The 57671-nt window shown below is 41.3% G+C and carries 48 protein-coding genes and 1 pseudogene (1 of these 49 running past the window's edge); 24 read left to right on the forward strand and 25 right to left on the reverse strand.

Annotation, left to right across the window (positions count from 1 at the left end; genetic code table 11):
• From B2727_RS06105 to B2727_RS06120, 4 genes and pseudogenes are all read right to left on the reverse strand, one after another.
• A pseudogene (locus B2727_RS06105) lies at positions 1 to 1699 on the reverse strand (BapA/Bap/LapF family prefix-like domain-containing protein); the annotation flags it as partial.
• Between the two features lie 472 nt (positions 1700 to 2171).
• Complete coding sequence (locus tag B2727_RS06110) at positions 2172 to 3671, reverse strand: cation:proton antiporter (RefSeq protein WP_033133566.1); 1500 nt, start codon at positions 3669 to 3671, stop codon at positions 2172 to 2174.
• A 281-nt stretch (positions 3672 to 3952) separates the two neighbouring features.
• A complete protein-coding gene (locus tag B2727_RS06115) occupies positions 3953 to 4843 on the reverse strand; it encodes a KPN_02809 family neutral zinc metallopeptidase (RefSeq protein WP_005205856.1) in 891 nt (296 codons plus the stop codon).
• 37 nt (positions 4844 to 4880) lie between these two features.
• Complete coding sequence (locus tag B2727_RS06120; RefSeq protein ID WP_033133567.1) at positions 4881 to 5807, reverse strand: DUF808 domain-containing protein; 927 nt, start codon at positions 5805 to 5807, stop codon at positions 4881 to 4883.
• A gap of 164 nt (positions 5808 to 5971) precedes the next feature.
• Here B2727_RS06120 and trpS point away from each other — a divergent pair, with 164 nt between their 5' ends.
• The 4 genes from trpS to B2727_RS06140 all read left to right on the forward strand — a co-directional run bounded on the left by trpS (position 5972) and on the right by B2727_RS06140 (position 11622).
• Positions 5972 to 6985 (forward strand): tryptophan--tRNA ligase, encoded by a 1014-nt coding sequence (trpS, locus tag B2727_RS06125; RefSeq protein ID WP_004652187.1) that lies wholly within the window; start codon positions 5972 to 5974, stop codon positions 6983 to 6985.
• A 416-nt stretch (positions 6986 to 7401) separates the two neighbouring features.
• Positions 7402 to 8046, forward strand: coding sequence for a YqiJ family protein (locus B2727_RS06130; protein WP_033133568.1), 645 nt, complete (start codon positions 7402 to 7404; stop codon positions 8044 to 8046).
• 33 nt (positions 8047 to 8079) lie between these two features.
• On the forward strand, positions 8080 to 9786 hold the full coding sequence (locus B2727_RS06135; protein ID WP_033133569.1) for a flotillin family protein: 1707 nt from the start codon (positions 8080 to 8082) through the stop codon (positions 9784 to 9786).
• A 195-nt stretch (positions 9787 to 9981) separates the two neighbouring features.
• The gene (locus B2727_RS06140) at positions 9982 to 11622 is read left to right on the forward strand and encodes an alkaline phosphatase D family protein (RefSeq protein ID WP_033133570.1); all 1641 of its coding nucleotides are present in this window, start codon (positions 9982 to 9984) and stop codon (positions 11620 to 11622) included.
• Between the two features lie 91 nt (positions 11623 to 11713).
• Here B2727_RS06140 and sucD read toward each other — a convergent pair whose 3' ends face one another.
• The 9 genes from sucD to sdhC all read right to left on the reverse strand — a co-directional run bounded on the left by sucD (position 11714) and on the right by sdhC (position 23623).
• Complete coding sequence (sucD, locus tag B2727_RS06145) at positions 11714 to 12604, reverse strand: succinate--CoA ligase subunit alpha (protein WP_003655479.1); 891 nt, start codon at positions 12602 to 12604, stop codon at positions 11714 to 11716.
• Between the two features lie 12 nt (positions 12605 to 12616).
• Entirely contained in the window at positions 12617 to 13783 is a 1167-nt protein-coding gene (gene sucC / locus B2727_RS06150; RefSeq protein WP_003655470.1) for an ADP-forming succinate--CoA ligase subunit beta, read from the reverse strand.
• A 137-nt stretch (positions 13784 to 13920) separates the two neighbouring features.
• On the reverse strand, positions 13921 to 15354 hold the full coding sequence (gene lpdA, locus B2727_RS06155) for a dihydrolipoyl dehydrogenase (RefSeq protein WP_004803172.1): 1434 nt from the start codon (positions 15352 to 15354) through the stop codon (positions 13921 to 13923).
• Between the two features lie 90 nt (positions 15355 to 15444).
• Positions 15445 to 16638: a 2-oxoglutarate dehydrogenase complex dihydrolipoyllysine-residue succinyltransferase gene (odhB, locus tag B2727_RS06160; RefSeq protein ID WP_033133571.1), complete on the reverse strand. Its 1194-nt coding sequence runs from the start codon at positions 16636 to 16638 to the stop codon at positions 15445 to 15447.
• Positions 16638 to 19478, reverse strand: a complete 2841-nt coding sequence (locus B2727_RS06165; RefSeq protein ID WP_005205875.1) for a 2-oxoglutarate dehydrogenase E1 component — start codon at positions 19476 to 19478, stop codon at positions 16638 to 16640. The genes odhB and B2727_RS06165 overlap by 1 nt, the downstream gene beginning before the upstream one ends.
• A gap of 745 nt (positions 19479 to 20223) precedes the next feature.
• A complete protein-coding gene (locus B2727_RS06175; protein ID WP_004652195.1) occupies positions 20224 to 20934 on the reverse strand; it encodes a succinate dehydrogenase iron-sulfur subunit in 711 nt (236 codons plus the stop codon).
• Positions 20935 to 20948: 14 nt separating this feature from the next.
• Positions 20949 to 22844: an FAD-dependent oxidoreductase gene (locus tag B2727_RS06180; protein WP_005322752.1), complete on the reverse strand. Its 1896-nt coding sequence runs from the start codon at positions 22842 to 22844 to the stop codon at positions 20949 to 20951.
• Between the two features lie 12 nt (positions 22845 to 22856).
• Entirely contained in the window at positions 22857 to 23222 is a 366-nt protein-coding gene (gene sdhD / locus B2727_RS06185) for a succinate dehydrogenase, hydrophobic membrane anchor protein (RefSeq protein WP_004652198.1), read from the reverse strand.
• The gene (gene sdhC / locus B2727_RS06190) at positions 23222 to 23623 is read right to left on the reverse strand and encodes a succinate dehydrogenase, cytochrome b556 subunit (RefSeq protein ID WP_017401997.1); all 402 of its coding nucleotides are present in this window, start codon (positions 23621 to 23623) and stop codon (positions 23222 to 23224) included. The genes sdhD and sdhC overlap by 1 nt, the downstream gene beginning before the upstream one ends.
• Positions 23624 to 24522: 899 nt before the next feature.
• Here sdhC and gltA point away from each other — a divergent pair.
• Positions 24523 to 25797: a citrate synthase gene (gene gltA, locus B2727_RS06195; RefSeq protein WP_004652200.1), complete on the forward strand. Its 1275-nt coding sequence runs from the start codon at positions 24523 to 24525 to the stop codon at positions 25795 to 25797.
• Positions 25798 to 25914: 117 nt separating this feature from the next.
• Positions 25915 to 27690 (forward strand): DKNYY domain-containing protein, encoded by a 1776-nt coding sequence (locus B2727_RS06200; RefSeq protein WP_033133572.1) that lies wholly within the window; start codon positions 25915 to 25917, stop codon positions 27688 to 27690.
• Between the two features lie 66 nt (positions 27691 to 27756).
• Here the strand turns inward: B2727_RS06200 and B2727_RS06205 are convergent, their stop codons facing one another.
• The gene (locus tag B2727_RS06205) at positions 27757 to 28254 is read right to left on the reverse strand and encodes a DUF1289 domain-containing protein (protein WP_026057483.1); all 498 of its coding nucleotides are present in this window, start codon (positions 28252 to 28254) and stop codon (positions 27757 to 27759) included.
• A gap of 109 nt (positions 28255 to 28363) precedes the next feature.
• Between B2727_RS06205 and B2727_RS06210 the strand changes: the two genes are divergently transcribed.
• Both B2727_RS06210 and B2727_RS06215 read left to right on the forward strand, forming a co-directional pair.
• The gene (locus B2727_RS06210) at positions 28364 to 29296 is read left to right on the forward strand and encodes a rhodanese-related sulfurtransferase (protein WP_005205884.1); all 933 of its coding nucleotides are present in this window, start codon (positions 28364 to 28366) and stop codon (positions 29294 to 29296) included.
• A gap of 144 nt (positions 29297 to 29440) precedes the next feature.
• A complete protein-coding gene (locus B2727_RS06215; RefSeq protein ID WP_005205886.1) occupies positions 29441 to 30064 on the forward strand; it encodes a DedA family protein in 624 nt (207 codons plus the stop codon).
• A gap of 12 nt (positions 30065 to 30076) precedes the next feature.
• On the opposite strand, the gene B2727_RS06220 is transcribed toward B2727_RS06215, so the two are convergent.
• Positions 30077 to 30964 (reverse strand): LysR family transcriptional regulator, encoded by an 888-nt coding sequence (locus tag B2727_RS06220; RefSeq protein WP_033133573.1) that lies wholly within the window; start codon positions 30962 to 30964, stop codon positions 30077 to 30079.
• Positions 30965 to 31065: 101 nt separating this feature from the next.
• On the opposite strand from B2727_RS06220, the gene B2727_RS06225 reads away from it, so the two are divergent.
• Complete coding sequence (locus tag B2727_RS06225) at positions 31066 to 31671, forward strand: LysE family translocator (protein WP_033133574.1); 606 nt, start codon at positions 31066 to 31068, stop codon at positions 31669 to 31671.
• A gap of 137 nt (positions 31672 to 31808) precedes the next feature.
• Here the strand turns inward: B2727_RS06225 and B2727_RS06230 are convergent, their stop codons facing one another.
• Both B2727_RS06230 and B2727_RS06235 read right to left on the reverse strand, forming a co-directional pair.
• Positions 31809 to 32333 carry a YecA family protein gene (locus tag B2727_RS06230; RefSeq protein WP_004803148.1) on the reverse strand — a complete coding sequence of 175 codons (525 nt, stop codon included), beginning with the start codon at positions 32331 to 32333 and terminating at the stop codon, positions 31809 to 31811.
• Between the two features lie 72 nt (positions 32334 to 32405).
• The gene (locus B2727_RS06235; RefSeq protein WP_004803146.1) at positions 32406 to 32612 is read right to left on the reverse strand and encodes a PA3496 family putative envelope integrity protein; all 207 of its coding nucleotides are present in this window, start codon (positions 32610 to 32612) and stop codon (positions 32406 to 32408) included.
• Between the two features lie 348 nt (positions 32613 to 32960).
• Between B2727_RS06235 and rpoD the strand changes: the two genes are divergently transcribed.
• The 6 genes from rpoD (at position 32961) to B2727_RS06265 (ending at position 39537) form a co-directional block, all read left to right on the forward strand.
• Positions 32961 to 34844, forward strand: coding sequence for an RNA polymerase sigma factor RpoD (rpoD, locus tag B2727_RS06240; RefSeq protein WP_005205892.1), 1884 nt, complete (start codon positions 32961 to 32963; stop codon positions 34842 to 34844).
• 138 nt (positions 34845 to 34982) lie between these two features.
• Positions 34983 to 35270 (forward strand): YbeD family protein, encoded by a 288-nt coding sequence (locus B2727_RS06245; protein ID WP_004652212.1) that lies wholly within the window; start codon positions 34983 to 34985, stop codon positions 35268 to 35270.
• Between the two features lie 149 nt (positions 35271 to 35419).
• Positions 35420 to 36073 (forward strand): lipoyl(octanoyl) transferase LipB, encoded by a 654-nt coding sequence (lipB, locus tag B2727_RS06250; protein ID WP_033133575.1) that lies wholly within the window; start codon positions 35420 to 35422, stop codon positions 36071 to 36073.
• 81 nt (positions 36074 to 36154) lie between these two features.
• Positions 36155 to 36688 (forward strand): hypothetical protein, encoded by a 534-nt coding sequence (locus tag B2727_RS06255; RefSeq protein ID WP_005322726.1) that lies wholly within the window; start codon positions 36155 to 36157, stop codon positions 36686 to 36688.
• Position 36689: 1 nt separating this feature from the next.
• A complete protein-coding gene (locus B2727_RS06260; protein ID WP_033133576.1) occupies positions 36690 to 37874 on the forward strand; it encodes an iron-containing alcohol dehydrogenase in 1185 nt (394 codons plus the stop codon).
• Between the two features lie 268 nt (positions 37875 to 38142).
• Positions 38143 to 39537 (forward strand): APC family permease, encoded by a 1395-nt coding sequence (locus B2727_RS06265; RefSeq protein ID WP_016541349.1) that lies wholly within the window; start codon positions 38143 to 38145, stop codon positions 39535 to 39537.
• Between the two features lie 54 nt (positions 39538 to 39591).
• Here the strand turns inward: B2727_RS06265 and B2727_RS06270 are convergent, their stop codons facing one another.
• Entirely contained in the window at positions 39592 to 40146 is a 555-nt protein-coding gene (locus tag B2727_RS06270) for a flavodoxin family protein (RefSeq protein ID WP_033133577.1), read from the reverse strand.
• 117 nt (positions 40147 to 40263) lie between these two features.
• Between B2727_RS06270 and B2727_RS06275 the strand changes: the two genes are divergently transcribed.
• On the forward strand, positions 40264 to 40647 hold the full coding sequence (locus B2727_RS06275) for a winged helix-turn-helix transcriptional regulator (RefSeq protein ID WP_033133578.1): 384 nt from the start codon (positions 40264 to 40266) through the stop codon (positions 40645 to 40647).
• A gap of 15 nt (positions 40648 to 40662) precedes the next feature.
• The gene (locus B2727_RS06280) at positions 40663 to 41043 is read left to right on the forward strand and encodes a VOC family protein (protein WP_033133579.1); all 381 of its coding nucleotides are present in this window, start codon (positions 40663 to 40665) and stop codon (positions 41041 to 41043) included.
• Positions 41044 to 41054: 11 nt separating this feature from the next.
• Here the strand turns inward: B2727_RS06280 and B2727_RS06285 are convergent, their stop codons facing one another.
• The 5 genes from B2727_RS06285 to lolA form a co-directional block, all read right to left on the reverse strand.
• A complete protein-coding gene (locus tag B2727_RS06285) occupies positions 41055 to 41525 on the reverse strand; it encodes a tRNA (cytidine(34)-2'-O)-methyltransferase (protein ID WP_004803126.1) in 471 nt (156 codons plus the stop codon).
• A gap of 65 nt (positions 41526 to 41590) precedes the next feature.
• Positions 41591 to 42982, reverse strand: a complete 1392-nt coding sequence (gene cysG / locus B2727_RS06290; RefSeq protein WP_033133580.1) for a siroheme synthase CysG — start codon at positions 42980 to 42982, stop codon at positions 41591 to 41593.
• Positions 42983 to 43049: 67 nt separating this feature from the next.
• Complete coding sequence (gene serS / locus B2727_RS06295; RefSeq protein ID WP_005205904.1) at positions 43050 to 44321, reverse strand: serine--tRNA ligase; 1272 nt, start codon at positions 44319 to 44321, stop codon at positions 43050 to 43052.
• A 117-nt stretch (positions 44322 to 44438) separates the two neighbouring features.
• A complete protein-coding gene (locus B2727_RS06300) occupies positions 44439 to 45203 on the reverse strand; it encodes an RsiV family protein (protein ID WP_033133581.1) in 765 nt (254 codons plus the stop codon).
• Between the two features lie 122 nt (positions 45204 to 45325).
• Positions 45326 to 46024, reverse strand: coding sequence for an outer membrane lipoprotein chaperone LolA (gene lolA, locus B2727_RS06305; RefSeq protein ID WP_005322714.1), 699 nt, complete (start codon positions 46022 to 46024; stop codon positions 45326 to 45328).
• Positions 46025 to 46312: 288 nt separating this feature from the next.
• Between lolA and B2727_RS06310 the strand changes: the two genes are divergently transcribed.
• Positions 46313 to 47182 (forward strand): pirin family protein, encoded by an 870-nt coding sequence (locus B2727_RS06310; RefSeq protein WP_033133582.1) that lies wholly within the window; start codon positions 46313 to 46315, stop codon positions 47180 to 47182.
• 67 nt (positions 47183 to 47249) lie between these two features.
• Here the strand turns inward: B2727_RS06310 and rpmA are convergent, their stop codons facing one another.
• Together rpmA and rplU are read right to left on the reverse strand one after the other, a co-directional pair.
• Positions 47250 to 47504: a 50S ribosomal protein L27 gene (rpmA, locus tag B2727_RS06315; RefSeq protein ID WP_004640422.1), complete on the reverse strand. Its 255-nt coding sequence runs from the start codon at positions 47502 to 47504 to the stop codon at positions 47250 to 47252.
• An 18-nt stretch (positions 47505 to 47522) separates the two neighbouring features.
• Complete coding sequence (rplU, locus tag B2727_RS06320) at positions 47523 to 47834, reverse strand: 50S ribosomal protein L21 (protein ID WP_004652230.1); 312 nt, start codon at positions 47832 to 47834, stop codon at positions 47523 to 47525.
• Positions 47835 to 48284: 450 nt separating this feature from the next.
• On the opposite strand from rplU, the gene sdsA reads away from it, so the two are divergent.
• The 6 genes from sdsA to adeK all read left to right on the forward strand — a co-directional run.
• The gene (gene sdsA / locus B2727_RS06325; RefSeq protein ID WP_004803115.1) at positions 48285 to 49262 is read left to right on the forward strand and encodes an All-trans-nonaprenyl-diphosphate synthase; all 978 of its coding nucleotides are present in this window, start codon (positions 48285 to 48287) and stop codon (positions 49260 to 49262) included.
• A gap of 14 nt (positions 49263 to 49276) precedes the next feature.
• On the forward strand, positions 49277 to 51325 hold the full coding sequence (locus B2727_RS06330; RefSeq protein ID WP_033133583.1) for a site-specific recombinase: 2049 nt from the start codon (positions 49277 to 49279) through the stop codon (positions 51323 to 51325).
• Positions 51326 to 51861: 536 nt separating this feature from the next.
• Positions 51862 to 52512: a phosphatase PAP2 family protein gene (locus B2727_RS06335; RefSeq protein WP_033133584.1), complete on the forward strand. Its 651-nt coding sequence runs from the start codon at positions 51862 to 51864 to the stop codon at positions 52510 to 52512.
• Positions 52499 to 53752, forward strand: a complete 1254-nt coding sequence (locus B2727_RS06340) for an efflux RND transporter periplasmic adaptor subunit (RefSeq protein ID WP_005205916.1) — start codon at positions 52499 to 52501, stop codon at positions 53750 to 53752. The genes B2727_RS06335 and B2727_RS06340 overlap by 14 nt, the downstream gene beginning before the upstream one ends.
• A gap of 12 nt (positions 53753 to 53764) precedes the next feature.
• Entirely contained in the window at positions 53765 to 56938 is a 3174-nt protein-coding gene (adeJ, locus tag B2727_RS06345; RefSeq protein WP_033133585.1) for a multidrug efflux RND transporter permease subunit AdeJ, read from the forward strand.
• 5 nt (positions 56939 to 56943) lie between these two features.
• A protein-coding gene (gene adeK, locus B2727_RS06350) for a multidrug efflux RND transporter AdeIJK outer membrane channel subunit AdeK (RefSeq protein ID WP_005205918.1) crosses the window boundary here: on the forward strand, positions 56944 to 57671 show its 5' end (the start). It continues 736 nt past the right edge of the window; 728 of the gene's 1464 nt are visible here — the first part of the coding sequence; it begins with the start codon at positions 56944 to 56946; its stop codon lies off the right edge, out of view.

A 57671-nucleotide genomic window follows, 5' to 3' on the forward strand; every position in this document is an offset into this window, starting at 1 on the left:
GTACCTGAAACATCTGGGCCAACTGTATCAACTGTTTCTGTACCTGGTGCAGATGGGTTACCTGCTGGGTCTGTTGCCACAGCTGTTACTGTACTGCCATTCGGTAAATTACCTGGATTTGGTGTGGTCCATACCCCTGTGGTTGGATCAGTTGGTACTTGAACTGTACTACCATCTGGGAATGTCACCGTCACCGTCGAACCTGGTTCTGCAGTCCCTGTAATTGGGTCTGTGCCATTGATTGGATTAATCTCTGGCGCATTTGGTGCAGTTGTATCAACTGTATACACTTGGGTATCTGTTACATTGCTACTATTGCCTGCCGCATCTGTAAACGTAACTTTGGCATCAATGGTTTTATCGCCATCAGCCAATAAACCGCTACCTGGCACACTCACACTCCAAGTGCCATTCGCTGAATTGACTGTCGCTGTATAGGTCACACCATTGACTACAACCGTGACCACTGTGGTTGCTGCATCTGCTGGCACGCCTGTCAAGGTTCCAGTTAAGGTTACATTGCCTGATGATTCTGCCGCATTCAGGACATTGTCTGCAGTTACAGAGTCAATATTGAGTGTGGTACCTGAAACATCTGGGCCAACCGTATCCACTGTTTCTGTACCAGGTACAGATGGATTACCTGCTGGGTCTGTCGCAACCGCTGTTACTGTACCTCCATTTGGTAAGTTACCTGGATTTGGTGTGGTCCATACTCCTGTGCTTGGATCGGTTGGTACTTGTACCGTACTACCATCTGGGAAAGTCACCGTCACCGTCGAACCAGGTTCTGCAGTCCCTGTAATTGGGTCTGTACCATTGATTGGATTAATCTCTGGTGCATTTGGTGCAGTTGTATCAATTGTATACACTTGGGTATCTGTTACATTGCTGCTATTGCCTGCTGCATCTGTAAACTTAACATTCGCATCAATCGTTTTATCGCCATCAGCCAATAAACCGTGACCACTGTGGTTGCTGCATCTGCTGGCACACCTGTCAAGGTTCCAGTTAAGGTTACATTGCCTGATGATTCTGCCGCATTCAGGACATTGTCTGCAGTGACTGGATCAATATTAAATTTTACGGCATCCGTATTTGGTGGTGTGGTATCTGTATTGTTGTCGTTATTGCCCCCACCTCCACCGCCGCCACTTGCTGCTGCGGCTATCCCGCCAATCGCAAGTACAGGTAAAGCCCACAACCATGGACTAAAACCACTCGATGCTTCACCTGCATAAAGTAATGGTTCTACTGCCTGAATTGGCTGCAATGTTGCTGCTTCAACAGGAGCCGCTGCCGCTTCGGGTACTACCGCTGGTGTTTCTTCTAAAAAGACAGCCCCTTCATGATCATCATCATCCGAGTCAGCATCTGCATCTGCGTCCGCATCGGCATCAGCATCCGCATCACTTTCCATATCCTTAAAGTGTGCCCAGACTAATTGATTATCATCACCTTGTAGTACAAGGCTGTTATCTGCTACCTCACTATTATTAAAGAAATTATGAATAACGATTGTTTCGCCATTTTTTAATACTACAACAGCATTTTCACCATCTCTCTTAACAACTGAAATATCATTTGCAGAGACCTTAATTAATACAACTGAAGGTTCAGAGGGTAATGTTGCTGTTTTTCCCGTCGTATTTACAAGGGTTTGATGACTTTCCTTGGAAATAATCTGTATTTGAGACATGGTTATATTCCTCATTATAAATTATTAATTCTTAATCAATTCTTAATTACATTATTAACTTAAGTTTAAATTATTGTTTCTAAGTGATAGAGTTCACAGCAACACTTTAAATCAAACAAAATAAATGTTAAATAGCGCACAAAATAAAAAAACAAACTTACATTGTAATATTTTTTCACAACAAAATAAGATCATGATTTAAAAGATTAAAAAATAAAAAAGCTTTTCTTAATAATTATAAAAATTACACTTCTAAACAAATATGACAAAATAAGCCATTAGATTCCTAAAAGGTATTTAAATTTAATTTAACAAACTTTTTAAATATATTATTTAAATAACAAAATACAAATTAAATTTTCAAATTATTATTTAATTAAAATTCAAATATAGTTTAACTTTTATTTACCTAATAAAATAAAAAGCCTTTTTTATAAAAAAGGCTTTTTTAACAAAAAACAAAAATATGCAATTAAAAATTATCAGGATTCTCTAATCGCTTAACTTCTTCTCTCTTATTTGGATGATGCATGGTTGCTACACCATCTTCAGTTTTCTGATCCAATAAAATTTCAGGATTATAGATAGTAATCGTTTCTCTCCCCAAGCTATCCTCACCAACAATATATTTAAAACCACGACGATTCATCTTATTGCACATCCGCTGGTAGAACCCCTTCAGCCCTTGTGTCTCTTCACTCGGATTGTAATAGAAAGCATTCATCACGGCGGGTAAACCAAGACCACAAACCACACCTGACAGTAGTACACTAATAAAGGTATAGCCAATCAAGATACTACTGTATTGGCTCAATTCTGGAATATTCGCCACAGCAAGGATCAACGCCAGTGAAATCCCTCCGCGGACACCGCCCCACGAAAGAATAGCTAAACTGCCGTTGTAACTTTTATTACGGAAGGATGGAAATAGGGCAAAAGCAGCGAAGTTTGCTGCAAAACGAGATAAATGCAGAATAATAAAGGCAATGATGCCACCAATAATTAAGTTGGCACTTAAATCCAGAATAAACAGCTCTAAACCGATCAAAGTAAACAGGAATGAATTGATAATCCCTTCAACAGTATGCCAAAAATGGTTCACTTCACGAATTTCTCTTTGTTCACGAATTTCCTGCCACTTGTTTCCGACAATCAAACCACCAATGACACAGGCAATCGGAGCAGATGCATGCGCAAATAAAGCAACGAGATAAGAACCACTTGCAAGTAGTGCAGTAGTTAAAATCAAAGACTCCATCTCATGTTTACCTCTTAGTAAACGTAAGATCGCAAAACCAAATGCAAAACCAATAATTACTGCAACAAAGATTTCATATAATAACGTTTCAATTGTTGCCAGTAATGAAAAATGCTCCCCCTGTAAAACTTTTAATAGCGTCATAAACAATGCAATACACATCGCATCATTAAATAATGACTCTCCCTCTAATTTTACAATCAGATGATGCGGTGCCCGAATAGAACTTAATACCCCTTTAACACCAATTGGATCGGTTGCACCAAGTGCCGCACCTAATAATAGTAAAACACCAATTGGTACTGGGTAGCCAACCAGCCATTGAAATAAATACAATAATCCTGCATAAAATCCTGCACATAACACCAGTGCAATCGTGGCTAAAATGCCAATTGGTTTCCAGTAACTCCTTAAGTCTGAAATTTTAAATTTCAGTGCAGATGATGTTAAAATAAAACAAATCACACCATTGATTAAAAAATCATAAAAATCAATATTTCTTACAGCAGCTTCAATATTATGAATATTAATGGTAATAAATTGATTGCCATTTAATAAACTTGCACCCCACTGCAAAATAAAGACAAAAATAGCCGAGACAATTGGAACACCAATAGCCTGAGGAAAACCGAGTATTCGTTTATTAAAAATAGTCGTCGCAATGGATAAGGCAAAAACAACCGTCAATGCTTGTAAAAGAAAAAAGTTACCCATATGACCTCTTTATTTATTCAATTTTAACAACATAAACTTTATTTAAATTTTAAAATTTTAATCAATGATAAAATTCAAAATACTGTGCAATTGAATAAAGAGTGAAGGCCTATGCTGCAATTCATCCATCTTATTATTTAATTTATATTAACAAATGGTTTAGGCACAACAATAAACCAATCATCCTCAATTCAGCATAGACGCTCTTATTTTACGTTAATTGTTCTTCTGATTCGTATATCTTCCGTATAAAAATCAAGGAGCAACGCTCCTTTTTTGTCCTATTTAAAGGTATTACACTGATTCACATCACCTGATTTCAAACCGATCTGAAACCATTGCATCCGCTGTTCACTAGTACCATGAGTAAAACTATCTGGCACAACTTGTCCAGTCGCACGGCGTTGTAAATAGTCATCACCAATTTTTTCGGCTGCATCCATTGCTTCTTCAATATCACCTTGTTCAAGGAACTGCGTACGTTTTTGATTCTGATGCGCCCAGATTCCTGCAAAACAATCTGCCTGTAATTCTAAACGTACAGAGAGTTGATTACCTTGTGCTTGACTGGCCTGTGCACGTGCTTGTTGCACCTGACCTGAAATACCTAATAGGTTTTGGATATGATGCCCCACCTCATGCGCAATCACATAGGCCTGAGCAAAATCCCCAGCCTGATCCTGACGAGAAAGTTCTGTTTGATTTTGTTCTCCAGAAATACCCATTTGCTGACGCATATCTTTAAAGAATGAGGTATCAATATAAACTTTCTGATCAGCCGGACAATAAAAAGGTCCCATCGCAGCCTGTGCAGTACCACACCCTGAACGTACAACGCCACTGAAGAGTACTAAGCTTGGCGGCTTATAAGTCATCCCCAGCTGCTGAAAGATTGGTGTCCACGTATCTTCGGTATCTGCCAACACCGTTCCAACAAACTCACTGGCCTCTTTTTGTTCAGCAGTCAAGTTCTGTGGTGCACTGCCTTGTTGAGAAGACTGTGCGGTTACAGCTTGTGTCGCTTGATAGGCTTGTTGAGGGTCAACCCCAAAAAATTTCCAAGCCACAAAGGCGACCACTAGCCCAATAATACTAATACCACCTGCTTTCGCACCGCCACCACCACGACGGTCTTCTACATTGGTACTGACTCGACGACCTTTCCAACGCATAATTACCTCACATAATTCTGATGATGACGACCTAGGTTTAAGTAGATGCTTTTTTTGGCCAGAGTTTCTTGATCAAACTGACAATCATCAACACAACAGCACCTGCAAGCAAACCAATGCCTAAGTTAATCAAGGTTGGTGTTAAAGCACCAATGATTGAACCGACACTTGGAATGAGCTCTAAATGATCAACCGTTTCTTCAGTAAAATGATGCAATAAAGGAATGGTATGCGAAATAATCCCCCCACCCACTAAAAACATTGCAACCGTTCCAACAATTGAAAGTGTTTTCATTAAAATTGGAGCAAAACCAAGTAAACCACGACCGATTTTATTTTTTAATTCAGAAGCTTGTTGTGTAAGATATAAACCTAAATCGTCAATTTTTACGATCATTGCAACCAGGCCATATACCCCGACAGTCATGACGATTGCAATAATACTTAATACTGTCACTTTAGTCATAAATGCAGCTGTTGCAACTGTACCTAACGAAATCACCACAATTTCAGCAGAAAGAATAAAGTCTGTCCGAATCGCTCCCTTTACTTTTTCCTTTTCAAATTTGGCTAAATCGACTTCGACGTGTTGTAAGTTTTCACTGGCCTCCTCTGCTGTTTTGGCTTTTTTATGAAACAACATATGCACAACCTTCTCCACCCCCTCATAACAGAGATATAGACCTCCGATCATAAGCAACGGGTTAATCAACCAAGGGGCAACAACACTAATCAATAAGGCCAATGGAACGAGAATTAATTTATTAACAAATGAACCTTTTGCAACACTCCAGACCACAGGTAATTCTCGATCTGAACGTACACCACTGACTTGTTGGGCGTTAAGCGCTAAGTCATCACCTAAAACACCTGCAGTTTTTTTGGCTGCCATTTTACTCATGACTGCAACATCATCTAAAATTGTTGCAATATCATCTAGTAATAGTAATAAACCACTCGCCATTTTTATTTCCTGATTTGTATTTATACAGCCATTGTAGAATCACGCAGTGAAATCACAATATGATTTTAAGAAAAAGTTAAAATTATCGCTGACGAAAAAAATTTATTTCTCGTACAATAATATCAATCTTATATCTATGAAATTACTGAATCTTGGAACATATCATGAGTAATATTGATCAACGTCCCATCATTTTGACAGGCGACCGTCCAACAGGACAACTCCACCTCGGACATTTTGTCGGTTCATTACGTTCTCGTGTAGGTCTACAAGATAGTCATCATCAACATCTGTTATTGGCAGATGCGCAAGCAATGACAGACAATGCTGATAATCCAGATAAAGTCCGCAATAACATCCTGCAAGTTGCACTCGATTATCTTGCTGTCGGGATTGACCCAAGCAAAACCACAATTTGTGTACAGTCTTGCTTACCTGCGTTGAATGAATTGACCATGATTTACCTCAATTACGTGACTGTTGCACGTTTAGAGCGTAACCCTACTGTAAAAGCTGAAATTCAATTACGTAATTTTGAGCGTGATATTCCAGCAGGCTTCCTGTGCTACCCAATTGCACAGGCAGCAGACATTACCGCATTTAAAGCGACTGTCGTTCCTGTTGGTGAAGATCAACTCCCAATGATCGAACAAACCAACGAAGTGGTACGTCGTATTAATCGTCAAATTGGTCATGATCTATTACCAGAATGTAAAGCCCTGTTGTCAAATATGGCACGCTTACCTGGTTTTGATGGCAAAGCGAAGATGTCGAAATCTTTGGGCAATACCATTGTGTTGAATGCTACAGATAAAGACATCAAAAAAGCTGTCAATGCAATGTATACCGATCCAAACCATCTTCGTATTGAAGATCCAGGTCAGGTTGAAGGCAACATCGTATTTACCTATCTTGATGCTTTCGATCCAAACAAAGAAGAAGTAGAAGAATTAAAAGCACATTATCGTCGTGGTGGTCTTGGAGATGGTACTGTGAAAAAGCGCTTGGAAGGTGTCTTACAAGAGTTGATTGCACCAATTCGTGAACGTCGTGCCGAGCTGGAAAAAGATCCAGATTACATTATGGATGTATTGAAACAAGGTACCGAAAAGTGCCGCATCATTACTCAACAAACGCTAGATGAAGTGAAGGCGGGAATTGGATTATTTAAATTCTAATTTACGTTACTTTTCACATAAAAAGCCCTTGATTGGGCTTTTTATGTTTTAAGCATTTGATTTAAGTTTAATTTTAGAACTCTTCCAAACAATCCAAAACTAACAATTATCGTCACTTCTTAACATCTATTAACAGTAGTTAACATGAATACCGATGAACTTAGTCAGGTTTTTAAATACTATGGCGTTGTAGGTTAGTTAACACTAATCTCATGACATTTCTCCTTTCAACCGAAACTGTTTTAAACAGATTCGTTGTTCAACGCAGTGATCACCCCAATCATTGCGTTTTTTTTCGTCTGCAAGAATGTGGTCAATTTAGGTTGAAATTTAGACGTGTTGGCTTTACTCTTATAACTGTTTTATTTTTATAAAAAATTTATTAATTAACGCTAAAAGAAATAAGAGTAATGACGATGATCTGGGATCTTTTAACACATCCTTCTAGCCTTGTTTTTAGCATTGCTTTAATGCTATGCCTGTTTATTGGCCTACTCGAATTCATTCTATTATTATTCGGTGGTAGTTCTAGCTTTTTGGAACAATTTTTACCTGATAGTCTGAGCGATATTGATCATGCAGATGTCTCTGTAGAACAATCTGATTCTGTTTTGATCCAGTTTTTGGAATGGCTGTATTTAGGTAAAGTCCCTTTACTGATCTGGCTGATCATCTTCTTAACTGTCTATGCACTCACAGGTTTAATCATCCAAGACCTGTTTTATCAATTTACAGAACATTATCTTTCTGCGTGGATCATTGCCCCTGCCTGCTTATTTCTCTGTATGCCATTGGTACGTTATAGCGCTGCATTAATTGCCAAGATTATTCCTAAAGATGAAACCACAGCAATTCAAGCAGACGATCTAATTGGCAGAACAGCACATATTATTTTAGGGGACGCTAAACCCAACTCCCCTGCACAAGCCAAAGTTAAAGACCAATTTGGCCAAACCCATTACGTCTTGGTTGAACCCGAACTTGATCTGGTTTTCCATCAAGGACAAGACGTGATTTTAACGCAAAGAACCAAAATTGGATTCCAAGCGATTGCTGCTTAATTTTTATATTTATGACTACATGAGGGTGTTTACATGTTGAATTCAGCATTGACTGAAATTTTAATTATTACTGGTGTTATTTTTGCAGCACTGATTTTTATTGGCATTATTATCGCCCGTCTCTATACCCGTTCAAGTAAAGAAGTGTCTTTTGTGCGCACAGGTTTTGGTGGCGAAAAAGTGATTCTAAATGGCGGTGCAATTGTCCTCCCTGTCTTACACGAAATTATTCCTGTAAATATGAATACCTTACGTTTAGAGGTAAAACGTGCTGCAGACCAAGCCCTGATTACCCGTGACCGTATGCGTGTCGATGTCATGGCTGAATTCTATGTTCGTGTTAAACCGATTGCAGAGTCAATTGCAACTGCGGCCCAAACCTTAGGACGTAAAACCATGTCCCCACCAGAGCTTAAAGATCTGGTCGAAGGTAAATTTGTCGATTCACTTCGTGCCGTTGCTGCAGAAATGGCAATGGAAGAACTACATGAAAAGCGTGTCGACTTTGTCCAAAAAGTTCAACAAGTGGTATCTGAAGATTTATCCAAAAATGGTCTAGAACTTGAAACCGTATCTTTAACGGGTCTCGACCAAACTAGCTTTAAATTCTTCAATCCGCAAAATGCGTTCGATGCGGAAGGCTTAACCAAGCTGACCGAAACCATTGAAGACCGCCGTAAAAAGCGTAATGACATTGAACAAGATGCTGACCTTGCGATTCGTGCAAAGAACTTACAAGCAGAACGTGCTCGTTTAGAAATTTCGCGTGAAGAAGAATATGCAAAGTTACAGCAAGAGCGTGAAATCTCGATTCGTAAAGCTGAACAAACTGCAGAAATCGCCTCTCAAGAAGCAGGTAAAAAACGTGAGGCTGAAGAAGCTCAAATTGCTGCTGAACGTGAAGTGGAACTAAAACGAATTGCTTCTGCGCGTGATGTAGAAAATGAGAATATTCAAAAAGCACAATTGATTCAAAAAGCACAAGTTGAACAAAAGAAAACCATCGAACTGGCTGAGCAAGATCGTGCCATTGCCATTGCTGAAAAATCTCGCGCTGAATCAGAAGCCAAAGCGCAAGCTGACAAGGCCCGTGCCGAAGCGGTAAAAGCAGAGGAAGAAGTTGTGACTGTCCGTGAAACACAACGTGCTGAGCGTCAAAAAGCAGTCGAACTGGTTGCAGCTAAACAAACCGCTGAGAAAGAAGCCATTGCGATTACGGTTGCTGCGGATGCGGGTAAAAAAGCCGCTGCTGATGAAGCAGAAGCAGTACGTATTGCAGCAGAAGCAGATGCTGAAAAGATTCGCTTAAAAGCGAAAGGTGAGGCGGATGCAAAAATCCTACTTGCTCAAGCGTTGGAAAAACAATATCAGGTTGATGCGGAAGGTGCGCGTGCGGTGAATGAAGCAGCCAATACGCTTTCTGCTGAACAGGTAGAAATGCAAGTGCGCTTGGCACTATTAAAGCATTTACCAGAGATCATTCGTGAAAGTGTTAAACCAATGGAAAACATTGATGACATCAAGATTTTACAAGTGAATGGTCTAAGTAGCTTTGCAGGTGGTGGTACTGTCGGTAGTGATGCGGTTGAAAATGGTCAAACCTCTTTATCTGACCAAGTGGTGAATAGTGCCCTTCGCTACCGCTCACAAGCACCACTGATTGACAGTTTAATGAACGAGCTTGGCTTACAAGGTGGCGATATCAATGGTTTAACTCAAGGGTTAAAACCAAAAGAGTAGACCAACAATCTTATGGCTAGAGAGCTGTAAGTCATTTCAAAAATCGGTTGCCTTGCAGCCGATTTTTTATTTTTATAAAGTAAATCAGCACTTCTCGCTTCTGCAAAAATTCAAATGATGTTGATGTCATCATTCATTCACTTAGGCTTCTCATACTGCAAAATCCCCACCTCAGTAAATAAATGAGATGCCAATATGTCGCAGTTTATTCAAAGCCGTCGTCGTTTCTTAATTAATAGTGGAAAATTGGCTGTCGGTGTTGCATCTTTTTCAACCTTGGCTGCCTGCGGCCTAAATGACAACAAAGCCCCAGCAATTATTCTTCCAGAGCATGCCAGACCCAAACTCCCGTCTGGTATTCAAATTGGTGATGTCCGCAATGGCAATGCAACCATTTGGGCACAATCAGATCGAGCTTCGAAACTACGTGTAGAATATGACTTTACTGATCGCTTTAAACAACCAAAGGTTGTATCAGGTCCAGTGGTAACCGCGGCCAGTGACTATACAGGGCGAGTGAACCTGACAGGTTTACCAAATGATCAGCATATTTTTTTGCGGGTTAGCTTTGCAGATGCGACACAAAATAATGCCACCAGTGAAATCTATACAGGTAGCTTCCGCACCATATCAACAGGCACCTCCCCCATTCGCTTTGTTTGGGGTGGCGATGTTGTGGGACAAGGTTGGGGTATTAATCCCGATATTGGAGGCATGAAAATCTGGGAAACGATGCGGCTACGTCAACCAGACTTTTTTATTCATAGTGGTGACACCATTTACGCAGATGGTCCGATCCAAAATACGGTGACTTTACAAGCAGGACAATCATTAAAGCCCGATGAGCTGCGCATCTGGAAAAATATTGTCACAGAAGAAGTCAGTAAAGTCGCTGAAAGCCTAAAAGAATTCCGTGGTCGCTATCGTTATAATTTTATGGATGAGAACTTACGAAAATTCGCTGCAGAAGTACCGCAAATTTGGCAATGGGATGACCATGAGGTTACCAATAACTGGTCTGCTACCAAAGATCTGAGCAAAAATAATGCTTATGCTGAAAAAGACATCAATACGCTGAGTTATCGTGGCAAGCAAGCATTTTTAGAATACTCTCCGATGCCATGGACAACTGAGGCATTCAGTGATCAGCGTATTTACCGTAAAATCAGTCATGGTCCATTACTAGATGTATTTGTACTCGATATGCGGTCGTATCGCGGAGGTAATAGTACCAATTTACAGACCAGTCTAAATGCAGACACGGCCTTTCTCGGTGAAACTCAAGTCAACTGGCTGGTGGATGAATTGTCTAATTCAAAAGCCGTATGGAAAGTGATTGCTGCAGATATGCCGATTGGTTTAAATGTGCAAGATAATTTTGGCGTCGCTGACGGTATTGCTAAAACATGGGAAGCGATTGCCAATGGCAACAATGGCGCACCTCTCGGGCGTGAACTGGAAATTGCAGGCTTACTTCGTCGTATTAAGTCAGTAAAAAACATGATATGGCTAACAGCCGATGTTCATTATTGTGCCGCACATTATTATGATAATACTCAGGCTCAATTTACTGATTTTTCACCCTTCTGGGAGTTTGTAGCAGGTCCTTTAAATGCGGGTACTTTTGGTCCTAATCAAATGGATGCAACCTTTGGTGGACAAGTGATCTTTGAAAAAACTCCACCCGCAGGTAAAGCAAATCTCTCGCCTTTAGATGGGTACCAGTTCTTTGGTGAAGTGAATATTGATCCCCAAAGTAAAGCGTTAAAAGTTGAATTTTTTAATCTGGACGGTATTTCCCAATATACTCAAGAATTAACAGCCGTGTTGGGTTAAAGCTCAAACATTAAAACAAAACTGAATAATAACCCAATAAAAAACCCCAATGTTTCCATTGGGGTTTTTTTAAAGATTAAAATCTAACGTATTACGCTAAACCTTTCTCTTTTAAAACTTGCAACATAGTAGAACCAAGCTCAGCTGGGCTACGCGTGTAAGCCATTCCTGCGCGTTCAAATGCAGCGAATTTCTCTTCAGCAGTACCTTGGCCACCAGAAATGATCGCACCAGCGTGACCCATACGTTTACCTTTAGGTGCAGTTACACCCGCGATGTAACCGACTACAGGCTTAGTCACGTTAGATTTGATGAATTCAGCAGCTTCTTCTTCTGCTGTACCACCGATCTCACCGATCATAATGATTGCATCAGTATCTGGATCGTCTTGGAACAATTGAAGCGCTTCAATCTGGTTCATACCTGGGATTGGGTCACCACCAATACCGATACAAGTAGACTGACCTAAACCAAGCTTAGTTGTTTGAGCAACAGCTTCATAAGTCAATGTACCTGAACGTGAAATGATACCAATACGACCTGGTTGGTGGATGTGACCAGGCATAATACCAATCTTACATTCACCTGGAGTGATCACGCCTGGGCAGTTAGGACCAACTAAACGAGTACCGTTACCGTTAGTTTCTAAGTAGCGTTTCGCTTTAAGCATGTCGATTGTTGGAACACCTTCAGTGATCACAACGATTAGGCCAACACCTGAATCAACCGCTTCAACGATTGAGTCTAAAACGAATGGAGCTGGTACATAGATAACAGATGCATCTGCATTTGTTTCACGTACCGCTTCTTTCATTGTGTTGAATACTGGTAGGTCAAGGTGAGTTGTACCACCTTTACCAGGAGTAACACCACCAACAACTTTTGTACCGTAGTCTAAAGCTTGTGCAGAGTGGAAAGTACCGTTTTTACCAGTAAAACCTTGTACCAATACTTTAGTGTCTTTATTAATTAATACGCTCATGATTGATACTCCTTACGCTTTAACTGCAGCTACAACTTTTTCTGCGGCATCAGATAAACCGTTCGCAGAAATTAATTTCAAACCTGATTCATCAAGTAATTTAGCACCTAACTCAGCGTTGTTACCTTCTAAACGAACAACAACTGGTACAGTTACATTTACTTCTTGAACCGCTGCAATAATTGCTTCAGCAATCATGTCACAACGTACGATACCACCGAAGATGTTGATTAAAACACCTTGTACAGAAGTATCAGCAAGGATGATTTTGAACGCTTCGATTACGCGCTCTTTCGTTGCACCGCCACCAACGTCAAGGAAGTTTGCAGGCTGACCACCATAAAGTTTGATGATGTCCATAGTTGCCATTGCAAGACCAGCACCATTCACCATACAACCGATGTTACCTTCTAAAGCAACATAGTTAAGATCAAATTCAGATGCTTTTAATTCACGCTCATTCTCTTGAGACTTGTCACGTAAAGCAGCAACTTTAGGTAAACGGTAAAGCGCGTTAGAGTCGATACCTACTTTCGCATCTACACATAAAATATCGCCATTTTCACGAACTGAAAGTGGGTTAATTTCGAATAATGCAAAGTCATTTTCAACAAATGCTTGGTAAGCAGCAGCCATAATTTTTACGAATTGGCTGATTTGCTTGTCTTTCAAACCTAAAGCAAACGCAACTTCGCGTGCTTGGAATGGTTGTAAGCCAACTAAAGGATCAACTTCAACTTTGATAATTTTTTCAGGCGTTTCTTCTGCTACTTTCTCGATTTCTACACCACCTTCGGTAGAAGCCATGAAAGTAATACGACGGCTAGAACGGTCTACAACCGCGCCCAAGTAAAGCTCACGCTCAACTGGATAAACGTCTTCAGCAACGATAATGCTGTTAACCGGTTGACCGTTTGCATCTGTTTGATACGTTACAAGACGAGTACCAATGATATTGTTTGCAAACTCGATAACATCTTCTTTAGATTTTGCAACTTTAACGCCACCAGCCTTACCACGACCACCAGCATGAACTTGCGCTTTCATTACAGCGAATTTACCACCAAGCTGTTCAAATGCAGCAACTGCTTCGTCTGCATTTGTTGCCAAGATACCTTCTTGTACTGGCATGCCATATTCTTTCAATAACGCTTTAGCTTGATACTCATGTAAGTTCATTTAGTTACCTACTATGTTGTTTGTAGTGATACAGCCTTGATCTTCTTAAAATCAGACTGCTACATATTGAATCAATGATTGTCTAAATAAGACAATCATCATCATTCAAAAAAAGTGTGGCGAACCACACTTTATATTTATTTACGCTTACGTTGAATCGCGTGGATTGCACGACCGTCAACAGAAAGCGCTGCTTCATGTACAACTTCAGAGAAAGTCGGGTGACCGAAAGTCATCAATTGTAAATCTTCAACAGAAGAAACAAATTCAAGCGCGATCATACCTTGGTGTACGATATCAGATGCATTAGGACCCACAACGTGCATACCTAAAAGACGATCTGTTTTCGCATCAGCAACGAATTTCACAAAACCAGCAGTATCACCAGCAGCCAACGCACGACCATTCACCGCAAACGGGAATTGACCTGCTTTAACTTCGTGACCTTTTTCAGCGGCTTGTTCTTCAGTTAAACCAACCCAAGCTGCTTCTGGGTGTGTGTAAATAACGCTGATGATCGTGTCATAGTTCACTTGAGCTGCGTGACCGTGAATACGTTCAACAGCCATTACGCCCTCTTCCATTGCTTTATGTGCAAGCATTGGACCGCGTACCAAGTCACCAATCGCGTAAACACCTTCTACAGATGTTTGACATTGGTCATTTACATCAACCAAACCACGCTCAGTCAATTTAATGCCTGAATCTTCAGCCAATAAACCTTCTGCATATGCTTTACGGCCTACACAAACGATAAGCTTGTCAAAAACTTGTTCTTTGTCTTCGCCAGCTTGGTTGTATTTAACCGTTACTTCTTGACCATTGGTTTCAGCGCCAGAAACTTTCGCGCCAATACGGATATCCAAACCTTGTTTCTTCAAGATTTTTTGATATTCCTTCGCCAATGCTTTATCAGCCATTGGTAAGAATGCATCTAATGCTTCAAACACAACAACTTCTGATCCAAGACGACGCCATACAGAGCCAAGTTCTAGACCGATAACACCAGCACCAATGACACCAAGACGCTTAGGAACTTCTGAGAATTTCAATGCGCCAGTCGAATCAACAATTAAGTCTTCATCAACAGGTGCTACTGGAATATTTACAGGTACAGAACCCGTCGCAAGAATCACGTACTTTGGTTCTAAAACTTGTACTTCACCTTCAAACGGTGTGAATTCTACTTTTTTACCTGCAAGTAATTTACCAGTACCTTGTAACCACTCGATACCATTACCTTTTAGTAATTGAGCAACACCACCCGTCAATTGATCAACAACTTTGTCTTTACGCGCCAACAAAGTGTCTAAATCAAATTTAACTTCACCTGTGGTGATACCGTGTTCAGCAAGTTCATGAACAGTTGCTTCGTAACGGTGAGAAGAGTCAAGCAATGCTTTAGAAGGGATACAACCAACGTTTAAACAGGTACCACCTAAAGATGGCTTACCATTGTGAATACGTTTTTCGATACAAGCGACTTTGAAACCAAGTTGAGCTGCACGAATCGCCGCTTCATAACCACCAGGTCCACCGCCAATGACAACAAGATCAAACTGTTGAGACATTTTTCTATTCCTTAAATCTCCCCCTAACCCCTCTTTACAAAGAGGGGTAGCCCTCTTTATCAAAGGACTATTTAAAGGGATTTAAATATGTTAAAGATCAAGAATGAGTTTAGCTGGCTCTTCTAACAATTCTTTGATTGTTACCAAGAAACCTACTGCTTCTTTACCATCGATTAAACGGTGGTCATAAGAAAGTGCTAAGTACATCATTGGCAAGATTTCAACTTGACCATTTACCGCCATAGGACGTTCTTGGATTTTATGCATACCCAAGATTGCAGTTTGTGGCTGGTTTAAAATAGGGGTTGAAAGCAATGACCCGAAAGTACCGCCGTTCGTGATTGTGAACGTACCGCCAGTCATGTCTTCGATACCTAACTTACCGTCACGTGCTTTGAAAGCATAGTCACGGATACCGTTTTCAACTTCCGCATAGTTCATACGGTCAGTATCACGAAGTACAGGAACAACCAGACCACGGTCAGAAGAAACTGCTACACCGATGTCATAGAAACCGTGATAAACAATATCATCGCCATCAATAGATGCGTTTACAGCTGGGTAACGCTTTAATGCTTCAGTCGCTGCTTTAACAAAGAAAGACATAAAGCCTAAACGCGCACCATGACGTTTTTCGAAAGCGTCTTTATATTGCTTACGCATTTCCATGATTGGCTTCATATTAACTTCGTTAAACGTTGTTAACATTGCAGTTTGTTGTGTCGCAGCCAATAAACGCTCAGCAACACGTTTACGTAAACGTGTCATTGGAACACGTTTCTCGATACGCTCGCCTACAGCAACGCTTAATGGTTGAACTGATGCAGCAGGTTTAGCTTGATGGCTAGCAACATCTTCTTTAGTGATACGACCACCACGGCCTGTACCTTGTACGTCAGCAGCATTGATACCAGTTTCAGATAATGCTTTACGAACCGCAGGCGCTTGGTTTGAATCAATAGCTTGAGTTGATGCAGCCGCAGGCGCAGATGCAGCAGGAGCCGCCGCGGCTGGAGCAGCAGCTTCAGGAGCAGCTGCAGCAACAGCACCAGCTTCGAATTGAGCAATCACTTCGTCAGAAAGAACTGTATCGCCTTCACCTTTGATGATTGCAACTAAGCTACCATCAGCTGGAGCAACCACTTCTAAAACAACTTTATCGGTTTCAATGTCACAGATCACTTCATCACGTGATACAGGTTCACCTACTTTCTTGTGCCAAGTTGCGATCGTACCGTCAGCAACTGACTCTGGAAATACCGGTGCTTTAATTTCGGTTGCCATTATTTAGAATCTCCTGATTGTTCAACTTCAATCGCAAGTGCGTCATTGATAAGCTGAGCTTGTTGTTTTGCATGCAAGTATGGCGAGCCACAAGCAGGTGCGGCAGATGCTTCACGACCAGCATAGCTAATACGGATTTGTTTACCAGATTTAAGAACATCTTCATACAAACGAGGAACGATGAACAACCAAGCGCCTTGGTTCTTCGGCTCTTCTTGTGTCCAAACAAGTTCTTCAATGTTTGGATAAGCTGCCATTACTTCAGCTAAGCGTTGTTCTGGGTATGGATATAACTGCTCAATACGAACAATCGCGATATGGTTTAAACCAAGCTCACGACGTTTTTCGAGTAAATCGTAATAAACCTTACCGCCACAAAGCACTAAGCGAGTTACGTCAGCTTTGTTGATTTGATCAATTTCATCGATCACAGTTTGGAATGAACCGTTTGCTAATTCATCTAAAGTTGAAGTCGCAAGTTTATGACGCAATAACGATTTTGGCGACATCACGATCATTGGCTTACGAATCGGACGAACTGCCTGACGACGTAATGCATGGAAAATCTGTGCAGGTGTCGTAGGTGTCATCACTTGCATGTTGTCTTCAGCACATAGCTGTAAGAAACGCTCTAAACGTGCAGATGAATGCTCTGGACCTTGACCTTCATAACCATGTGGTAACAACATGGTTAGACCACACACACGCTCCCACTTGGTTTCACCCGAAGCGATAAACTGGTCAATTACAACTTGTGCGCAGTTAGCAAAGTCACCAAATTGAGCTTCCCAAACGATCAAGCTTTTTGGCAATGTCGTTGAATAACCGTATTCAAATGCAAGTACTGCTTCTTCTGACAGTAAAGAGTCATAAACCGCAGTACGTGGCTGATTTTCTTTGATATGGCAAAGTGGGATATAAACAGAACCATCAACTTGGTTATGTAATTTGGCGTGACGGTGCGAGAATGTACCACGACCCACGTCTTCACCCGTAATACGAACCAAGAAACCATCATCAAGTAAAGTCGCATACGCTAAAGTTTCTGCAGCACCCCAGTTGAGTGGCATTTCACCTGTTTGCATTTTCACGCGATCATCAATGACTTTTTGAACTTGACGCTGTAATACAAAACCTTCTGGCAATGTATTCATTTTCAAACCAAGTTCTTTCAAACGATCAATGCTGAACGTTGTATCCCAAAGATCGGTGTATTCATGGCCCAAATAAGGTGTCCAATCGACGAACATCTTTTTATTTGGTTCACGAACTAAAGCATTGGCAACGTGGTTTCCTGCTTCTAAATCAGAACGGTAGCCTTCAACCATGGCATCAGCACTTGAACGATCAAGTACTTTCTCTTGAACCAATTGATCTGCATACAAAGTACGCGTAGTCGCTTTCTTGTTGATCACTTGGTACATCAATGGTTGAGTTGCAGATGGTTCATCTGCCTCGTTATGACCACGACGACGGTAGCAGAACAAGTCTAAGATCACATCTTTACGGAACTCATGACGGAAGTCATGGGCAATTTGAGTCGCGAAAATAACAGCTTCAGGATCATCACCATTCACATGGAAAATTGGCGACTGAATCATTTTTGCAACATCAGTACAGTATTCGGTAGAACGTGTATCGCGTGGATCAGAAGTCGTGAAGCCCACTTGGTTGTTAATCACGATATGAACGGTACCGCCCACTGTGTAACCACGTGTTTGTGACATTTGGAAGGTTTCTTGGTTTACACCTTGGCCTGCAAATGCAGCATCACCATGTACAATCACAGGAAGTACATCATCACCGCCAATGTCTTTACGACGAACTTGACGTGCACGTACTGAACCTTCAACCACAGGACCAACGATTTCTAAGTGGGATGGGTTAAACGCCAATGCTAAGTGAACTTCGCCACCTGGAGTCATGACGTTTGAAGAAAAGCCTTGATGATACTTAACGTCACCAGAACCTTTTTTATGTAGGCTCTTGCCTTCGAACTCACCAAACAGATCAGCTGGGTTTTTACCCATGATGTTGACAAGAAGGTTGAGACGGCCACGGTGTGGCATACCAATCACAACTTCTTTACAACCGACACTACCTGCACGTTGAATGATTTCGTTCATCATTGGAATAAAAGACTCACCGCCTTCCACACCGAAACGTTTTGCACCAACGAATTTGTTACCAAGATACTTCTCTAGGCCTTCAGCAGCAGTTAAACGCTCCAAGAAACCTTTTTTCTGATCATTGGTATAATTGAATTTACCGCGAACACCTTCCAAACGCTGTTGAATCCAACGCTTTTCTTTGGTATCAACGATATGCATGTATTCTGCACCAATTGAACCGCAGTAAGTTGCTTCCATGGCATCAACCATTTCAGACAATGTTGCTTCTGCTTTACCAATTGCGAGGTTGCCTGTATTAAATACAGTATCGAGATCAGACTTAGTTAAACCGTGTGCAGATAAATCGAGGTCAGGAACGTCTTCGCGTTTCGCAAGACCTAATGGATCGAGTTTAGCTTTTTGATGACCACGGTTACGGTAAGCAGCGATGAGTTGTAATACACCAATTTGACGACGCTCATGTTCTGTACTTACAGTGCTTTGTACGACAGGTTGAACTCGGCTTGCATTACGTCCCAAAAGGAGGAATTGCTCGCGCACACTGCCGTGTGGTTGATCACCTTTAGGGTATTTATCGAAATATTCACGCCAATCCTCTGACACTGAGGTTGGAGAAGTTAGGTACTGCTCGTATAGCTCTTCAATATACGCTGCACTATCAGCGGAAAGTTCAGTGTCAAGACGCGATGCGTCAGCAACTTCTTGCATTTTTGGACCCATTTCCTATTGCAAAAAATAATACAGGCTGCCTTTTAAGCACACCCATGATTCATAGTGTCAAATTGGTAAACACGACACTACTACTCAAGATCATCCAACCTTGAGACATTATTACTACACATCAGGAGTATTCCCTTTGATGTAACAAATGAGCTACGCACCTTCAATTCAAGGCACATAACTCATTTTTCATACTCGATGAAATCGAGCAATTTTTTGCAAATCATTTTAGAAAAATTAACTGGATTTTTAACTTTTCTAAATTGACTTTTCCCATGAAATCTGTACAAATCTCTAAGGCATTATCGATCGATAACATCCAGAATCTGTTTGTTTTTTGATTTCATTTGTGGCAGAAATCCTATCATGTTCTCAAGCAGGGATTGATTTTTTTGACACATACCATCTATAAAGCAGCGAAATACACACATCAAATTATATTCTAATATACCGCCCTTTTGATAAAAGTTGCACTCCAATCGATCAAAAATAAACATTCTCTACAAATCTTGCACAAACCTTATTCAGTTTGATGAAAAATAAATCAATATATTTGTCATATCGATTCCCATGATTTGGTTTAACAGCAAAATCTATAAATATTTAAGGCCTCATTTCTAAAATTCAAGCCCAACTTTGCAAATAGATATTTTTTAAGCAGCCAACAATTACAGCAACCATAAAAAAAGAAGCCCCTTTCGGAGCTTCTCTTTTTTACGCTAGAAAAAGCAGATTAGCCCGCTTGATCCAACAGCATATTACGAATGTGACCAATGGCCTTTGTCGGGTTCAAACCTTTAGGACATACTGATACACAGTTCATGATCCCTTTACAGCGGAACAAAGAGAATGGATCGTCTAAACGAGCCAAACGTTCTTGTGTTGCCGTATCACGAGAGTCAATGATGAAGCGGTATGCATTTAACAATGCAGACGGCCCAAGGAACTTATCAGGGTTCCACCAGAATGATGGGCATGACGTTGAACAACATGCACAAAGAATACATTCATATAGACCATCTAAGTGTTCACGTTCTGCTTGAGACTGTAAACGCTCTTTTGCCGGTGCTGGCTGATTATTAATCAAGAATGGTTGGATCTTGTCATATTGATCATAGAACTGATTCATGTCTACAACCAAATCCTTGATCACTGGCAAGCCAGGTAAAGGACGGATCACAATCTTCTCTGGCAAGTCGTTCAAGTTCCACAAGCACGCTAAACCATTTTTACCATTGATGTTCACACCATCCGAACCACAAATACCTTCACGGCAAGAGCGACGGAATGTTAATGACTCATCTTGCACTTTCAACGCAAGTAACGCATCAAGCAACATACGGTGCTTATCGGTTAACTCAAGTTTGAAAGTTTGCATGTACGGCGCTTTATCCTTATCAGGATCATAGCGGTAGATTTCGAATGTACGAGTGCCTCTACTCATCTTTGTTCTCCCGATTAGAATGTACGTGGTTTAGGTTCAATTGCTTCAACCGTTAATGGGCTGAAACGTACCGGCTTATATTCAAGACGGTTATCTGATGAATACCATAAAGTATGCTTCATCCACTCATCATCACGGCGACCGTAAGAATAAGTTGGGTGATCAGGTGCTAACTCATAGTCAACAACTGTATGCGCACCACGACATTCTTTACGTGCAGCAGCAGAAATCAGAGTCGCTTTCGCAACTTCATACAAGTTTTCAACTTCTAACGCTTCAACACGCGCAGTGTTAAATACTTTAGATTTGTCTTTCAAATGAATGTTACGAACACGCGGCTCAATCGCAAGAATTTCTTTTACGCCCTTATCAAGCAATGCTTGAGTACGGAATACACCGGCGTGATCTTGTACGATGTCACGGATTGCATCAGCAACTTCTTGTGCGTTTTCACCCGTTGTTGAATCATCAAGCTTACGGATACGCGCCAAAGTATTCACCAAGACATCAGTTGGAAGCGGTGCATAATCATCGCCATGATGTTTAGTTACATAGTCAATGATGTGCTCGCCCGCTGCTTTACCGAATACCACAAGGTCGAGCAATGAGTTGGTACCTAAACGGTTTGCACCATGTACTGATACGCAAGAACATTCACCAATTGCATAGAACCCTTTCACAGGTTTTACGTAATCACGAGTACCGACATAATGATACTCTTTAGTGTCTTTGTTGTAGCTTGCAGAGAATTCACCTTCTTCCACACCATGTGGTACAACCACTTGGCCATGAATATTGGTCGGAATACCACCCATTTGATAATGGATTGTTGGTACCACTGGAATTGGCTCTTTAGTACAGTCAACGTTTGCAAACTTCTTACCAATCTCGAATACAGATGGAAGACGTTTCATAATCGTTTCAGCGCCTAAGTGAGTCATATCCAATAAGATATAATCCGCTTTAGGGCCACAACCACGACCTTCTTTAATTTCTTGGTCCATAGAACGTGATACGAAGTCACGTGGCGCCAAGTCTTTTAAAGTTGGTGCATAACGTTCCATGAATGGTTCGCCGTCTTTGTTACGAAGGATACCACCTTCGCCACGACAACCTTCAGTCAACAATACGCCTGCGCCAGCAACACCCGTTGGGTGGAATTGCCAGAATTCCATATCTTGCAATGGAATACCTGCACGAGCAGCCATACCAAGACCGTCACCAGTATTGATATAAGCATTGGTTGATGCGCGATAAACACGACCCGCACCACCTGTAGCGAATAAGGTTGCTTTGGCTTGGAATACAGCAATGTTACCTGTTTCTTGGTCAATCGCCGTTACACCAAGTACATCACCTTCTTCGTTACGGATTAAATCTAATGCAATCCATTCAACGTAGAACTGAGTACCCATTTTCACGTTGCTTTGATACAAGGTATGCAATAACGCATGACCTGTACGGTCAGCAGCAGCACACGCACGTGGAACTGCTTTTTCACCATAGTTTGCAGAGTGACCACCAAATGGACGCTGATAGATCGTACCATCTTCATTACGGTCAAACGGCATACCCAAGTGTTCAAGCTCATACACAACTTTTGGCGCTTCACGTGTCATGAACTCGATTGCGTCCTGATCGCCTAACCAGTCAGAACCTTTCACCGTGTCATAGAAGTGATAATGCCAATTATCTTCTTGCATGTTACCTAACGAGGCACCAATACCACCTTGAGCGGCAACTGTATGCGAACGTGTTGGGAATACTTTGGTCAATACAGCAACTTTTAAACCCGCTTGAGCAAGTTGGTAAGCAGCACGCATACCAGAACCACCACCACCAACAATAACTGCGTCGAAAGTGAGGTTTTGAATATTTGAATAATCTTCTTTAGGGTTAATTGCGCCCATGATCTCTTCCTATCAATTTGCCCAGAAAATCTGGATACCCCAGATTGCGTACACGAACACTGAAATAATGACAGCAGAAGTGAGTACAAGGCGTAAACCTGAAGCTGAAGGGCCCATTTGACGAGTCGTTACATAATCAGTAAAGACTTGCCACATACCAATCCAAGCGTGTGCAACCAGCGATAACACTGCTAATAAAGAGAAAATCTTCATTGGCAAAGTCAGCATAAAGCCAGCCCACTGTTCATAACCAAATCCGCTATTGCAAAGGATCCAGCCAAACAACACTACTGTGTATGCAGCTAACACTACAGCACTGACACGTTGGATATACCAGTCGCGAGAACCTGAACCTGTTAAACCTGTAGCACTTTTCATCAGAACATAATCCATACGAATGCTGCGACAATACCAACCGCAGACAAGATCAATGAAACTGTAGCAGCGATACGACCGCTTTGAAGTTCTTCAGCAAAACCGAGGTCAGCAAGTAAATGCTTCACACCTGCAATAAAGTGAAAAATCAAGCCAGCTACAAATACCCATACGATGAAACGTACAATGATATTTCCGAAAACGACATTTTTAACGTAGTCAAATCCTTCTGGTGAAGATAAAGATTTATCCAAAATCCATAAAAGAACTGCGACTAATAAGAATACGATTACACCTGATAGACGGTGTAGAATTGATGCAATAGCCACGGGTGAGCGTAAATTTACCGCTAACACCTGACCCATGGACAAATTGACAGGTCTGTTGCTTTTCACAGCGGGCATCCTGTAGGTAGAAACTCCATCCGGAGTTTGTTTGAATTAATTCAAAGGAAAGCTGGCATTGTTAGGCAAGCACAGCACATGCCTAACCTATAAACGACATCGAATTATAAAACGTGAAATATCAAAATACAAACAATCAACTTTCGCTTTAGTCGAAAAAAACTTTAAATAAGAATCATTCACACGCATAATAGCGGCGATTAATGCATCAAGTTTAAGCAAAAACAACTATCTGATTGTTTTGTAATGATAAAAATAAAATACTATTTTTTATAGATACTTTTTAATTTTATAAATTCTTTTCTTCATATTTCACAAAAAATGCCCTTTTCAGCGTCAAAGCAGCGCAATTTTTCAACCTTTATATATAGCCCCAAATAATACTGCTCATTTATATATTAAATATAATTAATTAATAATCTATTTTTAAGATTCCTTTTGCCAAATTCAATGAGTCATTTTTTAGGCAATTAATCGCACCAAAATGCACCAATAATGAATTTACCTAGAGCGCTTTTGATTGCTTTTTGAATGAACAGTTCACGGCAAAGTATGGCCGTTATAGGGCTTGCAGACGGGATAAGTATTTATTTTATAAGCAGCAACATCTGACCCAAATAAAAATTTACTTACAATTGGACTGATGCTTCATTTTTTTTATGCACCTGAAACTTGATTTGACATATTATACTCGACCGGTGCTGTGATTTTACTCAGTTTTTTCTTCGATACTGAATGACTAATTGACTGTAGCAACGTCATTTTTTATCCCTAAGTATAATTGACAAAATTTTAGTAACCACTAATCTTATAGCAAATTTTGACACCGTCTGATTCGCACATGACAAGATTAGTATTTCGAGTCAGATAATCATTCACCAGGACAGGAGATCTATTGAATGTCTGCAGCAACTGGCAAAAAAGCCGTATTACAGCTTGATGGCAAAGAAATTGAATTACCAATTTACAGCGGCACATTAGGCCCAGATGTAATTGACGTTAAAGATGTATTGGCATCAGGTCACTTTACTTTCGATCCTGGTTTTATGGCGACAGCGGCTTGCGAATCTAAGATCACATTCATTGATGGTGACAAAGGTGTGTTATTACACCGTGGCTATCCAATTGATCAATTAGCGACTCAAGCAGACTACTTAGAAACTTGCTACTTACTACTTAATGGCGAGCTTCCAAATGCTGAACAGAAAGCAGAATTTGATGCGAAAGTACGTAACCATACGATGGTTCACGATCAAGTAAGCCGCTTCTTCAATGGTTTCCGTCGTGACGCTCACCCTATGGCAATCATGGTTGGTGTTGTTGGTGCATTATCTGCGTTCTATCACAACGGTTTAGACATCGAAGATGTTAACCACCGTGAAATTACTGCAATTCGTTTAATCGCGAAAATCCCTACACTTGCAGCGTGGAGCTACAAGTACACTGTAGGTCAACCATTCATTTACCCACGTAATGACCTTGGTTATGCAGAAAACTTCTTACATATGATGTTTGCTACGCCTGCTGACCGTGATTATAAAGTAAACCCAGTTCTTGCTCGTGCAATGGATCGTATCTTCACGCTTCATGCTGATCACGAACAAAATGCGTCTACGTCTACCGTTCGTCTTGCTGGTTCTACTGGCGCGAATCCATATGCATGTATCTCTGCAGGTATCTCTGCACTTTGGGGACCTGCTCACGGTGGTGCAAACGAAGCTGTACTTAAAATGCTAGATGAAATTGGTAGCGTAGAAAACGTTGCTGAATTCATGGAAAAAGTAAAACGTAAAGAAGTTAAACTCATGGGCTTCGGTCACCGTGTTTATAAAAACTTCGATCCACGTGCGAAAGTCATGAAAGAAACATGTGACGAAGTTCTTGCTGCATTAGGCATCAACGATCCACAATTGCAACTTGCAATGGAACTTGAGCGTATTGCACTGAACGACCCGTACTTCGTTGAGCGTAAGCTTTACCCGAACGTAGACTTCTACTCAGGTATCATCTTAAAAGCGATTGGTATCCCAACAGGTATGTTTACGGTGATCTTCGCGCTTGCACGTACAGTTGGTTGGATCAGCCACTGGTTAGAAATGCACAGCGGTCCTTACAAGATCGGTCGTCCACGTCAGCTTTACACAGGCTCGACACAGCGCGACATCAAACGTTAATCTCGATTAGCGTTAATAAAAAAGGATGCTTCTGCATCCTTTTTTTGTTTTATCGGTTATGCTCTTGAAATAAAACTTAAACAACTTTCATTTTGCAGAACTCATTTTATCAAGCCAATGATCAAAAAAACCACTGTTTTGATGCAAGTCACACTGCCCGTCTTTCAAATAAAAATGGCGTCTTTCGCATTATTTCTATTAATGATCATACTGACTTGGCTGCTACTGGTTTACTTTAGTTATGATTTAAGCCTGTACTATCTTTATCAATTCCTGCCTTTCTTTGCCCAACTGCTCAGCATTGCTTTGATGTTTGCTTTATTGATAGCAACGCTTTACCTGTATAACCAGCTTTATCAGAAATACTTTAGCCATCCCATCACCTTTAAGTTATATCAGCAAGGCATCGCTCTGGAAGATTCCAAGCAATCTACTTTTTTCTGTTGGCAAGATTTGATCCAGATACAACTTCGACAACAGCAGGCGCAAATCCACAGTCTCAATCTACTCAGTAAAACCCAACCTTATCAGCAGTATTTTTATTTTAATTCATGGATGTGGCCTGCCACATTAACCCAGCAACATTGTGAGTTTTTACCGTTCTGGAAAAAACTGGAAGCGCTGGCAAAACAGCAACAATTGCAACGGATCAGCAATACAAGTACCCACAAGAAAACCCATATTGATATCATTCGCCTCATTGCAGATCAGCAAGCGCTAGACAGTTTTCAACAAAAACAGAGATGGTCTGCTATCGGATTAACGCTTGGTATTTTAGTCAGCTTTAGCCTATTTATTGCCTACCTACTCTGGCATGAATTTAACGATGGCAGCATTGATCTGCCCCATCAACAAACCCAGTCAATCTCTGGCACAAATTTTGAAAGCTATCAAAATCAGGTCTATATTTTTAAACAAGGTCAAGGTACTTTTTTAGTTCCCCAAGTAAAGGCTAATCAATTTACAGGTTTAGCTTTAAGTAATCTTGCTGACCGTGCAGATGAGCTGTATAGCAATGTCGGTAAAACACCACAACAGGTTTACTGGCAAGACCACATCCTGTCTCAATTAAATCCTGCACAAACACACTATTTAGGTAATGATTTCACCAAAGATGCTCAACAGGTTTACTTTCGCGATATACGATTAGCCAACGCGAATGCCGCTCATTTCTCAGCAATATTACATCCAAGCTTCAATACGCTTAGCTATTTTTACGCCAAAGATGATCAACAGGTTTATTACAAAACAAAAGCATTAACAGATTTAGATCCGCAACAGAGCCAAGCATTTTCAAATAGCAGCCAATATATTCACGATCAACAGCTGGTTTATTATCAAGATAAAAAGCTGAGCAAGTTAAATGCGCAACAAACGCAGATTTTTAGTGGCAGCAACCGTTTTAGTCAGAACTTGAATCTAGCAACAGACGGTCGATCTTTTTATTTAAATGAACATCCATTACCACATATCGCTGAGCATAAGTTTTGGGGAACAACAGCTGTTGACGCAACTCAGTTACAACTGCTTGGCAGTCAAAGCAGTGAACCCTACCCTGGAAATTTCAGCTATCTTTTTGCAGATCAGCAATACATTTACATTTATGACGAATTTTATCAACGATTAAAAGTACTCTATCGATTTCCTCAACCAATACAGTTACAGGTTCTGGAGGATCGGCGCTTTAGTGATGGAAAAAATATGTACATCATCACTGAAAAGATCTACCGATCTAAAGGGCGCTCTTCAGGAACGACCACACATGGCTTTAAAATCAGCCTGATTCGTGAACAAGATCAACAGATCATCGCTCAATATTTTGCCCGTAATCCAAGTGCCTTAAAACTATCTAAACTGTTTCATAACCGGGAGATCAACGGATCTCATAATTAACAAGATCAGCTGGAAGTCTATCAACACCTTGCATCATCAACAAGATTCTCTACAACATGTGATTGCTTAAATCTCATCTTCTTCTAGTTCTAGCGCGCGTAATAAAGTGTTGCTAATACCATCCGCACGCAACCAAGCCAATTCATAGCTGGCCTTTGCCAAGGCCAGTACACGACGTTCAAACTCATCCCAGATCGGTTTAACCTGAGCATCGCTAATTCCCAGCCCACTATCATGTGCCAAGTGTTTGTTTTTTTCACAAATCTTCAAAGCATGATAAAGCTTACGTCCTTTACTGGCACTTTCTAAGACACGCGTACGCTTGTTCTGAATAAAGCCTTCAATATGCGGTAAATTTGCATGAGGCAACAAGGGCACCAAAATTTGATCCAGTTGCGCATCTAAACGCTTCCACACCATCAATCGCTGCTCTGCAGTATAGGTATTCCACTGAATCACTTCATGATTAAAACGGCGACAGCCACGACAGACCAGATCACCAAATACCGTTGAACAACGCCCTGCACATGGGGTCAATGATGGGATTCGACGATCATTACTCAAAACCAACTCCTCTAAAACCATATTTATTTTATGGTTTTCTCGCTTATTTTCAGATTTCGCGCTAAAATGTGCGCCTCATTTTTCTATCTTAATACATTTGGAGTTATCCATGAACGCTACTGTAGAACAGCTTGCACCTGTAGAACAGCAAGCGACCAATAATTGGGTTGTTGCGGCACTATATCAATTTAAAGAAGTTTCAGATGCAGCAGATCTGCAACAACGTCTTTTGACCTTAGTGAATAGCATCAATTTATGTGGAACTCTGATTGTAGCGTCTGAAGGAATTAACGGAACTGTTGCTGGTGACCGTGCCGCGATTGATGCAGTTCATCAATTCCTTCTCAACGAAGGTTTTAACGCAATGGAATATAAAGAGTCTGAAAGCTCTGAAAAGCCATTCCGTAAAATGAAAATTAAACTTAAAAATGAAATTGTAACTTTAGGTGTAGAAGTCAAGCCACGTGATTTAGTTGGCCACTATCTTGATCCTAAAGAATGGAATGATCTGATTAGTCGTGATGATGTAATCCTGATCGATACTCGTAATGATTATGAATATAAAGCAGGCACATTCAAAGGTGCAATCGACCCTAAAACAGAATCATTCCGTGAATTTCCTGAATACGTAAAACAAAACCTTGAACAGCACAAAGACAAAAAAATTGCGATGTTCTGTACTGGTGGTATTCGTTGTGAAAAATCAACCTCTCTCCTTCTTCAAGAAGGTTTCAATGAGGTTTATCACCTGAAAGGCGGTATTCTTAAATATCTAGAAGAAACCCCTGCCGAAGAAAGCATGTGGGAAGGTGAATGTTTCGTTTTTGATGGCCGTACTGCTGTTACCCATGGTGTTGAAGAAGGTGAAAACATCAAGTGTCATGCTTGCGGTTGGCCATTGACCAAAGTTGAAGCTGAACTGCCAAGCTATGAACATGGTGTCTCTTGTGTGTACTGTATTGATAAAACCACAGACAAACAAAAAGCAGGCTTCCGTATGCGTCAGTCACAGATTGCTGCTGCAAAACGCAAACGTCTGTAAGCTTAACAAGTCGATTAAAAGCCATAGTTAAACTATGGCTTTTTTATTCCCTTGATAAAAATCATGTAACGATTCAACCCTTGAGCATTGCTCTCCACTTCTCTATGCTAAAAACAATAATCAAATGAACGATATAAGGGCATTATGGGACTTGAAGAGTGGGTCTTATCGATCATGGAAAAACTTGGGTATTTAGGTATCGCATTTTTAATGTTCCTAGATAATATCTTCCCGCCTATTCCCTCAGAAATCATTATGCCATCGGCTGGCTATACCGCTTCAAAAGGTGAACTCACCCTGATCGGCGTCATTATTGCAGGAAGTGCTGGTTCAATTTTAGCTGCGATGTTGTTCTATTGGATCGGTCGAAAAGTTCCACAACAACGACTGTTTCAGTTTATCGAACGTTATGGCAAATATTTACGCATTCAGGTTGCTGATTTAGACAAAGCACTGACATGGTTTAACAAACATGGGCATCGCATTGTTTTCTTCGGGCGAATGATTCCAGCAGTCCGTTCCTTGATTAGTATCCCTGCAGGGATCAGCCGGATGCCTTTTAGTAAATTTATGCTCTACAGTAGCGCTGGAACGCTGATTTGGACCAGTTTCCTTGCCTATCTGGGCTATCATTTTAGTGAAAATCAGGCACTCATGCTGGCGATTCTACAACGCATCAGCTATCTGATCTTCGCCCTAATTGCCTTGTATATCATCTGGTGGGCAATTAAAAAGTTTTACCCATCTAAATCAAATCACAACCAATAACACCAACAAAGCTTAGACCTGAGATAAAACTGCGTTAAATCCCAGTTGGCTTTTATGCATTTCATCCCTTAACCAGTCTCTCAGCAATACTTTACGAATATCCGCCTCAAAAGGCTGGGCAGACAATAAATGATAGGCCGAACCATCCGCATAAGTCGTGGTGAGTGGCTCCAGCATCTGATATTTCATTTCTCGTTCAACCATATAGGCTGAAACCACTGTTGCACCTAAACCCGCCAAGCAAGCCTCAATACAAAGATAAAAATGCTCAAGCGAAGATCGTTTTAAATCACTGAGTTGCTCTGGATGCCGTCGTTTAAACTGTTGCCATAGCTGAGTTCTGGACTTGGAAATAAATAGCTGTGTCATTGCCGCATGATCATTCTTCGCCCGTACAGCGAGCATCTGTTCATCTGCAATTTTTTCACTATACAGGGCAGCGCCCCAATCAAAATCATCTCTTCTCAGCGCCACGTCGATATGCTGTGCAGTAAAATCCACCGCTCCACCACCGGTTAACAAACTCACCTCAAATTCAGGATAGCGCTGTTTAAATTGCGCCAAGCGGGGAATCAGCCATTTCATGGCCAGTGTCGGTTCACAAGAAAGAATCAGGTTTTTCTGCACCTTATTGTGTTGCTGTAATTGTACTACGCACTGCTCGATCTGTTGAAAGACCTGCTGACAACAATCAAACAGCACTTCACCCTCTGAGGTTAAAGTTAATTTTCTGGCTTCACGTACAAATAACAGCAAGCCTAAACTTTCTTCCAAGTTTTTAAGTTGCTTACTCACCGCACTTTGAGTCACAAATAGCTTTTCCGCAGCAAGCGTCACACTTTCATAACGGGCCACGTAATAAAAAAACTTGAGTGAATTCAAAGACAATCGTTCAATCATTCCAAAAACTCATGCATAACAAGAATTAACTTCAATTTTAAATATAGCAAGAATATGAAAAATATAAAAAATCTTTAATTATTCAGTTTAGGAATAGATGAGTGAATGAAATCATTGCAGTCGGCATCGTTACCCTGCTTGCAGTCATCAGCCCAGGTGCTGACTTCGCCCTGGTGACCCGAAACAGCTATCTCTATGGTCGCCATTTGGGCATGTGTACCGCCTACGGCATTGCAATCGGTGTCTGGGTCCATATTAGCTACAGCTTGATTGGACTCACTTTTTTACAGCAACACCTCCCCAGTTTAATTCATCTGATTCAATATATTGGTGCAGCTTATTTGATCTATATTGGCTACAAAACCTTTACCCAAGCCCCCATTCTGTTTGATGACAATAGCCATCAAATCACACGTTGGCAGGCCATCAGGCATGGTTTTCTCACCAATAGTCTCAACCCCAAAACTACACTTTTTGTCATGAGTATTTATGCACAAGTCATGACCACCACCAACAACCTGCACACACTAATCGGCTATGGTTTTTTTATTTCTAGCAGTCATTTGGTTTGGTTTTGTCTTGTTGCACTTTTTTGTTCTGCCCCTTTCATTCGAAATAAAATTCTCGCTCGACAAATCAGCATTAATCGAGTGATTGGTTGTATCTTGAGTGCTTTAGGACTGAGTCTATTTTTCGCTCATTTTTAAATATTGATCTTTAAACGATCTAAATGCAAAACAACAACGCCAACTGTCGGCAATAAAAAAACGCCTTCTAGAGGCGTTTTAATATTTTATTTGTTTGTCATTCTTCAACCGCGATGATCACAGTATCCGAGGTATCCTTATGCTGGCGTATGGTACATCAGATAGAGTTCATTTAAATTATTTGGAATTTCTTCCGCTAATTCATCCATCAACTGACCATTGCGACGGAAAGATTCCATTTGTGGATCTTCTTCATCAATTCCGCTAAACACCATAATTGGTAATGTTAAATCGATAAGCTGCTCTTCAAACTCAGGTGCAAACCACGCATCTTCATTAAGGAACATGGCATCAACAAAACCAACACTCCAATCACCTAAGCTCGATTCAACGTCCGCTTCTTCGATTTCAAATGGAAACTCGATTCCATTTTCATTGGCTAAATCTTGACGAATAGACTCCAACCAAAGCTTAACCTGCTCAAGCACTTCAGCAGGAAGTTTCTTTTGATTACTCTCGAAAAGCTCATCTAACCAACGATCGAATTGTGGACCAACTGCAATCGCACACAAAAAGCCATGAGTCGCTGCAAAATCTAGACCATATTCATTTTGATCGCCGTCAAGATAGTTACTCAATAAGTCTAAATCTAACGTGCTCATTCTTTAATCCAATTTTAAAAATACATCGTCAACAGCATAACATTTTCGGACATAAAGTCTTAGCAATTTTGCTTAGTCTTCGTCATCAAGATCATCGTCGTCGAAATCGTAATCAAAATCTTTGAGTTCTCGCTCTAAACGACGTTGCGCCAGAAGCTCATCAATCAAACGGCGCTTTTCTAATGATTCTTTGGCAGTAATTTTTCCAGATGACTCATCAAAACCTGCATCATCTTCACCATAGTTATCATCATCTAATTCAAAATCTGTAGAAGACACTAAGTACCTCTAATGAAAAAATATAAATGGGTCTAGCCGCTATTTATCGGTCTTAGCCAACCTTGTCAAGTTTTATTTGTTTTTTTTGTGATAAAACGATGTTTTGTACTTTTTTTCATCAGTTTTTTTGTGTATTTATAATCTAAGAACAATTGTAATTAAAAAACATCTTTAATCAGGACTGACTGCTTGAAAATTTATGACTCAACCCCATATTCAAGAAACGAACGTGAAATCAAAGCTATTTTTATTTTAAAGTTAACGGATCGAATCCAAAACATTCATCGTGAATTGTGCTATCATGCACGGTTTTTCACCGCCCCAGATTCAACAAAAGAGTAAGCAAAGATGAGCGATATGAATTCCCCTACTTCGCAAGTAGCGGCTCTGATTAGCCGAGGCAAAGAGCAAGGTTATTTAACTTACGCTGAGGTTAACGATCATCTACCAGACTCAATTACGGAAAGTGAGCAGATTGAAGACATCATTCAGATGCTTCAAGACGTTGGTATTCCAGTGCATGAACGTGCACCAGAAACTGATGACACCATGTTTGGTGAATCAACTGAAGCGGCTGACGAAGTTGCCGAAGAAGAAGCTGCTGCCGTATTAGCATCGGTTGAAAGTGAGCCTGGTCGTACCACAGACCCTGTACGTATGTATATGCGTGAAATGGGTACGGTTGAACTTCTTACACGCGAAGGCGAAATTAGCATTGCAAAACGCATCGAAGAAGGTATTCGTGACGTTTTACATTCGATTGCTTACTGGCCAAATGCTGTTGAAGTTGTTTTACAAGAATATAATGACTTTTTAACTGGTGAGCGTCGTCTTGCCGATATTCTCTCTGGTTATTTAGACCCTGAAACTGACGAAGATATTCCAGAAGTTCTTGAAGAAGAAGCTGAGCTTGAAGAAGACGAAGATGCTTCACCTAAAGCAAAAGACGTCAAACTCGATGATGATGACGAAGAAGAAGAATCTGAAGGTGATGATGATTCTGAAGGTGAATCAGGTCCAGACCCTGAAGTTGCCAAAGTTCGTTTCTCTGAATTAGAAGCGGCTTGGAATGAAACTAAATCGGTTGTAGCGAAACACGGTCGTGATAGTGATGAAGCAAAAGCTGCGCTTGAAGCGCTTGCTGCTGTGTTCATGATGTTCAAATTTACACCACGTTTATTCGACATCATTTCAGAAATGATTCGTGGTACACATGACCAAATTCGTTCAAATGAACGTGAAATTATGCGTTATGCAGTCCGTCGTGGTCGTATGGATCGTACCCAGTTCCGGATGACCTTCCCTGAGCAAGAATCAAATCCAGCTTGGTTAGACGAACAAATTGCCAAAGCACCGGCTGAAACCAAAGCACATTTAGAGAAAGTACGTCCTGACGTATTGGCATTCCAGCAAAAAATTGCAGATATTGAGAAAGATCTTGGTTTAAACGTTAAAGATATCAAAGATATCTCGAAACGTATGGCTGTTGGTGAAGCGAAAGCACGTCGTGCCAAGAAAGAGATGGTTGAAGCGAACTTACGTTTGGTAATTTCGATTGCGAAAAAATATACCAACCGTGGCTTACAGTTCCTCGACTTGATTCAAGAAGGTAACATCGGTTTGATGAAAGCCGTGGACAAGTTTGAATATCGTCGTGGTTATAAATTCTCGACTTATGCAACGTGGTGGATTCGTCAGGCGATTACACGTTCGATTGCCGACCAAGCACGTACCATTCGTATTCCAGTACACATGATTGAAACGATTAACAAGATCAATCGTGTTTCTCGTCAACTTCTTCAAGAAATGGGCCGTGAACCGACTCCTGAAGAATTGGGTGAGCGTCTGGAAATGGACGAAGTTAAAGTTCGTAAAGTACTTAAAATCGCAAAAGAACCGATTTCGATGGAAACACCGATCGGTGATGATGAAGATTCGCATCTTGGTGACTTCATTGAGGACTCAAACATCACTTCACCAGTGGATGCTGCGACCTCAGAAGGCTTAAAAGAAGCGACACGTGAAGTACTTGAAAACTTGACTGAACGTGAAGCAAAAGTATTGAAAATGCGTTTTGGTATCGATATGCCAACCGACCATACTTTAGAAGAAGTAGGTAAACAGTTTGACGTAACACGTGAACGTATTCGTCAGATTGAAGCGAAAGCGTTACGTAAGCTTCGTCACCCTTCTCGTTCAGAACACTTACGTTCATTCTTGGAAAACGACTAATCTTTGGGAAATCTTATGCTAGACCAATGCATTGTATTGGTTTAGCGCAGGACTTGAAGTTCAATACTTCATCCCCATCTATGTATTAGATCAAAAGCGCCTGCACTGATGCAGGCGTTTCAAATTAAGAGGTTGCTCATGTTAGACCGCACTCCTTCTCGTGAATTGCAAGAACATCTTTGGGTTTTCCCGATGGACTATCCGATCAAATTGATTGGTAATGCAGGGGATGAACTTCGAGTGGCTGTTGTTGATATTTTGCAGAAGCACTTCCCTGAGTTTGATGGCGACACAGTAAAAGTTCAGCCGTCACGTACAGGCAAATACCACTCTTTAACTGCACAATTACGCTTTGAAGAGCTGGAACAAGTTCATGCCTTATACGCTGATCTTGCAGCCTGTCCTTTAATTAAGACAGCGCTTTAATTAAAAAGTCCAAAATACGAAAGTGTTTTGGATTTTTTTTCGCAAAAAATAACACCCGACTTTTTTGATAAATTCCTATTTATCTGATTCAAATCATTACATAATTAAACGACTAATCAATTTAAAGCCGCCAAGGAAATCCTGTTGTAATGAATGCTGCAAAACCAACTTTAATCATTCGTTGTTTCAATGATCTACAAGATTACACGACTCGTTTTGAAGCAATGAAAGACTTCACAAGCAATCGTGATGAAACCACACCCGATGAAGTTTGGCTGCTTCAACATCAAGATGTCCTGACCCAAGGACAAGCAGGTAAGCCTGAACACATTCTGCTACACAGTAGCCTGCCGATTGTACATACTGATCGCGGTGGTCAAGTCACTTGGCATGGCAGAGGTCAATTGGTTGCTTATTTCCTGTTAGACCTGAATCGCTTGAAATGGCATGTCCGTACTTTAGTCAGTTTTGCAGAACAAGTCATGATTGATCTGCTCAAACAGTACAATATCGATGCTTATGCCAAATCAGATGCACCTGGGGTGTATGTGGATGAACGCAAGATTGGTTCTCTTGGTTTTAAAATTCGCCGTGGCCGTAGTTATCATGGCCTTGCCCTGAATATTGACTGTGACTTAACTGGCTTTCAAACCATTAACCCATGCGGCTATGCAGGTTTAGAAATGGTGCGCCTGCAAGACTTACTTGAAGATTACCCAAGCTTTGAACAGCTCTGTGATACCTTCATTACTTATTTAAAAAATACCGATTTGTTTAATGACCTTGTAGTCAAATCTGAATAATTTACTTTTCAATTCTAATAAAATAAATTAGAGTAAATACTCTAAATTAGCTTTTGCATAATTTTAACAAGGGATACGCAAGTGATTTCAACCAAAGCAGTGAAGCCCACGTTGCAATTTGCCTACGTCAAACTCATGATGGATGTTGTGGGTCGTGGCCTCGTGATGGCAAGCCAAGTGGATGATGAAGTACAACAGGAAGTGTCGAAGTTTCCTGTAGGTTTTATCCTTTCAATGAATGTTTTCCCCAATGGACCTGCATTTGTTGCTCGAGTAACCGAAGAAAAACAATTAGAGCTATTGTCCAACTACAAAGGCAAGCCTGATTTAACCATTACCTTCAAGCATTTAACCCATGCCTTTTTGGTATTTTCTTTCCAAGAAAGTACCGCGCAAGCCTTTGCCAATGACCGTATGATTGCCGATGGTGATGTTTCAAGCGCCATCCGTTTAGTGCGTTGCTTGAACAAAATGGAAGCCCTGATTTTACCTAAACTAATCGCTTCACTTGCAGTCAAACGCTACCCTACTGAATTAACATTAAAAGAAAAATTCACGGGTGCAAAAAATATTTATCTTAAAGTCGCAAAATCATATCTCAAACGGAGCGCATAACATGGCTAAGCCTTATTACGAGTTTTTCTGTCCTGTAAAAGTCATTGCTGGTAACGCTGCCTTAGAGCATATCCCATTTGAACTTGCGACGCTTGGCGCAAAACGCCCAATGATCATTACCGATAAAGGTGTACGTGCCAATGGTTTGCTTAGCCCAATCGAAGCAGCATTCAGCACTACTGATGCAGTGATTGGTGCGATCTTTGATGATGTTCCACCCGATTCAAGCTTGGAAGTGGTTCGCTTAGCCGCAGAACTTTACCGCAAGCAAAAATGTGATGCGATCATCGCGATTGGTGGCGGCTCAGTCATCGACACCTCTAAAGCGACCAATATCTTGGTGTCTGAAGGTGGTGATGATTTATTGCAATATTCAGGTGCTCACAATCTACCGAAACCACTCAAGCCATTCTTTGTGATTCCAACCACCTCTGGTACAGGTTCTGAAGTGACCATGGTTGCTGTCGTGTCAGATACCCAACGCAATGTAAAATTGGCTTTTGCTTCTTATTACCTGATGCCACATGCTGCGATTCTTGATCCACGCATGACCCAGACTTTGCCGCCTCATCTTACTGCCATGACAGGTATGGATGCATTGACGCACTGTGTTGAAGCCTATACCTGCTTAGCTGCTAATCCACTCAGTGATGCCTATGCCAGTGCAGGGATTAAAAAGATCAGCGAAAATCTTTTCAAAGTTTTAGACAATCCAAGCGATGCACAGGGTCGTTTAGAGCTTGCACAAGCATCTACCATGGCGGGGATTGCCTTCTCAAATTCAATGGTGGGCTTAGTGCACTCATTGGGTCATGCGCTTGGTGCAGTTGCCCATCTACCCCACGGCTTATGCATGAACTTATTCCTGCCATACGTGCTGGAATACAATAAAGAGATTAATGGCGACAAGATTGGTGAATTACTGCTAACACTTGCGGGTGCCGATATTTATGCACAAACTCCTGCAAACTTACGTGCAGACAAAGCCATTGCCACAATTTTAGCAATGCGTGATCGTCTTTTCAGCCTGACCAAACTGCCACGTACGTTACGCGAAACAGGTAAAGTCACTGAAGCACAACTGGATGAAGTTGCAGATAAGGCATTGAATGATGGTTCTATCATTTACAATCCGAAAGAAGCAAACTTGCAAGACATTCGTGCAATCTTACAAAAAGCATGGTAATACATTGAGTTAAATCAAGTATTGCTGCTTACAAGCCCCGATATTGATTGAGTATCGGGGCTTTTTAATTTTAAGTGAATCTTTATTCATCTATTTCTTTACCCAATTGGCAAAAAAATTGCTAAAAAAAGCATAAAAGTACTGACAATTTATAGTGTTTTAGGATAGATTGGCGCACTTTCGTTTTTTGTACGGGGGATCGTTTTTGTCTCAAATGATCCTTAACACTATGGCTGATCTTTGATCAACGATTATGAGGATAACGCCGTTGACAAATTTATCTGGGACTCAACCAACAGCGAAGCTTCAAAAGAATCTTGTGCTTTGGCACATCATCATTATTGGCTTGGCTTATATTCAACCATTAACTTTATTTGATACGTTTGGTTTAGTATCTGAAAGAAGTGGTGGTCATGTACCGACTTCCTACATATTTGCCTTAGTTGCAATTCTTTTAACGTCGATCAGTTATGGTCACATGATTCGTCGTTATCCGTCTTCTGGTTCTGCATATACCTATGCCCAAAAGTCGATTCACCCTAATGTTGGTTTTATGGTGGGTTGGTCTTCGTGGTTAGACTATTTGCTCTCCCCTCTGGTGAATATCATTCTTGCTGATATTTATTTGAGAGCACTCTTCCCAGAAGTAAACAACTGGATTTGGGTGATTGGTTTAACCGTACTCATGACTGTGATCAACTTGTTTGGTGCACGTTTTGTTGCGCGTTTTAACAGTACCATTGTCGTGATCCAGCTCGGTGTGATTTTCTACTTTGTGTATCAGGTCTATATCCTGCTCACACAAGGGGTCTATGCCGACGGCACACTGAATCCAGACAAAGCTGAATTATGGTCACTTGCGCCATTCTGGAATGAAATGACCTCTGTCGGGGCTTTAATTGCTGGTGCAACTGTTCTCTGCTTCTCATTTACCGGTTTTGATGCGCTTTCTTCACTTGCAGAAGAAACCAAAGATGCTGAAAAGACTTTGCCACGTGCAATTTTCACCACAGCATTGCTTGCAGGTATCATCTTCATTGTCAGCACCTACTTTATTCAGCTTTACTTCCCAAGTAATCCGAATACCTACTTCAACCCACTGGATGAATCTCAACCGGTCATGGTTGCAGCCATTGGTAGCCTTGCATTTAAAACCATGGTTTTATACTTTGCAGTCGTAGCAGTCATGGCATCAGGTATTTCGGCACATGCAGGTGTATCGCGTTTAATGTATGTGATGGGTCGTGATGGCGTGATCAATAAAAAGTTATTCGGTCATATTAGCCCACGCTTGCATACCCCAACTTACAACATCTTGATTGTAGGTGTTGTTGCGTTGTCTGCTGGTTTCCTTGATCTTGAGCATATCGTGAACTTGATTAGCTTCGGTGCTTTAACCGCATTTAGCTTTGTTAACTTCTCGGTGATTTCTCGCTACGCGTTACGAGATGGCAAGAACAAGACACCAAAAGACATTATCAGTTACATCATCATTCCTACGCTAGGTTTCGCCAGCGTGTTTATGATGTGGTTGGAAATTGATAAATTGGCTTTACAGATTGGTCTGGCTTGGGCAGTAATCGGTGTCGGTTATCTTGCTTATAAGACTAAAGGCTTCAAATACAATGCACCACAGCATAATGAATTTGATGACAGACATTAATCTGATAAGTTAATAAAAAAGGCGCTGAATGCGCCTTTTTTATAGCTTGAAAATTTAGCCGTGCAGCTTTTCAACAATCGATTTCACACGTTGTGCATAAAGCTTCGCTGTTTCCAAATCCCCTGTTGGAATCTCATCAATACTCGCATCAGATGGTGACTGAACCAACAAACCAACCGAACCACCAAGGTTATTTAAATCTTCACGTTTTGCATCTTTGGTATTAGCTGGCAATAATCCCAAGCTCACCCAAATACCGCCATGCTGAGAAGCCAAAGTCTGTAACTGAATCAAGGTCACCTGCTTATCACCATTCAGACTCGCACTATTGGTAAAACCTGCAAAGACTTTATCCTGCCAGCCACGGGTAAACCAAATTTTTGAAGAAGCATCAGCAAACTTCTTAAACTGCCAAGGGGCTGCCGCCATGTAGGTTGGTGCACCAAACACAATACCTTGCGCATTATTGAGCGTTTGCCAATCCTGTTCCGTAATCTCACCATTCTGATCAATTTCAATCAGAGAGGCGTCAATCGCACCCGCAAAAGTTTCCGCAACCACTTTGGTATGGCCATAGCCTGAGAAATAAACAACTGCAATTTGTGTCATGAGAATATCCAAAATTTTTCAAAAGTTCGATTTAATGATATATTTTAGAAACTAGGTGTCAATTAGTTACCAACTGGTAACTACTAAGATTCGATTGAGAAAATGAGGGTTATCGCTATGAATCAGGCATTAAAATACGATATTTATCAACAACATTGCCCTGCTCGATTATTTTTTGAAAAAATTGCAGATAAATGGGTGCTGTTGATCATCAATGTGCTTGCGCGAGAAACCCAACATTTCAATTTATTGAAAAAAAACATTCAAGGCATCTCACCTAAAGTATTGTCACAAAAGCTAAAAATGTTGGAAAGAGATGGATTTATCGAGCGCCAAGTGCAGAATACCTCTCCAATTCGAGTTGATTATTCACTCACAACACTCGGTTTAGAGGTGGCAGAAATGGCGTATCAACTCAAAGATTGGGCAGAAAGCAATATTGAACAGGTGATTTACGCTCAACGACGTTTTGATACGATACAGGAACAACAATTCGAATAATGCTGTGAGGTGTCTATGTACCCACAACCTTTAATTGCTGTAGCCGATGTCGAGAAAACCAGTCAGTGGTATCAAACAATACTTGGCTTAGAAAGTGGTCATGGCGGCAAAGACTATGAACAGTTGCTATATGAACAGCGTATGGTGTTGCAACTGCATCAATGGCAAGCGCATGAACATCCATATATTGGAGACCCAAAGCGGGTGATTGGGAATGGGGTTTTATTGTGGTTTGAAAGCAATCAATTTGATGAGATTGTCAAAAAGCTACAAACTCATCAAGTTGAAATTTTAGAAGGGCCGAAATATAACCCGAACGCGCATCATCGCGAAATTTGGTTTAAAGACCCAAATGGTTATACGCTGGTTGTCGCAAGTCCATATGGCGATATCTAAAGCACGATAAATCAGAGTTGTTTAAAACCTTGCTGTCTCCACGCTTCGTACACAATCACGGCCGTCGCATTCGAGAGGTTTAAACTTCTTGAATTTTCAGCCATTGGTAAACGAATCCACTGTTCTTGCGGGAACATGAGACGTACCTGTTCAGGTAAACCACGTGTTTCAGGTCCCATCAACAAGGCAACTGGACGGTTCAGATCAACCGTATGCGGTGTTGCTGTACCTTTAGTCGTCAATGGGAAGACATGCTCCACCCCCTTCGCTTTTAAATCAGCAAGACAAAGTTCGATATTGTCCCAAATTTGCATTCTTGCCCATTCGTGATAATCCAAACCTGCACGTTTCAACTTTTTATCATCCAGCTCAAAACCTAAAGGCTTGACCAAATGGAGTTGCGCACCTGTATTGGCACATAGACGAATGATATTACCTGTATTCGCTGGAATCTCAGGCTCGTATAGGACGACATGAATCACAAATTTTCTCTACTTTAAAATCTCCCCTAGCCCCTCTTTCTAAAAGAGGGGGACTCCTCCCTTTTTTAAAGGGAGGTTGGGAGGGATTGCCATTTTAACTGTTCACGTAGACTGACCACTTCACCAATAATGGTTAAAGTTGGCGCTACGATCTGATGTTCAGATACTTTGGTCGCGATATCCGCCAATGTACCCACCACCACTTTCTGATCAGGTGTTGTCCCTTTAGAAATTAAGGCTACAGGCATGGTTGGACGCTGACCATGTGCAATCAATTGCTCACAAATGCGTTCCAAACCGACCAAGCCCATGTATAACACCAAAGTTTGGTTTTCATACACCAGTTCATTCCAAGGTAACTCAGGTGAGCCTTCTTTTAAATGCCCCGTCAGAAAACGTACACTTTGCGCATAATCACGATGCGTCAGTGGAATACCTGCATAGGCAGAACAACCTGAAGCTGCAGTAATACCCGGAACAACTTGGAAAGTCACATTGGCTTGCACTAATTCCTGAATTTCCTCTCCGCCACGGCCAAAGATAAAGGGATCGCCACCTTTTAAACGGCAAACACGTTTACCTTGCTGTGCATATTCAACCAATAAGGCATTGATGCCATCTTGTGGAACCGAATGATTAGAACGGGCTTTACCGACATAAATCTTTTCAGCATCACGGCGGCACAAATCTAGAATGGGCGCAGACACCAAGCGGTCATAAATCACCACATCGGCTTGCTGCATCAGACGCAAAGCTTTTAAAGTCAGCAGTTCTGGATCGCCTGGACCTGCCCCGACCAAATACACCTCACCTTTCGGTGCAGTCCATTCAGTTAAAGCCTGCTCAATCAGAGCATTGGCCACATCAATATTGTCATTGAAAACCTGTTCTTTCAGCGGACTAGTGTACAAGTTTTCCCAGAAGATACGACGTTCATCTGGATTGGCAATTTTGGCTTTGACTTGCTTACGCCATTGCCCCGAAAACTCAGCCAATTTACCCATGCCATGTGGCACGATGGTTTCGATCTGAGTACGCAACTGTCTGGATAAAACGGGTGATGCACCATTGGAAGCCACTGAAATCACCAACGGTGAACGATCAATAATCGCAGGCACCATAAAACGGCAATGCGGAATATCATCGACACTGTTGACCAGCAGATTACGCTGTTCGCACTGTTCAAATACGCTTTTATTGACGTCAGGCTGGTCTGTCGCAGCAATCACTAAGCGATAAGCTGTTGCCAGAATATTTTCAGAAAAAGGCGCTTGAATATATTGCCCTGCCGATTGCTCAACAAGTTGACGTAATTCAGGAATGATGTCTGGTGCAATCACATCAACAATTGCACCAGCTTTGACGAGCAGGTTTGCTTTACGGTAGGCAATATGCCCACCACCCACAATCAGACAACGTTGCTGCTGCAACTTTAAAGAGATTGGGAAAATTTCCACGTCACGCCTCTATATTTTCAATCTGATTGAGCTAAAGCAAAAACTATGCACAAAATCGATGCAGAGTTTAGTCGATGTAGCTAACACCGCCCATATATGGACGTAAAACTTCTGGAATCTCGATTGAACCATCAGCGCGTTGATAGTTTTCCATCACTGCAAGTAAGGTACGACCAACTGCCAAACCTGAACCATTCAAGGTATGCACCAATTCGATCTTCTTCTGATCAACACGGTAACGTGCTTTCATGCGGCGTGCTTGGAAATCACCCACATTTGAGCAGCTTGAGATTTCACGATAGGTATCTTGGCTCGGCACCCATACTTCTAAGTCATACGTTTTAACTGCACCGAAGCCCATGTCACCACCACAGAGCAAAATCTTACGGTACGGTAAGCCTAATGCCTGCAAAATACCCTCTGCGTGTGCAGTCAATTCTTCAAGTGCCTGCATAGAGTGCTCTGGTTTTACGATTTGCACCATTTCAACTTTGTCGAATTGATGTTGGCGAATCAAACCACGAGTATCACGACCATAAGAACCAGCTTCGCTACGGAAACATGGTGTGTGTGCAGAATATTTCAGTGGTAAACGATCCGCATCAATAATTTCATCACGAACGAAGTTCGTTACTGGCACTTCAGCGGTTGGAATCAGGTAATACTCTTTTTCACCTTGTAGCTTGAACAAATCTTCTTCAAACTTAGGAAGCTGACCTGTACCACGCAAGCTGTCTGCATTGACTAAATACGGTACATAAGCTTCGGTATAACCATTTTTAAGCGTATGTGTATCGAGCATGAACTGGGCTAAAGCACGTTGTAAACGTGCCAAAGGTCCTTTCAATACGCTGAAACGTGAACCTGTCAATTTAGTCGCTGTTTCAAATTCCAGACCACCCATCATTTCACCAAGATCGGTATGGTCTTTGATTTCGAAATCAAACTGGCGTGGTGTACCCCACTTTAAGATTTCAAGGTTATCGCTTTCATCTTTACCAAAAGGGACTGATTCATCTGGCAAGTTTGGAATTGCGAGAGACTTTTGCTCAAGCTCAGCTTGCAACTCAGCCAAAGCCACTTCTGCAGCTTTGATTTCATCACCAATGGCTGCCATACGCGCCATGATCTCAGAAGCATCTCCACCTGATTTTTTGATTTGACCGACTTGCTTGGCACCTGCATTACGCTCTGCTTGTAAGTTTTCAGCTTTGGATTGCAAATCTTTACGGCGAGCTTCTAAATCAGCCCACTCTTGTACATTTAGCTGAATACCACGTTTTGCCAAAGCAGCATTGACTGCTTCAATATTATTTCTGAGTAATTTTGGGTCGATCATAATCAATCATGAATAGAGAAAAAACTGGCTATAGTGTAAGGCTTTAACCTAAAAAAATACAGCGATTGACAATTAAAGTCTCAGCACCTACAGCTAAGAAGTAGGTGCTGACATGCACTAATTAGGATCTTTAGGTAAGCTTGGTAAGTATTCTGCTTTTACAAACTGCTTGGCTGCGTAGTAAGGCAAGGTCAACTCACTCATACCTTCTGCATAAGATGCCAATTCATACAGTGGATAAACAAATACAATGCCATTTACCCCATAGTAATAGTTATCACTGACCTGTAATTGCTCTTTTTTAATGCTGTGGTCTTCCAACCAGTTTTGATTAGATGCATAAAGCTCATCACGTAGTTTGGTATTCATATCAGGTTTAAGCAATTCACTGACTGTGATATGTTTTTTATTGCTCAAATCAAAATTCACAAACTCTTGATGTGACATGCCATGTGCTGCACCTGCAGAGTAAGAATAACTCTGAATCGCAAAAGTCGCTAAGTTATAATTTTGCCCAATAAAGCGTACATAAGTACTGCTTTCACTTTGCGATGGTTCGTCCGCAGGGACTTTTACTTTTTGATCAGCAATATTCGAAAATGCATTCGGCTCCGCTTTTTTCATACGATTCACGAAATACTCATCAATCCATTTCTGATTGGTTTCAACTGTTTGTAAATCATAAGTGGTACAACCATCCTCCAAACAGACTTTCTGCTTTGGAATTTTAACCGCCACCACTTTTGCATGAATCAATGGAATATCGACTTTTTCAGTTGCCGCTGCAGTATCTTTTTTAGGTTGGCAACCTACAAGTGCAACGACAGTCAGGATGGGAAGAAGTGGAATAATTTTTGATCGTTGTGAAGTATTCATCGTCATGCAAGTCTCTGATGTTTTTCTTCACTATACAAAGCCTTGCTCCTAGATGAAATTAAAAAATGTATCCAAACTTCATATAAAAAAAGCCGCAACATGTGCGGCTTTTTAAGTGGAACAGAGAATTACTGATCAATAATATCGGTGCCTTTAGGCGGCGTGAAATTAAACACTGAGGCTGGAATCGCCTGATTCACTTTAATATTATTGAAACGAACATAAGTGGTTTGACCCAAAGAGTCTTGTAATACCATCAAATTCGGTGCCTTATTGCCACCAAAACTAATCGTTAAGCTTTGGAATGCGCCATCTTCCTGTTTCGGATACAAGGTGTAATACAGTTTGGTACGGTCTGGTTGAGTCACACGATAAGACTGCATGATCTGGTTGGTATTACCCGATAACAATAATGCAGGCGTATTGGCAATTTGATCATCTAAGCTTTGACGTACGGCTTGCTGTAAGTCCGGATCATAAATCCACACCACTTTACCTGTGGTCACAATGGTTTGTTTGGCTGGACTGGTGGTTTCCCAATAAAATTTCCCCGGACGCTCAACTTTCATGGTTCCTTTAAAGGTTTGATTCATATGTTGAGCAGTTAAACCTTTTTTTTGTATTGCTTTATTACTGGTTGCCACTTTTGTGGTTTGTTCAAAATCTGCGGTGAATCGTTGCAAGCCAGATAACTGTTGAACCAAACTTGTGGTCGCTTGCTGAGCCGATGCAGCTACAGGTGCAGCGAATACCTGACTACTCACAACAGGAGCAAGTGTCATTGCACTTAACGTTGCAGCATAAGCCATTTTTTTTACGAAATTCATAAAAACAACCTTCTATCAGATTTCTACTGGTATGACGACATCTTACTGTTTTTGATCATTAAAAAAATGAAGAAAAGCAACGGTTTTGTGTAATTCGTGTCGCAAAGTTCTGCATTATGTATGAAGTTGCAGCCTTTATGTAGAGATTGTAAGGATGAAATTCTACTTTTCGACCATTCACCAACTAAGGACTTCAATGCCAGATCAGAGAAATTATTCATCAACAATGCTCTAGACGAAAAATAAGAGTTTGATAACCTAAAACCAATAATTTAAAAAGCACCGTCCATGAAAAGCCTTGCCTTTATACACCGAAATGACACACGATTTGCGATTGGCGATTTTTATCCAGCCCTTTCTGTCTTTTCTTATCAGGAACTGGGTAATACCACCTCGCCCTTTTTATTGCTAGATCATCTAGGCCCAGGACGTTTATCACCCAAAAGCACGAAAAAAGGTGTCAATGAACATCCACACCGCGGCTTTGAAACAGTGACCTTTGTTTTTGCAGGTGAATTACAACACCAAGATTCTACAGGTCAAGGCGGCATCATTGCGCAAGGCGATGTTCAATGGATGACGGCAGCTTCTGGTATTCAGCATACAGAACATTTTAGTCCAGAGTTTCGTGAGCGTGGTGGATACTTTGAAATGGTGCAATTGTGGGTCAACCTTCCCGCAAAAGATAAAATGTCAGCACCACATTATCAAAGCTTACTGAATCACAAGATCCCAAAAGTCATTCTCGAAAATAATGCAGGCTATGTTCGTATCGTGGCCGGACAGTTCCAGAATATTCATGGGATCGCCGAAACCTTTAGCCCGATGAATGTCTTTGATGTACACCTAAATAAAGGACAGCAACTCACTCTGCCTGCCAATCATGGCGATACGACTTTAATTTATTTACGTAAAGGCAAGCTTCAGTTCGCAGCGCATGAAGACCGCTTAGAAGAACAGGCCTTAGCGGTGATGTCGAGCTTTGATACAAATGTTGTGATCACTGCCTTAGAGGATTGTGATCTGCTATTTTTATCCGCACCGCCCTTACAAGAACCAATCAATGGACATGGTTTCTTTGTGATGAACAGTTATGAGGAAATTTTAAAGGCTTACGAGGACTTAAAAACAGGAAACTTTGGAACAGCTTCCGACTAAACTACAATTCAAAATTGATATACATAAAAAAACCCGCTCAAAGCGGGTTTTCTCGAACTATTAAAACTTAAGCTTCAACAGTTACATAGCGACGGCCAAATTGACCTTTCACTTCAAACTTTACTACGCCGTCAGCAGTAGCAAATAAAGTATGGTCACGGCCCATACCAACATTTGCACCAGCGTGGAACTCAGTACCACGTTGACGAACGATGATGTTACCAGCAGTTACAGTTTGACCACCGTAAACTTTAACACCTAACATCTTAGGATTCGAATCACGACCGTTCTTCGTCGATCCACCGGCTTTTTTAGTTGCCATGTCTATTTACTCCTCGTGTTAGCCTGCGATACCAGTAATTTTCAACTCGGTAAACCATTGACGGTGACCTTGTTGCTTACGGTAGTGTTTACGACGACGCATTTTGATGATGCGGATTTTGTCGTGACGACCATGGCCAACTACTTCTGCAGTTACTTTTGCGCCAGCAACAACTGGAGCACCGATTTGAATGTTGTCACCGTTAACAACCATTAATACGTCATCAAACGTAATAGTCGCGCCAGTTTCAGCTTTCAATAATTCTACTTTAAGGGTTTCACCCTCAACAACACGGTGCTGTTTACCACCGCTTTGGATTACTGCGTACATAATGTACTCCAACTTGCCCGTGTCGTCGTGCCGATAAAGGGATATACCGATCTTAAGACGAACGCCACTGGGGTTATACAAGGGGACAAATTTTAAGTGAAAATTGATCAAACGACAAGTGATTTTACATAAACACATGTATATCGATAACTTGCTTGGATTTTTAAGCAAAATCAATTAGATTGATGGCGAACTGTTTTGATTGATTCTGATCAAAATTTGAAATACATTTTTGAAAACAAATTGTGACAATAACAAACTGTGTTTTTACAGTGCCATAAGTAAAGTAATGGCGCTTGGTGGGAACTTCCCTTTTTTCTGTCTAATTTAAGACCAAAGAGCTCATCATCGTGTTTTAAATGACAGATTACGCAGTCTGTATAACTGTTTAGTCACAGATTAATTGATACACTTGGCAACACTACCCACCTATACGAGGTTTTTCTTCATATGGTTATCGATTTTAAGCAAGACATTCTCTCCCCTGTTGCGACAGATTTTGCTGCGATGGATCGCCTGATTAATGAAGGAATTAGTTCAAAAGTGGGCCTCGTCATGAGTGTCAGCAAACACGTGGTAGAAGCAGGCGGCAAACGCATGCGCCCGATTATGTGCTTATTGGCAGCGCGTGCTTGTGGACTCGCCAATATGCAACAGGCACAGCATTTGGCTGCGGTGATTGAAATGCTGCACACCGCAACTTTGGTTCATGATGACGTGGTAGATGAATCGAACTTGCGCCGTGGTCGTCCAACAGCAAATGCCACTTGGAATAATCAAACAGCAGTTTTAGTCGGTGACTTTTTAATCTCGCGAGCTTTTGATTTATTGGTCGACTTAAACAATATGACCTTATTAAAAGATTTTTCGACAGGTACCTGTGAAATTGCAGAAGGTGAAGTACTGCAACTGCAATCGCAGCACCAACCAGAAACCACAGAAGAAACTTATTTAAGAATTATCCACGGTAAAACCTCTCGTTTATTCGAACTTGCCACTGAAGGTGCAGCTATTCTGGCGGGAGCAGAAGAATACCGTGAACCTTTGCGTCGCTTCGCAGGTCATTTTGGTAATGCCTTTCAGATTATCGACGATATTTTAGATTACACCTCTGATGCTGAAACATTAGGTAAAAATATTGGCGATGATTTAATGGAAGGAAAACCAACTTTACCGTTAATTTCGGCATTAGCTCATTCAACAGGCGAGGATCACGAGATCATTCGTCGCAGTATTGCAACGGGTGGTGTTGAGCATTTAGATAAAGTGATTGAAATTGTTCATCACTCGGGTGGCCTAGATTACTGTCAAAAACGTGCCCAACAGGAAACGGATGCCGCTTTAGAAGCGTTAAAAGCGCTGCCAGATAATGAATATCGCCAAGCACTGATCAATTTGACCTTAATGGCTTTACATCGACTACAATAATTTTCTGACCGCCTATGCATTTAACCTTATCTGATCTTTTTCTAAAAATGCAGGAACAGCTTGACCAACCTCAAGCTATTCTTGACGAACAACTACTGATTGAACTGGTCAATCGGATCCGTCCCAAAAATTCAAATGATGCGGATGAAGTCAAACAACGTATTCATGCGCTGATCAAAATATTATTACTGACTCCAACCTCAGCAATCCTGCTGCAAAATTTCTTACTTAAGCTCATTAGCCAATATAAACAGTTAAGCTTATATGCTGACAGCGGGATTCTATCGCTGGATGGTTTTTGGAACCAGCTGGGACAACGTCTAGGTGCGCATTTCCTCCCTTTAGTCGAAGACGGTCAACAGCTTAAAACTTTGATTGGAAAAGTGTTCCACCAAGAAAATGACAGTGAATGGCTCGATCTGATTGAGAATCAGGACTGGATTACGCTATTCAACCTATTAGGTGAAAGCCAAAGCAATACCAAAGAAAAGCAAGTTTCAAAAAATGAGCTGATTAAAGCGATTACCGTATTGTCCTATCGAATTAGTGGTATCGGTTTATATCCTGAATTTATTAATGCGCAACCTGAAATTACCGAATATGAATCGCCTTTTCTAGTTCAAAACCGAGAAATCGTAGAATTTATCGAGAAATATAAAAAGCAGATTGATGATCAAGACGCGGTTGTTGTTTTGCCGCCACCAGACGCTTCACAAGCCTTTGTAATGCTGGATCAGTGTCGTGAAGTGGTGCTCAAAATTCGCCGTGCCACCAAACGGATTGGGGTTAGTATCAGCCTGACCTATTTATTATCACTATTAGAACAGGCGATTGATCGGATTGAACTGCTGCTGACTTTATTAGCCAGTCAAAATGATGCACGTTATACCGCATTGGGTGAGCTGATCGTCGATTTGACCAAAGCTCATTACAATGAAAAAAGTGTTCGTCATTTACTGACTTCAACCAGTGAATTGATTGCCTTACAGGTAACTGAAAACGCCAGTAAAACAGGCGAACATTATGTAAGTACCGACAAAGCTGGCTTCTTTGGTATGTACAAGGCAGCTGCGGGTGCAGGTGCAATCATTGCCACCATGGCAACGCTGAAAATTTTAACTGCACGCTTGGTACTTGCACCGTTTGGTCATGCCTTTTTATATAGTATGAACTATGCGCTTGGTTTTATGCTGATCCATGTATTGCATTTTACCGTGGCGACCAAACAGCCTGCCATGACTGCTGCAGCTTTGGCATCAACCGTACAGCAGCAAAAAGGCAGCAAGACCGCACAAATTGCCGAACTGGCCGCACTGATTATTAATATTATCCGAACCCAGTTCATTGCGATTCTAGGCAATATCTCGATTGCAATCCCAACTGCGGCACTGATTACCTTTTTATGGCAATACAATCTCGGTGAACCGCTGCTCAATCATGCCAAATCAGCCGCATTGCTACATAGTCTCAACCCCTTTACCTCACTGGCGGTTCCACATGCTGCAATTGCAGGTGTTTGTTTATTTTTCTCAGGCCTAATCGCAGGATATTTCGATAACTTGGCGGTTTACCGTAAAGTCGGCCCACGCTTAAAGCAGCATCGACGTTTAAAACGCTGGATGGGACAACAACGGTTGGATAAATTTGCCAACTATATTGAAACCAATCTTGGCGCATTGGCGGGTAACTTCTTGTTCGGGATCATGCTGGGTAGTATGGGAACGATTGGATTTATCTTAGGCTTGCCTTTAGATATTCGTCATATTGCCTTTGCTTCTGCCAACTTTATCCAAGGTTTAATGACCATTGGTGGTCCTGACATTGGTTTAATTTTAGTGTCATTCTTAGGTGTGATGCTGATCGGCTTAACCAACTTATTTGTCAGCTTTACCTTGACGATTATTGTTGCTCTACGTGCACGTCGTGTTCGTTTTGCACAATGGAAACCTTTAGCTAAGTTAGTGACAACGCATTTCTTAACTCGACCAAGTGATTTTTTCTGGCCACCTAAGCAACCCGTAGAAGTTGAAGAGCAAAGCAAAAACGTATCTTCACATCACTAACTTTGTACAGAAAAAACAGCGAAGTACAAGTCTAACATTTGAACTATTTTTACGTATAATCAAACCACCAAAAATAGTTCAAATGGGTTGGTATTCCCAGCGTCTATTGTTCAATAGATCACTTCTCAGCCATGGTATCCCCTTTACCCGAAGGAGATACGATGACGTGAGTTCGTATCTCAATTTGAATGATAGAGATCAAAAAATGCTTCTATATCACTAACTATGTAAGAATTTTATGATGTATTTTGAATAAGTGGTTTGTTATTTCACTTTCGTCGAATCATGTTATATGGCAGATATTGTGGTTTTCATGATGAATCGAATACGTTAAAAACAGCTTCTTTCAATAAATACTGATGTCGATTGAAAATGAGATATACATCAAATTTTGTTATGTTTTTTTACTAGACCTTAAAAAAACACAAAAATGAAATTATCATAAAATTTCAAGACTTGACCAAAAGTGTACTCACGAGTACACTTTCTAACACTCAACAACCCTGAACAATGGTTAAGCAAATAATGAGTAGCGCATGCCATACCTATTGCTTTGTATTGGTTGCTTTTTTTTAGGACTCGGTGTGATTGGGTTAATGAATTCCAACGCATCAACTTTAGACCTTTTTAGTGTTCAAGCTTTTTTTGAACACCGTTCATTTACGCTTAATCATGTGACAGTTCTGCTCTCTCGGCTCGGTGGAATGCCTTTTTTACTATTTTTAACAACATTTTTGTGTATTTACCAAACGTGGATTAAAAATTATAAGAATGTGACGTTTATCGCTTTAAGTGTCAGTGGCAGCATTGTGATTGGTTGGCTTCTGAAATGGGGCATTGATCGGCCAAGACCAATGGAGTTTTATCACTTGGTTCAAAGTTATGGTGCATCCTTCCCAAGTGCCCATAGCCTTTATGCTGCAACCCTTGCGAGTCTAGCTATGTTGTTGTGTCAACAACATAAATATCGCACCAGTGTCATTTTAGTATCTACTTTATGGTTTATCTTCATGGGGATATCTAGAATCTATGCGGGGGTTCACTACCCAACTGACGTACTTGCCGGTTGGGGAATTGGGTTGATTTGGACTTCGTTGCTTTGGTTTGGGCTGTATCAAAGCACTTTCAGCAACAATTTGTTTTTAGATAAAAAATCTAAATTGAGGTGGAATAATGATGTCGGCTAAGCTTTGGGCTCCTGCCCTAACTGCTTGCGCATTAGCAACAAGCATTGCGCTTGTTGGTTGTAGCAAAGATCCTAAAGATGCACAGCAAGCTGCTGCTGCTCAAAAAATGCCACCTCCAGAAGTTGGTGTCATTGTTGCGCAACCACAAAGCGTTGAACAAAACGTCGAACTGTCAGGACGAACCTCTGCATATCAAGTTTCGGAAGTACGCCCTCAAACAGGTGGCGTAATCTTAAAACGATTATTTGCTGAAGGAAGCTACGTTCAAGCAGGTCAAGCACTTTATCAAATTGATGCAAATACCAACCGCGCAACAGCAGACAATGCTCGTGCAACGTTATTGCGTCAACAAGCAAACTTAAATGCATTACGCGTGAAAGAAGGCCGTTATCGTCAGCTTGTGGGAACCAATGCGGTTTCTAAACAAGAATATGATGATATCAATGCTCAAGTAAAATTAGCTGAAGCTGATGTCGCTGCATCTGAAGCTGCATTAAAAAATGCTGAAATTACATTGGGCTACTCAACTGTTCGCGCACCAATTTCTGGTCAATCTAGCCGTTCTTCGGTGACACCAGGTGCATTGGTGACTGCAAACCAAGCCGATCCATTGGTGACAATTCAACAACTAGATCCAATCTATGTTGATATCAATCAATCGAGTGCTGAATTATTGCGTTTACGCCAACAACTCAGCAAAGGCAGCTTGAATAACAGTAACAATACCCGTGTCAAAATCACGCTGGAAGATGGTTCTGAATACCCAGTGGAAGGTCAACTCGCTTTCTCTGATGCAAGTGTGAATCCGGATACAGGTACTGTGACTTTACGTGCAGTCTTCTCAAATCCAAACCATTTGTTATTACCAGGTATGTATGCAACGGCTAAAATTTCGCAAGGAGTTTTGCCAAATGCCTATCTGATTCCTCAAGCAGCTGTGTCTCGTTTACCAACAGGACAAGCAATTGCTTTAGTAGTAAATGCAAAAGGTGCGATCGAAACACGCCCAGTTAAAACTGTGGGTGTCAAAGGTCAAGACTGGATTGTAACTGAAGGCTTACAGGCTGGTGATAAAGTTGTTGTTGATGGTGTTGCCAAGGTAAAAGAAGGACAGGAAGTGTCTGCTAAACCTTATCAACCAAAAGCAGCTGAAGGTCAAAATGCAGCACCAAAAGCTGCTGAACAACAAAAGCAAGCCAATTCACCAAAAGCTGAACAAAAAGCAACTTCAGAAGCTTAAGGGGTAGATTGCATGGCTCAATTTTTTATCCATCGCCCAATTTTCGCTTGGGTGATTGCACTGGTCATTATGTTGGCGGGTATTATCACGCTGACAAAAATGCCAGTTGCACAATATCCGACAATTGCCCCCCCCACGGTAACCATTTCTGCAACTTATCCTGGGGCTTCTGCTCAAACCGTTGAAAATACGGTCACCCAAATCATTGAACAACAAATGAATGGTTTGGATGGCTTACGTTACATTTCATCGAACAGTGCGGGTAATGGTCAAGCATCAATTAACTTAAACTTTGCACAAGGTATCGATCCAGATATCGCGCAGGTTCAAGTTCAAAACAAACTGCAATCAGCAACAGCGCTTTTACCTGCTGACGTACAACGTCAAGGTGTAAAAGTGACTAAGTCTGGCGCAAGCTTCTTGCAAGTTATTGCTTTTTACTCACCAGATAACAGCCTTTCTGCATCTGACATTAAAGACTATGTGAACTCAAATATTTCTGAGCCACTGAGTCGTGTGGCGGGTGTGGGTGAACTCCAAGTATTTGGTGGTTCATATGCAATGCGTATCTGGTTAGATCCAGCAAAGCTGACGAGCTTTAACTTAACGCCTAATGATGTTGCAACAGCCATTCGTGCACAAAACTCTCAAGTTGCAGTTGGTCAGCTCGGTGGTGCGCCATCGACTGCGGGTCAAGTACTCAACGCAACCGTGAATGCACAAACCATGTTGCAAACCCCTGAACAGTTTAAAAACATCTTCCTGAAAAATACTTCAGGTGGTGCTCAAGTTCGTTTAGGTGATGTTGCACGTGTGGAATTGGGTTCTGATAACTACCAATTCGACTCGAAATTTAATGGTAGTCCTGCAGGTGGTGTTGCAATCAAACTTGCAACAGGTGCCAATGCACTGGATACCGCTGCCGCAGTTGAAAAGCGTTTATCTGAGTTACGTCATAACTATCCAAGCGGTTTAAAAGACAAGCTTGCGTATGACACCACACCATTTATTCGTCTATCAATTGAAAGTGTTGTCCATACACTGATTGAAGCAGTCGTCTTGGTATTTATCGTAATGTTCTTGTTCTTACAGAACTGGCGCGCAACGATTATTCCGACATTGGCTGTACCTGTAGTGGTATTGGGTACCTTTGCCGTGATTAATATCTTCGGATTCTCAATCAACACCTTAACCATGTTCGCAATGGTACTGGCCATCGGTCTGTTGGTAGATGACGCCATCGTTGTCGTCGAGAACGTTGAACGGGTGATGCAAGAAGAACATCTCGAACCGATTCCAGCGACTGAAAAGTCAATGAGTCAGATTTCGGGTGCCTTAGTCGGTATCACCAGTGTATTAACAGCGGTATTCGTACCGATGGCATTCTTCAGTGGAACCACTGGGGTGATTTATCGTCAGTTCTCGATCACGCTGGTTACGGCGATGATCCTGTCATTACTTGTAGCATTAACCTTTACCCCTGCCCTGTGTGCGACCTTGTTAAAACAACACGATCCAAACAAAGAAGAAAGCAACAATATTTTCGCGCGTTTCTTCCGTTGGTTTAACCGTAGCTTTGAAAAACTTTCAGAGAAATACCAAGGCGGCGTCAATCGTATGACCCACCACAAGTTATTCTCTGGTGTGCTTTATATTGTTGTGATCGCAGCGTTGGTTGGTATCTACAAAGTATTGCCATCTTCTTTCTTACCAGAAGAAGACCAAGGTGTGGTCATGACCTTAGTTCAGTTACCACCGAGCGCGAGCTTGGAACGTACTGATAAAGTCATTGATACCATGACGGGTTACTTCTTGAATAAGGAAAAAGAAAATGTAGAGTCGATCTTTACAGTTGCTGGTTTCTCATTCACAGGGGTGGGTCAAAACGCGGGTCTTGCCTTTATTAAATTAAAAGACTGGAGTGAACGTACCACACCAGAATCACAGATTGGTGCCATCATTCAACGTGGTATGGCATTGAACATGATTGTGAAAGATGCGTCTTACATCATGCCATTGCAGTTACCAGCAATGCCTGAATTGGGTGTCGCTTCTGGTTTCGATATCCAGTTGAAAGATGCAAGCGGTCAAGGGCATGAAAAGCTGATTGCTGCACGTAATGCAATTTTAGGTATGGCATCACAAGACAAACGTCTTGCAGGTGTACGTCCAAATGGTCAAGAAGATACACCGCAGTACCAGATCACCATTGATCAAGCGCAAGCAGGTGCAATGGGCGTCAGTATCGCTGATATTAACAGCACCATGAGCATGGCTTGGGGTGGTTCATATATCAATGACTTCGTTGACCGTGGTCGTGTGAAGAAAGTTTATGTCCAAGGTGAAGCGGATACCCGCATGATGCCTGAAGACTTGAACAAGTGGTATGTGCGTAATAACAAAGGCGAAATGGTTCCTTTCTCTGGCTTTGCCAAAGGTGAATGGACTTATGGTTCACCACGTCTAGAGCGTTATAACGGCGTATCATCTGTTAACATTCAAGGTACGCCTGCACCAGGTGTCAGCTCTGGTGATGCAATGTTGGCGATGGAAGAAATCATTGGTAAGTTGCCATCTATGGGCTTAACAGGTTTCGACTATGAATGGACAGGTTTATCTTTAGAAGAACGTGATTCTGGTAGCCAAACGGCTCCTCTGTTGGTTCTTTCATTATTAATCGTATTCCTATGTCTTGCTGCACTCTATGAAAGCTGGTCAGTACCCGTTTCGGTATTACTGGTTGTACCTTTAGGTATCGTGGGTGCATTTACCTTGACATGGTTAGGTATGCTGATTAAAGGTGATCCAAACTTATCCTTTAACATTTACTTCCAGGTTGCAATTGTTGCCGTAATTGGTCTTTCAGCGAAAAATGCGATCTTGATCGTCGAATTTGCGAAAGAATTACAGGAACAAGGCGAAGAGCTCTTTGAAGCAACATTACATGCTGCAAAAATGCGTTTACGCCCAATTATCATGACCACACTTGCATTTGGTTTTGGTGTATTACCATTAGCCTTGGCAAGCGGTGCGGGCGCTGGTAGCCAACACTCAGTCGGTTATGGTGTACTTGGTGGTGTAATTTCTTCAACTCTTTTAGGTATCTTCTTTATCCCTGTATTCTTCGTGTGGATTCGTAGTATCTTTAAGTACAAACCTAAAACTTTAAATACTCAGGAGCATTGATCGTGATGCAAACTGTATGGTCTATTTCCAGTCGTGGCATTGCAATCTCTGCACTCGCGCTATCTTTGGCTGCCTGCCAAAGCATGCGCGGGCCAGAGCCTGTTGTGAGTTCAGATGTTCCTGAAAGCTTCGCGTCTTATGGCAATGCTTCTGGAAAATCAATTGCGGAACAAGGTTACAAAGACTTCTTTGCTGACCAACGTTTACTGCAAGTGCTTGATCTAGCACTTGCCAATAACCGTGATTTACGTACGGCTACGTTGAACATTCAAAAAGCGCAACAGCAATACCAAATTTCGGAAAACAACCAATTGCCAACAATTGGGGCAAGTGGTAGTGCTGTTCGTCAAGTGACCCCTACCCGTGACCCAAATAATCCTTATTCAACTTATCAAGTTGGTTTGGGTCTAACTGCTTATGAGTTAGATTTTTGGGGTCGTGTACGTAGCTTGAAAGATGCAGCTTTAGATAGCTACCTCGCAACACAAAGCTCACGTGATGCAACGCAGATCAGTTTAATCAGCCAAGTGACTCAAGCATGGTTAAACTACTCATATGCGAATGCACAATTGAAACTTGCGGATCAAACGCTGAAAGCCCAACAAGACTCGTTTAACTTGAACAAGAAACGTTTCGATGTGGGTATTGATAGCGAAATCCCTGTGCGCCAAGCACAAATTTCGGTTGAAACGGCACGTAATGATGTCGCGAACTACAAGACTCAAGTTGCTCA

The sequence above is a fragment of the Acinetobacter sp. UBA991 genome, from assembly GCF_002292065.1.
Taxonomy (GTDB): Bacteria; Pseudomonadota; Gammaproteobacteria; order Pseudomonadales; family Moraxellaceae; genus Acinetobacter; species Acinetobacter higginsii.

Bases quoted from the DNA above. Each gene is read 5' to 3' on its own strand.
- B2727_RS06120 (WP_033133567.1), bottom strand. From the start codon at position 5,807: ATGGCGAGTGGTTTATTACTATTACTAGATGATATTGCAACAATTTTA.
- rplU (WP_004652230.1), bottom strand. From the start codon at position 47,834: ATGTACGCAGTAATCCAAAGCGGTGGTAAACAGCACCGTGTTGTTGAG.
- B2727_RS06220 (WP_033133573.1), bottom strand. From the start codon at position 30,964: ATGATTGAACGATTGTCTTTGAATTCACTCAAGTTTTTTTATTACGTG.
- adeJ (WP_033133585.1), top strand. From the start codon at position 53,765: ATGGCTCAATTTTTTATCCATCGCCCAATTTTCGCTTGGGTGATTGCA.
- B2727_RS06110 (WP_033133566.1), bottom strand. From the start codon at position 3,671: ATGGGTAACTTTTTTCTTTTACAAGCATTGACGGTTGTTTTTGCCTTA.
- B2727_RS06335 (WP_033133584.1), top strand. From the start codon at position 51,862: ATGCCATACCTATTGCTTTGTATTGGTTGCTTTTTTTTAGGACTCGGT.
- sdsA (WP_004803115.1), top strand. From the start codon at position 48,285: ATGGTTATCGATTTTAAGCAAGACATTCTCTCCCCTGTTGCGACAGAT.
- rpoD (WP_005205892.1), top strand. From the start codon at position 32,961: ATGAGCGATATGAATTCCCCTACTTCGCAAGTAGCGGCTCTGATTAGC.
- sucC (WP_003655470.1), bottom strand. From the start codon at position 13,783: ATGAACTTACATGAGTATCAAGCTAAAGCGTTATTGAAAGAATATGGC.
- B2727_RS06165 (WP_005205875.1), bottom strand. From the start codon at position 19,478: ATGCAAGAAGTTGCTGACGCATCGCGTCTTGACACTGAACTTTCCGCT.
- B2727_RS06270 (WP_033133577.1), bottom strand. From the start codon at position 40,146: ATGACACAAATTGCAGTTGTTTATTTCTCAGGCTATGGCCATACCAAA.
- B2727_RS06300 (WP_033133581.1), bottom strand. From the start codon at position 45,203: ATGACGATGAATACTTCACAACGATCAAAAATTATTCCACTTCTTCCC.
- B2727_RS06115 (WP_005205856.1), bottom strand. From the start codon at position 4,843: ATGCGTTGGAAAGGTCGTCGAGTCAGTACCAATGTAGAAGACCGTCGT.
- B2727_RS06310 (WP_033133582.1), top strand. From the start codon at position 46,313: ATGAAAAGCCTTGCCTTTATACACCGAAATGACACACGATTTGCGATT.
- B2727_RS06180 (WP_005322752.1), bottom strand. From the start codon at position 22,844: ATGGGCGCAATTAACCCTAAAGAAGATTATTCAAATATTCAAAACCTC.
- B2727_RS06210 (WP_005205884.1), top strand. From the start codon at position 28,364: ATGAACGCTACTGTAGAACAGCTTGCACCTGTAGAACAGCAAGCGACC.
- rpmA (WP_004640422.1), bottom strand. From the start codon at position 47,504: ATGGCAACTAAAAAAGCCGGTGGATCGACGAAGAACGGTCGTGATTCG.
- serS (WP_005205904.1), bottom strand. From the start codon at position 44,321: ATGATCGACCCAAAATTACTCAGAAATAATATTGAAGCAGTCAATGCT.
- trpS (WP_004652187.1), top strand. From the start codon at position 5,972: ATGAGTAATATTGATCAACGTCCCATCATTTTGACAGGCGACCGTCCA.
- B2727_RS06230 (WP_004803148.1), bottom strand. From the start codon at position 32,333: ATGAGCACGTTAGATTTAGACTTATTGAGTAACTATCTTGACGGCGAT.
- B2727_RS06140 (WP_033133570.1), top strand. From the start codon at position 9,982: ATGTCGCAGTTTATTCAAAGCCGTCGTCGTTTCTTAATTAATAGTGGA.
- lipB (WP_033133575.1), top strand. From the start codon at position 35,420: ATGAATGCTGCAAAACCAACTTTAATCATTCGTTGTTTCAATGATCTA.
- B2727_RS06135 (WP_033133569.1), top strand. From the start codon at position 8,080: ATGTTGAATTCAGCATTGACTGAAATTTTAATTATTACTGGTGTTATT.
- B2727_RS06280 (WP_033133579.1), top strand. From the start codon at position 40,663: ATGTACCCACAACCTTTAATTGCTGTAGCCGATGTCGAGAAAACCAGT.
- sucD (WP_003655479.1), bottom strand. From the start codon at position 12,604: ATGAGCGTATTAATTAATAAAGACACTAAAGTATTGGTACAAGGTTTT.
- B2727_RS06215 (WP_005205886.1), top strand. From the start codon at position 29,441: ATGGGACTTGAAGAGTGGGTCTTATCGATCATGGAAAAACTTGGGTAT.
- B2727_RS06330 (WP_033133583.1), top strand. From the start codon at position 49,277: ATGCATTTAACCTTATCTGATCTTTTTCTAAAAATGCAGGAACAGCTT.
- lpdA (WP_004803172.1), bottom strand. From the start codon at position 15,354: ATGTCTCAACAGTTTGATCTTGTTGTCATTGGCGGTGGACCTGGTGGT.
- lolA (WP_005322714.1), bottom strand. From the start codon at position 46,024: ATGAATTTCGTAAAAAAAATGGCTTATGCTGCAACGTTAAGTGCAATG.
- odhB (WP_033133571.1), bottom strand. From the start codon at position 16,638: ATGGCAACCGAAATTAAAGCACCGGTATTTCCAGAGTCAGTTGCTGAC.
- gltA (WP_004652200.1), top strand. From the start codon at position 24,523: ATGTCTGCAGCAACTGGCAAAAAAGCCGTATTACAGCTTGATGGCAAA.
- B2727_RS06340 (WP_005205916.1), top strand. From the start codon at position 52,499: ATGATGTCGGCTAAGCTTTGGGCTCCTGCCCTAACTGCTTGCGCATTA.
- B2727_RS06245 (WP_004652212.1), top strand. From the start codon at position 34,983: ATGTTAGACCGCACTCCTTCTCGTGAATTGCAAGAACATCTTTGGGTT.
- B2727_RS06130 (WP_033133568.1), top strand. From the start codon at position 7,402: ATGATCTGGGATCTTTTAACACATCCTTCTAGCCTTGTTTTTAGCATT.
- B2727_RS06275 (WP_033133578.1), top strand. From the start codon at position 40,264: ATGAATCAGGCATTAAAATACGATATTTATCAACAACATTGCCCTGCT.
- sdhD (WP_004652198.1), bottom strand. From the start codon at position 23,222: ATGAAAAGTGCTACAGGTTTAACAGGTTCAGGTTCTCGCGACTGGTAT.
- B2727_RS06260 (WP_033133576.1), top strand. From the start codon at position 36,690: ATGGCTAAGCCTTATTACGAGTTTTTCTGTCCTGTAAAAGTCATTGCT.
- sdhC (WP_017401997.1), bottom strand. From the start codon at position 23,623: ATGCCCGCTGTGAAAAGCAACAGACCTGTCAATTTGTCCATGGGTCAG.
- B2727_RS06175 (WP_004652195.1), bottom strand. From the start codon at position 20,934: ATGAGTAGAGGCACTCGTACATTCGAAATCTACCGCTATGATCCTGAT.
- B2727_RS06200 (WP_033133572.1), top strand. From the start codon at position 25,915: ATGATCAAAAAAACCACTGTTTTGATGCAAGTCACACTGCCCGTCTTT.